The organism is Methanosphaera sp. BMS (assembly GCF_003268005.1).
Taxonomy (GTDB): Archaea; Methanobacteriota; Methanobacteria; order Methanobacteriales; family Methanobacteriaceae; genus Methanosphaera.
On sequence record NZ_CP014213.1, the window covers coordinates 230,686 to 288,356 of the forward strand.

Sequence of the window (57,671 nt, forward strand, 5' to 3'; positions counted from 1 at the left end):
AAGAAAGTACAATAAATCGTTATCATTAATCTTGTTTACGGCTCTTATTTTCACATCAAGATATTTTCCTTCTAAACATATTTTATAACAGCCCCATTCAGATATAGTATGGCTGGTGTAGATATTTGCATACTTCTTATCAAATTTTTTTTCAATTTGGATAATGGCTATTCGTCTAACCTTCCAATTGTCTGCAAATGATGCTAGTTTTGTATGATTATCAGGATTATTGATTTTATCCATTAGTTTATCTAAAAATGGGTAGAATAGATTATTCCAATTGTTAAGAAGTAAATCCCTGATAATTGTCTCATCGTTAAGTTTATCCCATAGCATTTCTATACAGTGGGGGGTTCTGATTAGGAGATTCTTAAAGTATTGCTCATCATTAATCTTCTTAAGGCAGTTTTCTCTGAGATTGTCATCATATTCTGATTTATCATAGATTTCTTTGATTATTTCTTCATCCAATATCCTATCCAATGCAAGAAGTCTATTTTTTCTATCGGGATCATTCAATACTACCTGTTTTAATAACTCTTGATTTTGCGTATTCTTTATTGCATTCATTCTAATTGATGGGTTTGGATTTAATAATAGATATCTTATATTTTTATCCATGTCATTCAAATCAAGAGTTTCATCTTCAAAGTAGTCATTATAGGTCATGTTCATGTGTTCCTGATTGTGATTTTCATTTGAAAATATATTCGCCAAAATGAATTTTTTATTAGAATCTTTGTTTTCATCCATCCTTTTTTTGACGGTATTTTTAACATATTCATTATTGCTATTGTCCAATATGTAGTTTAACAGTTGTTTATTGTCTATGGAGTTTATTATCAAGTCAATGAAGTCCTCTTCAGATTCGGTTAAAAAAACGTCATCATCCGGTAACTGGGTGTATAAAAAATATTCATCGGTTATATATTCACGGCATTTACTCTTAAGGAATCCATCCTCAATGTTTAACAATACATTTGGCAGCATGAATGGATATTTCTTTGATAATTCTTCCATGGCTATTATTCTGAAAGAAGAATCATAATCCTCATTAAGTATAACATCTAATAGTAAATTGCAATCATCTAGGTTTTCCAGTATTATTTGAATTAATGTAAACTCATAATCCTCCATGTTTTTCAAAATGTTAAGAAGCAATCCTTTGTTTTTAATTTTTCTAGCAGCATATTCTATCGTTTCGTAGTCTACATCCTCCAGCATCAGTTTATATAATAAGTCATCATCATTTATTTTCTCAACACATTTCTTGGATATTGTCATGTTCTGGCTGTCACGTGCTAATTTAAACAGTACCTCTTTGCTGGTGATATCCTCAATCAAGTCCATTCTACTTTCGATATCATTTTCTTCGTTTAATATTATCCTCAAAACTTCTTCATATTTCTTTGGAACATCAATTATGTAACTATTTTCAACCAATCAAGTCACCCCTGCCAGCTATCTATTTATGCAATTATTTTTTGGATTAATCTCATGTTCATATGGCTTAATTAATATAGTGTCAAATTTAAATATATTATATATAATTTATCATATTATTTTAATGATATAAGGTTATGAAAGAAAAATGTTTACTGTAAAATAAGGGATGATTAAGGGTTATTATGCTAATAGAAGCCTATTTGATATAAATGTATCTTAACTAAAGTATTTGCTTTAGGTAAGTTAAATATTTTTTATAATATAAATAAGAGTAAATCATATTTTATTATTTTATTGAATTAAACGGATATGTTAAAAATAATGTTGCATTTTAATTCTGTATAAACTGATATGCATCTTTTATTTTATAAAAGCAATATTTTATTATTAAATGATAATTTATGATTATAAATTATATGAAATCTAATTTAAGTGATGCCAATGACAACCGAAACAAACAACTTAAAGAAATATGTAGATGATTTCTTTAACAATTTAACTTTATATGATGATGAACATAATGATCACCACTATAAAGACTTATTAAAAGCAAGTATAGATGTATTTTTGGACTATGAAAATGATTATAATGCATATGACGTATATGAAACATTTTTCATGATTTATCAGATAACACCCGAGGATAAATCAGAAGAACGTAAAAATACAAGTGAACTTGTCAGTGAATCTAACTCACTCTTGAAATTAGCTAACATTATGAAGGAATATGAGGAAGATACAGGGAATTTAATAGAAAAACAAAGAGATCATTTTATACATTCCGTAAATGTATTCCTTTTAGGTTTAGCTATATATTCACAGAATCAAACATACCGGGAAATATTTGCTCATTATATAAAGAATAATTCAAATAATTACGAAAAATATTATCGACTTAAAGATGGAGTAGTATCTGATGAAGAATTTTTATATCGTTGGGGTATAGCAGCATTATTCCATGATATCGGTTACCCTGTGGAGATAATATGTAATGAGTTAACTAAATATATTGATGATGGGATTGAATCCATATCGGATAAATATGTTGTTAATACGGCTATTGACTTTAAAGACTTCAAAGAATTTAACAGTATAATTAAAGAAGATCCCAATTTTACTGTAGCTTTTAGGGAAGATTATCCTGATGCTAATTTCTTAGATTTATATAAACCTACTGATATAATGGCTCATAAGATATCTATAGATTTAGGTATCGATGTTGATAAATTGAGTGTGAAATTAGATAAATTTATTGATGATATGTATGAAGATAATTTCATTGATCATGGATATTTTTCATCAATTTTAGTATTGAATTCATATGCTGCATTAATGCAGAAACATTATAAAGAAAAAGATAATACTCAAAAATATGATTACTTCTTTTATCCGATAGTGGATAGTGCAACAGCAATTTTATTACATAATTTCTATAGGTTTGTACTTCATAAGAAATTCAATCAATCAAATCTTAACCCAAGTCAAAATCCAATAGCATACCTTTTGATTTTATCTGATGAGTTACAAGAATGGAATAGAAAGCCATTAGGGATTCAAAATAGGCGAAAATCATATGTTTATGAGATGAAAATTGAGATAACTAATGAAAAATTTGATATAGATTATATTATTAAAAATGGTTCTGTAGGTTTAGGTTTTAAAGAAGATAAAGAAAAACTTCTTAAAGAATTATTGAATATTAATGCAATATTTTCTAGAGGATTTAATGTATATATTGATGTTGAATTGGATTTAGATAGTCCTATGGAAAAAATCATACCATCTGAAACAGAAACACCAAACGTATTGCTTAGGCATATTGAAAAAATAGCCGAACAAATACATAATAATTATAAAAAACAGGAAGAAGAAAATGGTAATTTGGATGTTATGGATTACTGTGACCTTGAACCAATGTATAAAAAGTCTAATGTTAGACAGGCAAAAAGTTATCCATATAAGTTAAATGTAATTGGTTGTGAAATTGTACCAGAATCTTCAAAGAGGGAACTTCATGAATTTTCTGTAAGTGAAATAGAAGATTTGGCTATACTGGAACATAAAGATTGGTGTGAAGAAAAAAGAAATAGTGGATGGATATCTCATCATGAAGCATTTAATCCAGATATTGTTGGTAAAGAAAATACTATTTCTCAAGGAGTATATAATCAATTCTGTGAATTTAATAAAGAGGAAGAAGAAAGAAATAAGGATATCACACCAATAGATAAGGATGAAAAACAGCGAATTAATGTTGATTTGGTTGATTGGAATGAATTAAGTGAAAAAACTAAAGAAAAGGATAGAGAACCTATTAGACAAATGCCGAATATATTATCTTCATTAGGTTTTAAAATTGTTAAAACAAAAATCAGATTATTAACCATTGAAATGCATAAAACATTCAAAAAGTATTTCGATTCAGGTGCCCCTGATTTTGAAGATTTACGTCAAGAAACAAAATATTCTAACTATAAGCAAACAGCATTTTTAGTAAAGTTATTATCTGAAGAGGGTTATAAAATTGTTTCAGTTGATGAGAAGGGAGAAGCTGTCATAGCATTCAATGATGATGAAATTGAAAAATTTGCTAGAAGAGAACATGAAAATTGGTATGAAGAAAAATTCAAATTAGGATGGACATTATGTCCCGATATTATAGATGTAACTAAAAGTAAAATATGCAGTCCTAATTTAGTTCCATGGCCTGAATTGAGTTGGGAAAGAAAAGAAGCAAATAAAAATACTTTCAGAAAACTTCCGGAATTATGTAATAAGGTAGGTTTAAAAATTATTAAAGTTAAAAAATAAACCTATTTAACTTTTTTTTTTAAATAATTTATGTTGTTCAAATCAGTGGCAATAATAAATTTTTCAAAAAGGATAATCATTAAATTTAATGGATAATATGGGGTAGAGATTAAATGAAAGATAATGATTTGAAAAAGTATGTAGATGCTTTTTTTGATAAATTAGTTTTATATGATGACTATTATAATGGTCATCAGTATAAAGGTCTTCTAAAGGCGGGTATTGACTTATTTTTAGAGAATGAAACAAGTTATAATGCCTATGAAATATATCAGACATTTCTAATGATTTATCAAATCACTGAAGAGGATAAATCGGATAAGGAGAAAACCAAGTTAACGACATTGGATGATGAGCCTAATACTATTCTGGACTTGGTTGAGATAATGAAGAAGTATGAGGAAAACACCGGTGACTTGATTGATAAGCAAAGGGATCACTTCATACACTCAGTAAACGTATTTCTACTGGGTCTTGCAATATACTCACAGAATGAAAAGTATAGAAAGATATTCATGGAATACATCGTAGCTAGTCCATATACTAAGTATTATAAAATCAAAAACATATTCAGTGATGAGGAATTCCTATACCGTTGGGGAATAGCAGCACTCTTCCATGACATAGGATATCCGGTTGAAATTATTGGAAAACAATTGAAGAAATTCCTAAATGATGGTATAAAATCAATATCTGATGATTATAAGACAGATACTGCTATAGACTTCAAGGACTTCAATGAATTTAACACTATTGTTAAAATGAAGACAGATTTCAATGATGATTATAGAAATGAATATGAAAAAGCTAAGTTCCTGGACTTGTTTAAGCCAACCGATATTATGGCCAACAAGATAGTGATTGATTTTTCCGATGTTGATATCGAGGAGTTAAAAAAACATCTGAATGATTTTGTCAATATTATGGGAGAATATGGATTTATCGACCATGGATTCTTCAGTGCAATACTTGTTCTAAATTCATATGGATATCTTGTTCAAAAGTATTCTAAAAATTTTGATTTCTTCTATTATCCAATAGTTGATAGTGCTACGGCAATACTGCTTCATAACTATTATCGTAACGTGCTGATGAAAAAACCATTCTGTCAGGGTAATATGAATCCAACTAAAAGTCCGTTATCATATCTCTTGATATTATGTGATGAACTTCAGGAATGGAACAGACAGCCATTTGGAGTACTTGATAAAAAACGTGGTCATATCAATGAATTGGATTTGGACATCACTGAAGATAAGTTGTCACTAAAATATATCGTACACCACGGATCCATGGGATTAGGTTTTTCTGAAGAAAAAGAGGAATTGTTAAGAAACGTATTGGACATAAAAGCTATTTTCAAGGATGATATCAGTATAACCACAGTCGTAGAACAGGATAATGTGATGCGTGAAATCATGCAATTTGAAGCACATTCACCCAATATCCTTTTAAGAAATGTGGAGAAACTGGCAGTTGAAGCACATAACCAATACATTGAAAGTGTAAAAGCAGAATATGCTGAAGCAAAGGCAAAAGGTGAAATCTCTGATAATTTACAAGCTAAATTTGATAGTCTCTGTGAATTCAATGATTTGAGTCCACAGCTGAAGATTGCCAATATCAGACAGGCAAGATCCATTCCAAAGAAATTAAGCATGATTGGATGTGAAATGGCATTACCTTCTGATTCAAGAGATGAAGTCAAATCATTCTCTTCTGAAGAAATAAAGGATTTGGCTATCGTTGAACATGATGAATGGTGTGAGGAAAAACGTGGTACCGGTTGGACATATGGTGAAGTCAAGGATATCGATAACTTCATAACACCATATCTTGTTCCATGGCAGGAATTAGAACCTGAAATTCAACAGTATGATGTCGATGCAGTAAAGAATATTCCTAACATGGTCAAGTCTATAGGACTAAAGATTGTAAGGACAAATGTGCGGTTATTAACATTCAAGATGCATGAGTTCTATAACAAGACCCATGATGCCAAAGGCTTTGAAGAATTGCCTGAGTATATCAAGTATTCAAATTATCGTCAGGCGGACTTTTTGGTTAAGATGTTAGGAGAACTTCATTATAAAATAGTATCCAAGGATACTGATGGAGAAACCGTTGATAAGTTTGATGATGAAGTATTGGAGTATCTTGCAAGACGTGAACATGATGCATGGTACAAGCTAAGGATAAACCTCGGATGGAAATATGGTAAAAAACGGGATGATAATCTGAAGACTAATCCGAACCTAGTGCCATGGAAGGAACTTGATGATAAACATAAAAATACCAACAAGAATACATTCAGTCACCTACCACAAATGTGTGATGAGATAGGACTTAAAATTATAAAAACAAAGTAGATTTTATGTTATGGTAACTCTTTTAATAATAGGAGGGGTGGATAGAAAATGGTTGATGAGTCTGTCATGACAGATGAACAATTAGATAAAGAAAACACATCTAAATATAAATTGGAATACTTGTTTGAAAAGATTATATTCTCAAGCAGATGGTTTCTGGCACCAATATTTTTGGGATTGGTTATAGCATTGCTGATATTGGCTGTAAAATTCATACTGTTGTTTGTGACAATGATTCCTAACTTTATAACAATGTCCTTTGAAGACTTTGCAATGTACATATTAAGTTTACTGGACTTGGCACTGCTGGGATGTCTTGTATTGCTTGTAACATTATCCGGATATGAAAATTTCGTATCCAAGCTTGATCCTGCGGAGATGAGTGATGATAGACCTTCATGGTTAGGTAAGTTGGATTTTTCAGGATTGAAATTAAAAATCGTAAGTTCTATAGTAGCAATATCATTGGTTGAACTGCTAAGGGACTTCTTTGAGCTTGGCTCTGGTATAGATCCTACATTCGAAATGTGGAGAATAGCATTACATTTGGTATTTGTAATTTCAGGTGTACTGCTGTCATGGATGGTTTATATCGGTGAGAAAAAAGGAAGTAAAAAAGATAAACTAGACAGTACTGAAAATCCTATAAGATATGAATATTATTAATTCTCATTTTTTCTACTACCTTTCTATTTTTTTGAATTCATAGAACTTAATATAGTTATCGTAATATTTGAATTCTCATGTTGATGTGCATGTGATTTATTAGAAATAAATTTAAATGAATTGATACGCATACTTTCAGTTAAATCTTCATCTAACCCACAGGAATGATTTTTTCAGCATACCGATTTATATGTAAAATAAAAAGGTTTTACTACTTGATGGTATTTTTTTCTATGATATTGAAAAAAATATTCTAATGAAAATTGAAGAAAAGAAATGTTATTCATTAAACACGGTTACTACAAGTCTCATATCCTGTCACAAAGTCATTCTGTTTTAGGAAGTATGAGTAATTATTTTTTTCTTCTATTTTAAGTATTAATAACATATTCTGCTATAGCTTCCATTAATTATCTAATGCTAATTATTTTATTATGAGTTCATTATCTTTTCCTTTTCATCATTACTGTGACTTTATATGGTAATTAATTATACACTAGTATTTCTTCTTATTTTCAATGTCTACAATCCATATTTCTTCACTTATTACGATTAGGATAAATTGTACAATCATAAAAATCATTTAACTATTTTTGGGTAAACTTATTAAGTTCAGTTTAAATTATTCTACATTAAAATTTAAATTAATTAAGATAAGAATCAAATAAAATAATAAAAAGAAATTAAACACTAAAAAAAATATTAATCCATTCACCTACAAAATTCATGAATATTTTTACGTAAAGTATTATATTTATTTAATATATATACTGTTTCATCTAAAAATAATATTAACGTTTTGTAATATATTTTGTATTGGAGGATAGGCATATGGCAAAAAAGTACATCCTAATTGCATTGTTTATAATATTTCTGATTGTTGGAATATATTCAGCACAAAACATATTATTTAAGGAACCTGAAAACAATAATTGGACAGTTACGGGAAGTATTGTTGCAAATAATTCATCATATGTATTAACTGATTCCAATAAGCCTATTATTACTAATGATTATTATCCTGTTGTTACAACAACGGGTGAATATCTTGGTGAATATCCTGCTACATATAACGAAAAAGATGGTCCTGAGTATTATAATTATACATTGAAGTTTTCAGTAAATTTATCCGATATAGACTGGAAAGTTGAAATAGAAGATCCTAAAAATACAGAGTTTAACGAGGAAATTATTAAACAAAATTTAACCAATGAACTTATTAAGGCTCATGAAAAAGGTTCTCTTATTTATGATGGGAAAGGTCATGTTACTATAAAAGAGGGTATATTGGCTTATACAGAAAATAGTTCTGAAAATCAATCTAGTGATGTTACAGACGATATAACTATACATTTTGATGCTGATGTAGGAAATTTTACGATTGGAGAACATCAAAAAATTGAATTTAACGTTACAATACCAAAAGAGAATTTCAACATATAGCCTTTGTATCCTAATTGAAAATGAACAATAGTTTCATAACATTTAAGTGATGGATAAAACTTTAAAATATCTCTGTTTTATTCATATTCATCATTATCTCTTTTTTTCTTATTTTTGAGAGTGTGCGACAACTCTCCCAAAATGACTAATTTTTTATTACTTTAAATCTCTTTATTTTTAATTTATTTTATTGTATATTTTTATTTTTTGATATATTTTTTATTTTGATTTATATTTGAATTATTGTTTTTGTTTTATAGGTATATTTAAATATAACCTTTTATAAACATATTATATAGAATAAGATTATTAATGGTTTTGTTATTTATGGTTTTACGTGAAGATACTATTGGTCAAACATTTTTGTTACCTACAGATATTAGGACATTGATTCCGGATGATCATGTTTGTTTTTTTATAGAGAAAAGAGGATGTGCGACAATTATTATTGCTATATTAATGTACATATTTAACTAGACATTCTAAACAAAAGAACAATATAATGTATAATATTATATACATGGTATTATAAAAGCATGCTAAAGAACCCTGAAACGAAATTGTTGTATGTTCTCCCTGTTGCAAAAATAAGCTACACAACACACTCCTCATAAAAAATACAAAGTTATTCTATTTCAAATACAAAAACACTTCTCAAAAACAAAATCCAAATACAAATTAATTTGCAATAGGTAAAATAGATAAAAACAGGAATCAAGTAAAATTAAAAAGAAAAATTGTCAAGTCTATTCTAGACAGATACAAACAAAATCAAATACCAAATTATACATTAAAGAAAATTCCCCTTAACAATAAATCTCAAACTGAAAAATTTTTCTGATAAAAAATATCCCCTCCCATAAGTAATGAGTAATGCTAAAAAACACAAAAAAATAATTTTTCAATTCCTATGAAAGAAATTTATTTATTCCATTTAAATAATTACATGATTATAAAATTATATATGAAATGTTTCATTTGGAGTCTACTCTTGAAGAAATGAAATTTTTTCTATTGTAAATTTATGGTGATTAAAATGAAGATGAATAAAATAATAATAATTATTTGTGTATTATTATCTTTAATTGGCTCATTAACAATTATTAATGCTGAAAATAATGAAATTCCAACAGTTGAAGATGACACACTACATTTCACGATGTAAAATTCAATATTCTCCCAGGATATGAAGTGGTGGAAAACGATCCCTTAAATAAAGAAAATCAAACTAATGATAGTATTACACAAGATACTTGTATCTTAAGTGATGACAACCACAAAATATGCATTTATATAAAATATAATAATACTGGTGGTAATCTTACAGAAGACAATCTTCTTTTTCTAGAAAATGCAGAAAATAAAACAATAAATGGCGTTGAAGGTTATTTGTCTAATGTACATGGAACTCTAATGTTCTCTTATTTATACAAAGGTAAAGTTGTTACAATAACAGGGGATGAAGATACTTTAAGTCAAATGATAATTAAACAATAATAAAAAAAATAAATTAATTAGATACTAAGAAAAAAGGTGATGAAAGTGAATAAAAAAAATAATAATTACCTCTTTATTAGCAGTAATGTTAATTTGTTCTATGAATTCAGTTAATGCAAATTCAAATGATGCAGCAACTGTATTATTTAATTTTAATGGAATAGAATTTGACATTCCTGATGAATATGAACTTATGTCTGGTAATAAAAACTGAAGCAATCTTCTCTGATGGTGATGAAAATATAATTATTTCAATGGATGATAATAGTGAAGTTTACGATAATGTACGTTTAGTTGATGAAATAAATACAACTATTGCAGGTAAAGAAGGATATATAAGTGATATACAAAACAATAATGGAAAACTATTCAGATATTCTGAAGGAAGTAAATATATTCTAATTTCAGCAAAAAATGAATCACTCATTGAATATATAATCGATTGTGAATAAAATGTAAAATATTTATTTACCATCAGTTATGAGGATATTTGATAAATGTATTATGGGGGTGTGCAACAATTTTTTTTGCTATATGAATTTTATATATTTTCATATTATATATTAAACATAATATCAATTATATTTGATGATTATGAACATAGTTATAAGAAAATCTAGCTAAAAAACCTCTAAAAGGAATTGTTGCATGTTCTCATTATTATTTCTAAATAATTAGTCATTATTTGGTGTTTCAAAAGGTAAAAACTTGAAAGTATATATATTAGTCCTACCTTTAAAACACCCTCATTATAAATTAAATAAGTTGGAGGAAGACTACATGAAAATAATCATGAAAATGTTATTTGTAATTTCACTAATATTTTTATTTGTAGGAGTATCCAGTGCAAGTGACATATCTATAGATGCAGTAAGTACTGATACATCAGATTTAAGCAATATAATAATGAATAATACTGCACCTGAAACATCACAGGTACAAACAGATTTAACAAAAGAATCAAAAGAAAGTAAGGAAATAAAAAAAGAAGATAAAAATTTAAAAACATCAAGTAAAACATATGCTGTAAATAATTATAATACTCTTGAAAAAGCATTAACAGAGAATACCTATAGTAATGTTACCTTAAACATTATATCAAATATTAAATTAACAAATAATTTAATATTAAATAAGTCCATACATCAATTAAATATTAATGGTAATGGCAAGACAATAAATGGGGATAATAAATACCAATTTATGGAAATATTAGAAAATTCAACTGTTAAGATAAATAACCTCAATATCCGTAATTGTCATAATAACAATTCATGGAGTGGTGGCGGTGCAATATACAACAAAGGAACGTTAAGCATTACAAATTCCTCCTTTAATAATAATTATGCAAGGTACGGTGGAGCAATATACAACTATTATGGTGATATAACAATCAAAAATAGTACATTGAATAACAACAATGCATTAGATGGGGGAGCCATATACACTGAATATGGTAATTTCACCATCAACAACAGTACATTAAACAATAACAATGCTGCTGATGATGGGGGAGTAATATGTATTTATCGAGATAATTTAACTATTACTGGCAGTATTTTAAATAACAATAATGCAAAAGGGTTTGGAGGAGCAATATATAACGCTTATGGTACTTTAACCATCAACAACAATATAATAAGCAACGATAAATCATGCATTAATGGAGGAGCAATATACAATTATTATGGTAATTCTACTATCTATAATACCATATTAAACAAAAATAATGTTAAAAGCAATGGAACTGGTATTCCTAATTATTACACATATTGTGGAGGAGCAATATATAACTCTTATGGTAATGTAACTATCTATAATAGTGAATTAAATAACAATAAGGTATACAACAATCATGGAGGTGCAATATACAATAATGCTAATTTAAATATAATAAATAGTGTATTATTTAATAATAGTAATGCAGGTCGTACTGGTGGAGCAATATTTAATTATTATGCTAATTTGACAATAATTAATAGTAAGTTAAACAATAATAATGCAAATCATAGTGCAGGTGCAATATATAATAGTGGTAATGCAACAATCAAAAACAGTACAATTAATAACAATAGTGCTAATGGTAAATATTGGGAAGAGTGTGGTGGAGCAATAAGAAACTGTGGAAATTTGAATATTAACAATAGTATTCTAAACAATAATAAAGCAGACTATGATGGTGGTGCAATATACAATTTTGAAGGTAATGTTACCCTCACTAATAGCATATTAAACAATAATTTTGCTAATAATACAGGAGGAGCAATAAGAAACTGTGGAAATTTAACCATAATTAAAGGTAATCTAAACAACAACAAAGCAACAGGATCATATGGTGGAGGAGCAATATTAAACGGCCATGTTAATGGAGCTACATTAAATATTATTGAAAGTAACCTATACAACAACACAGCAAACTCTATTGGAGGAGCAATACGTAACTGGGCTACGGGTAATATCTCCATCAACAAATGTACATTTAGCAACAACAATGCAAATGGAAGTGGTGGAGTAATAAGTAATGCAGGCAATTTAACTATATCTAAAAGTACATTAAAAAACAATAATGCCGGAGAGTATGGTGGAGCAATATACACTAACGGTTTAAATAATGACATTTCATACAATAAATTTATCGATAATAATGCCCGAAGCGGCTCCGCAATCTACAATGTTGAAAACAATTGTAAAATAAGATACAATAACTTCACAGCCAACAAAGCATCCAATACGGGTTATTCGGTTAATAACAATGGTAAAGGGGTAAGTGCGAGTGGAAATGTAAATTATTATGGAAAAAAATACCCATCCACCATACAAAATTATGGAAACAATGTAATTATAATTGGAAATAGATTTGAAGATACAGTTAAACTAATAAGCACAACCACTACTGTTGAAACAATAAATGGTATTGTAGGTGAAAAGCTTAAATTAATAGCATTAGTTAAAGATAATACTGGTACGCCTGTTGATGGGGGCCGTGTAATATTTAAACTCAACGGGATTACACTTAAGGATAATGGTAAACTATCCGGTTCTAATAATCCATTAAAAGTTTATGTTTCTAATGGTGAAGCTGTTACAAATATTATCACTGATTTAAGTATGAAAAATGTTACTAAATTCACGGCAAGTTTTATTGGTACAAATATATATAGTACTTCTAACAGTAGCACTGCCAAAGTTAATATAAAATTAAGAACAGCATCGATTATTGTATCAACTAATGTAAAAACAATCAAACAAGGTCAAGTATTAACCATAACTGCTAAGGTATATGATACAACCAATGGTGGTCACAGTAGCAGTTTAGTAAAATATGCTGATGAATTCGTATACTTTAAGGTAAACGGAATCACACTCAAGGACAATAATGGACAGATGCTCAAGGTAAAAATAGTAAATGGAGTAGCAACCACAAAATACACAATACCATTAGGATTAAGTGGTGTAACCGACGGTAAAACCATGACCCCAAAAAATCACACAATACTGGCGGGCTTCTACAATAAAAACTATCAAGAAAATATTAGAAACACATCCACATTCCAGGTTGAAAGATCAAACATTACAATCACAATAGCAAATGCAACAGTAAACAACAAGACTCACAAGTTATCACTAACAGCTACAATCAAGGACTACATGGGAAATATTGTCAAAGGACCTAACAAATGTGTAATCAAAATAAACGGAGTAAGCCTTAAAAATGGTACAGAAGCCATGTACTACTATTCAACCAATGGAATATTAAACGTTAAAAACATTAACATACCTTCCTATAACAAATACACAAATATTGAAATAGTAACACAGGATAGACTAGCATACAAGTCACAGAGAAACAGCACAACCAAAATTAAAATAACAAATTAACCCCCCATAATCCTTTTTTTATAGCAATAATCCAAACACAACAATTCACCACCACACATATAATAAATTCGATACCAACAATAGTATAAAAAATAAAATTATAACATAAGCAAATAATAAAACCTGAAGAATGCTATAACAAACACAATTATATACAAAAATAGGCTGGGTTTCCGCCAAAAATGATTTTTTGATTTTTTTTTAAAATATATTTACATCAAGTGCTAATTGGTGTGTAACGGATATATTTTCGCAAAAATTCATTATATCTTCTTTTTGATTGTTTTTATTGTATTTTAAGTTGTATAGTCTTTTTGTGTTATATGTTAATGCATCCAAGTAGGTTCTTTCTTCTGTTTTTGTTTTTCCTATTACGACTTCTTGTTCTATGTGGTAAAATTCTTTGAATGTTCCGAATGGTCCTTCTACACATGGTCTTTTACTGTATTCTTTTTGATATTCTTCTTTTTCCATTTTAAAGTACATTTCTATTTGTAATCTATTGCCGTTTTCTGTGATGGTTCTGTGTGTTTGTTTTTGTGATATGCAGTTTTTTTTGATATTTGCAGTTTTTGCATGCTGTGTAATTGTTGTATAATCGTTTTATTTTTGCTGGTTTTTCTGGATCTTTGTCTGGTATTGTGTATTGATTGTAAAATGTTAAATATTGTCCTGATGGACATTTAAATACATCTTTTTCTCTGATATATTCGAAATGGTCTTTATGAAATGGGTTTTTGTTTAATTTTCCTATTATTTCTTTGGATTGTTTTCTAGTAGGTATTAGTCCATCAATATTCTTATTTTTAAAGTATGATAAGCTTGTGGGATTTAAAAGGTGGTATCTGCATTTATATGTTCTGGTGTTCTTCCTATATTTTTTATTGCTTTGTCTGCTATTTTTGGTAGTTGGTAATGATCTGTTGGACTTTGTGTGACATTTATTGCACAAATTAATTTTGTATCATAATCAACTGCTGATTGTATATTATAAGCTATTAAGAAGTTTCCTTTTTTCCTTTCATTTTACGTGCTTGGTTATCGTTCATTGGTATTTTATCTTGTCCAGTGAGTGTGAATTCTGTTTCTATGTCGTATAATATTTCTAATTTTTCTTCATTACTTGGATTTGGATTTTCATATAATTTTTTAGCAGGTTTATGGAGGTTTTTCAGTTTATTTTCATCAATTTGAAGTCCTTTGTAGTATTGAAGTAATATTTGTGTTTCTTTTTTGAGATTGTATTATGGTTGGAATTATATGCTTTTTTCACGGTTCCATCGATAGCAACGTGATTAAATTCTGTATATTTTTTTTCTGATGCTTTTTTCAATGTCATTTGTAGAAAGGACTCATAATATTCTCCGTATTCATCTTGATATCTTTGTATTGTTCGTTCTGATGGTGTAATTCCATTACAAACAAACTTAAATATATCATGGTACTTTGCCATGTCTGCAATAATTATTACACTATCCATATGTTCTATTTAGCCCAAACAAGTAATTTAATCATTGAACAAAGGTTATAAGAGGGTCTACCACTCTTATTTTCATTTACTTTAATGTCTAATTTTTCATAAGCATCTTCAATAAAATCAACAACAAAACGAGAAAGATGATCACTTGGAACGTTGTAATCATTAGTTCTAATAATCAGTTTAGCTTGTTTCTTATCCATATTTTTCATAACCATTAATAAACAAACTATTTAATTTAATTTATAATAATAAATATGTATAATCCACTATATAAACTTTACTAATTAATTAAGGATTATTAACAAAAATAAGAATAAAATCAATATCTATATTAAAAATCATTAAAAGTATATCTTTATATATAGATATAACTCTTAAAAAAATAATGTAATTCTAAAAATAATTGAATTTAAAAAATTTGAAGTTGTACTATTTCCATTGTAAAATTATTTTTGGCGAAATCCCATTAAGTGTAGTATAATGAAACATTTATAGCAAAATTATAAGTATTAAAAAGAAATAATATATAAATTAGAAAATAACACTAATTACGATAAAAAAGAATATTTTTTCGATTTTGGTTTAAACAATCTTTCTTAATCTCAAATTATTCAAGCAGAAAAAAGATGATACTATCTAAAGAAGACATAATACGAAAGGTTGTTTTAAAAAATAGTATTGATTAAAAAAAATCTCTTGATGGATACAAAATTATTGTTACATAAATAGATATTATTCACAAATAGTAGTACTTTTAGGTGATTAAGATGGGATTTTTCGATACATTCAAAAATAATAATGTGAATCTTCATAAAAATGATATAGTTGAAAATAAACAAGATCATAATTGGAATGTACCCTTTCATGCATATGGAGGAGACGAGCCATATATTTTTGTTAGTTATGCACATACAGATGCAAAAAAAGTGTTTCCAGAAATAAAAAGATTCCATGATGATGGATATAATATATGGTATGATCAAGGGATATCTCCTGGGAATGAATGGACAGAAGAAATCGCAAAAGCTTTAAAGGATTGTTCACTATTTATAGTTTTTATCACATCAAATTCTGTTGATTCTATAAATGTAAGAAATGAAATAAATTACGCTTTAGATAAAAGAAAACCTTTTTTAGCAATATATTTGGAGGAAACCGAATTGACTGGTGGTATTGAACTAAGAATATCTTCATTACAGGGTATTCTAAAATACACGACTACAGATGAAGAATACAACTGGAGATACAAGAAAGTATTTGAAGAATATATGAGTAATGTAATGGAAAAACCTGTTGAAACACAATCTCTCGAAAAACCATCACAAAAGCAAACTGGGTTCCAAATAACAGAATCTAAAAATCAACAATACAATGATAAAGTTAATTATCAAAATTCCGAATATTTAGAGGAATTTGAAAGCTTAAACACTACAACGGACAGCATTTATGACCTTGAAGGATATGAAGTACTAATTATATTAGATGATGGAACTAATTTAACCAGTTGGAATGAAGTTATTGATAAATCTAATCCTCCAAGACTAGCAGCTACTGGAGAGCCGGTTATTCCAAGTTATTGGGGTGAATATGCAAGTAAGGCGGAGGTCATGTATGTTAGTGAAGATTTGTCCCATTCTTCTAAGTTAAGTTATAAGTATGATAAATTAATTTCGTTAAAGGCAATAGTCGCAACGGGGGTTACAAACAAGGTACGAGATATGACTAATCTGTTTAATGGTTGTGATTCTTTGGAGACTTTATATGGACTCAATAACTGGGATACATCAAAAGTAACAACAATGGCTAGTTTATTCAATGGATGTTCTTCTTTGGTGGATGTATCGGCATTGGGTAATTGGGACACGTCAAAAGTTGAAGATATGGAGTTTATGTTTAGTGGTTGTGAGTCTTTGGTGGATGTATCGGCATTGGGTAATTGGGACACATCAAAAGTTAAATATATGGTTGATATGTTTAGTGGTTGTGAGTCTTTGGTGGATGTATCGGCATTGGGTAATTGGGACACATCAAAAGTTAAAAATATGGATGATATGTTTAGTGGTTGTGAGTCTTTGGTGGATGTATCGGCATTGGGTAATTGGGACACATCAAAAGTTAAATATATGGTTGATATGTTTAGTGGTTGTGAGTCTTTGGTGGATATTTCGGCATTGGGTAATTGGGACACGTCAAAAGTTGAAGATATGGAGTTTATGTTTAGTGGTTGTGAGTCTTTGGTGGATGTATCGGCATTGGGTAATTGGGACACGTCAAAAGTTAAAAATATGGATGATGTGTTTAAAGATTGTGATGAAATTATAAAATATCCAAAATGGCATAAAGGATAGTTAATTCAAGTCAATTACGTATTTTATTCTCAACAATGTACATATACAACAACCAGCATAAAAAAATCAATACTTTTAATCAATTAATAAACAATTAAGCCAAATTCTACCAATGTGATAAGTATCTTGGAGAAGGTGTAATTAAGGGGTATGTATATCTAAATGAGGAATAATTATCCGATGTGCATAGATACAAAGGCATACCATGGATGATTGAATTGTATAAAGTTCACAAGATTTACTTTATTTTCACTTTAAACTTTTTTAGTGATAATTCTTAACAACCACTAATACTTTCTTATATGTATTTTCTAGTTTTTTTTACATTGATGGGAGGGTGTGCGACAATTATTTTTCTATATGAATTGTATATAGTTTAGCCTGATATTCTAAACAAAATAACAGCATAAATTATTATAATATGAACATAGTATAACAAAATCATGCTAAAGAACCCTGAAACGTAATTGTTGCACATTCTCTGATGGATGTATATCTTAAGTTTATCTATTTAAGTGTTTTCTGTATTATTTCAGTTCTTATGTATTCTTTTCTAACTTGGATGCAGAGTTCGTACTATCATTCTATTGCTGTGCTTATAACAATATAGTTCTTCGAGAAAAGGTATTGATTTTTATCATTGGATTTTTGTATTTTTCATCATGATTTTACCATTGTTTTGAATATTTATCCCATCATCCGAATGATTGTTACAAACAATGCTCTCTGTAATATTTAAAAAACCACTATTTGTTATGGCTCCGGCATTTTCTGCCGTGTTGGATGTTATGTTGCTGTTTTCTATAGTCATTTCTCCACTGAATGTGGTCATTTCCCTTAATGTAAATATGCTAGTATTTGCTATGGCTCCTCCGCTGTGGTTGGCGATGTTGTTGTCTATGATGCTGTTTGATATGCCTAAATGACCGGTGTTTGAGATGGAACCTCCATTATCAGCCTTGTTTTTTGTGAGGGAAGTATCACTTATTGATATTATCCCATACTTGAAGTTGTCTATTGCCCCACCATCCTCTTGAGCCTCATTATGAGTTAATATACAGTTTTTAATGGTAAGTTTACCTCCATTGCTTACTGCTCCACCATCAAATGATGTGTTATCTGCCAAAAGTGTATCTGTTATACTTACAATTCCTTTTTTCTCATTGTGTATTGCACCACCACCTTCTACCGAATTATTTGATAAAAATGTGGATTCTTCAACCATTAACAGTCCGGTGTTGTTTATTGCCCCACCATATTCTACAAAACCCTCCTCTTGGGCAATGTTTTCACTTAGCTCACATTCGTTTATGGACATTGTACCCTCGTTCGTTATTGCACCCCCGTAGCTGGCCTTGTTGTTTTTAAGGGTTGTGTCTGTCAGATTCATCTTTGCTGTTTTTCTGTTATGTATGGCTCCTCCACAATATTCTGCAATGTTGTTTTTAAGGGTGGTATTTTCCATATTTATCTTGCCGCTATAATTAAATATGGCACCTCCCTTTCCGTAGAGAAGCATGTCACGTTTTTTGTTATAACTAAACTCTACTGTATTGTTGTGGAATTTTGAAGATTTTATATGAATTTTTCCACCCTTGTTGTATATTGCAGCTCCTTTTTTGGAGGTATTTTCATTTATTGTGGATTGTAGCACGTTCAAAAAACCATAATTGTATATGCAGCCTCCCCATCTTCCATTGTTTGATATGAGTGATGAATTCCCTATGTGCATAGTTGCTTTTTTGGTATTGTATATTGCTCCCGCTTTTTTAGCACAATTTTTCGTTATTCTGGATTTTAATATTCTTAAACGACCATAATTATGTATTCCTCCTCCCCATCTCGCAGTATTGGAGATTATTTTTGAATTATATATTGTCACTTTTGTTTTTTTGGCAGTATATATTCCTGCTCCTTTTTTTGCTTTGTTTTTCTTGATAATGCTATGGAAAATTTTTAAAGTACCATAATTGCGTATTGCTCCACCCCAACGGGCAGTATTGTTTATGATCTTTAAGTTTATTATTTTTAAATTTGAGTTGCGGGCATTGTAAATTGCACCACCATTCTTATTGGAATAACCGTTTTTCAGGCTCATGTTATCAAGTGTTACATTTTTTGCTTTGACTTTGAAGATTCTTGTCAGTTTTTTGGCATCAATTGTATGTCCATTGCCGTCAATTGTAGTGTTGTCTTCTGTTATCGTTATCCCTTCGGGGAACATTTCATCTTCTTCTAGAATAATATCGTGTTCCAGTTTTATTGTTTTTTCTCTACTATTTACTAGTTGATTTAAGTATGTAAAATTCCTTTTATCAAGTTTATTCATATAATCTATCCCCATTTAATGATTTATTTTGTTTATTTTCCGGATTAATTTATTTCTAATTTCATATTCTCATTTATCATCGGATTAATCTTAATGTCTTTTAAATAGCTGTCGGCATAATATAAAACTTCAATTTTTTAATTTCTTCACTTTTGATATGTACATGTCAATCAATTATTTTTTTAATTCCACCTATCTTCTTCAATATATTAATTCCATAGTAAATAATTCATAATGATTTGGACCAATCTCTTAATTTATTTAAGCATATCTTTAATAATATTGAAGTTTTCAAGTAGTGATTTTTCGGACAATTGTCCTACTTAGCAGGGGTGGTTACCACATCCTGCCGGAGTCCTTATTTAATCATGAATTAAAACATGTACTTCTAAAGAAGTAGAAGGATGTTATCATCCCTCTTTAACTTATAAAACTGCTATAATCAAAGCCCTGTTTTTCAGTATAACCTATAAAATAATTGTATATTGCCCATAGAATTGTTGTCAATATCATTACTAATAGGATATAGATCATTCCTATTTTTAATGCCAGAGTTATCGGAGCTTGCCATTCTAATGAAGATGGAATAAGAATATATGTTAATTCAGATAGTATCCATCCTAGAATTGTTATAGGTAAGATTAAAGCTCCAGATATACTTAAATATTTTGTTAAAGAATACAATGCAATTTTTGCTATTTCAATTTTGTATAGCTGTGATTTGTTGAAATTGCAGTTGTTCAATGTCATATCTTTTTCATTGAGAATATTTGACCTGGTCTTATAGTAATTGTCTTTGTAATCGCTATCAACAGGTGCAAAATTGTCTATAAACTCACAATCGGATAGATGTAATTTATTAACATTAAAGATTGTGCCACATATTTTCTGTGCACTGTTGTCTTTAAATAATGTATTCCTGATATCTGTAACGCCCTTATTGCTAATGCATCCGGCAATGTTTCTGGAATGATTGCCTGTAAATTCACAGTCTTCAATGTTTAGGGTGGCATTAGGCAGAACCTCTATTGCACCACCACCTTGTTTTACTTCATTAAATTTCCCATAGAAACATCCATTCTTGAATTTAATGTTTCGAAAAGTGACATTTTTACCAATAATCTGGAAGAATCTGGAAAGCTTCTTTGCATTAATCACATGATTTTGTCCATCTATGGTTAAATTATCTCTATTTATGATAATACCCTCTTTAAACTGATTTTTTTCATTATAATTCAGGACTATATCACAATCGAGAGTAATGACATTTGAATCACTATCGTTTATTAAATCTTCCAGATAATTAAAGTTTTTGGAAGAATTTGATGTATCATTTTTGTTTTTGACAGTGGCATTTTCAGTGGAGTCTATGAAGTTTTTCATACTCTCATCGTCAATTAATACCATGAAATTGTTATGAATAGCCTTATAATTCTTATTGAATCTTATATTGGATAGATTCAAAATTCCATTTACATTATCAACAAAAATATTATCTGAAGAATTATCAATTATCGTATCATTAATGTTGACAAATGAGCGATTTTCAATAAATACATCAGAATTCTTTGCAGAATCATTTTTTATAATGCATTCTTGAATATTTGCTGAAAAATCACCTATAGAATCAAAGTATATGATATTTCCCTTTTCATCGGCTAAGTTATCTTTGAAACTACAATTTGAAAATGTATTGCTATGATTTGACCAAAGAACTCCTCCATTCATACCTGATTGATTAGCGATAAACTCACAGTTAATACAATTTAGATAAGGATCATAGTCGACATTTTCAATAGTGTTCTCATAATAAATATAACCGGATAATGCACCACCATATATTTTGGAACTATTTTTTATGAATTTACAATCGTTTATCTTAATATCCGAATAACCATAACTGATAGCTCCACCATGTTCTGAAAAATTTTCCTCAATTATGCTGTTGCTAATAGTTAAGCTCCCATAACTGCTAATTGCTCCTCCATGGGAAGACTCATTGTTGGTTTTATTTTTCAATAGGCTGCTATTTATTATTTTTAGTGTTCCATTCCAATTACTGATGGATCCACCCTCAGATTGAGCAGTATTATCTAATAATCTACTGTCTGATATTTCAACAGTACCTTCTTCATTGTGGATAGCACCTCCGGAAGCAATTTCCGCATGGAGGATTCCCTTTTTACTTTCTGCAGTGTTATTTTGAAGTGTAACATCATTTAATATTAATTTACCGGTGTTGAATATGCATCCACCATTTTCGGTTGAATAACCGTTTTGAAGAGTTATATTTTCAATCGTCACGTTTTGAGCATTGACTTTAAATATTCGAGTTAGTTTTTGGGCATCAATGGTGTGTCCGTTACCATTTAATGTGAAATTATCCTCGGTTATTTCTATTCCTTCAGGAAAGATTTTCTTTTCTTCTTCCTCCATGATTATGTCATAATCTAATTTGATGGATTTCGTTTTTCCATTAATCAGCTGGTTTAGGTTCTTGAAATTTCCAGTACATGTTTTATTCATTTAAATACCTCCACTGCAGGTTTTTTATACTTTAATTAAGTAATTATTCTTATTTAATGCTTTTAATTTAATGATAATGGTGTTTAAGGATAAAATCCTAAAACATCCATATCCATCTGTTATCTAATAGTATGTTTTTTTCAATCAAACATGTCCATATATCTGTTTTCAAATCCGTGATTTTCCATATACTTATTTGTGAAGCGTCCTATTATAGCTAAAATTAATGATATTGCCATCGCAAATACGAAAACAATAATAAACAACATTATTATTTTCATAATGTATTCATTTGTGATAGTAGAAGGTAATACAAGGGATAGTAGTAATAGGATAGGAAAACCAATAGAAAATCCAAATATTGAAAATGCAAGTGGAATCATGAGGATTTTTAAAGATTTTACTATTCCTGTTCTAAGAAGTTCTATAAAGAAATACTTCGTATTCTTGAATTCGCATCTGTTAATCGTTATTTTTGATTTATTGACGATATTTCCTCTACTTTTTAAGTAATAATCATTTGAAGATGAATCGCTTGGTGCAAAGTTGTTTTCAAAAATGCAATCCTTCAAATTCAATATGTTGGAGTTGAATATGCTGCCACAGATTCTTTGAGCATAATTGTTTTTGAATATTGAATTATGGACGTTCATAATTCCTTTATTGTTAATACATCCTGCAAGATTATTTGAATCATTTTCAATAAATATACAATCATTAATAGTTACTGAAGCTGTTGGTAATGTATATATTGCTCCCCCACCTTCAGTGGTTTCATTAACTTTACTTTTAAAGTAGCATCCGTTTTTGAATTGAATATTTTTAAGCGTAATGTTTGTTCCATCAATCTTGAATATTCTGGATAATTTATTTGCATCAATGATGTGATTTTGTCCGTCTATGACTAAATTATTTCCATGTAATTCTATTCCCTCAGGATACTGGAATTTTTCACTTTCATGCATGTGGATATCACAGTCCAGAGTGACTATTTCGGAGTCACCATTTATTAAATCTTCCATATGTCTAAACCCATTATCGGGGTTGGAACTTTCATTTTTGTTTCTGATTACAGCGTTTTGAGTGGATTTTACATGGTTTGCAGTAACTTCATCGTCAAGCCATATGGTGCCGTTGTTCAAGATGGATTGCTTATCGTTTTCGAATGATATGTTGGATAGGTTTACTGTTCCATTTTGATTATCAATCACGTAATTATCAGAGATATTTCTGATATCCGTATCTTTGATGTTAAGTAATGAAGGATTTTTTATGTAAATATCACTATTTTCAGCAGATGAATTATCTATAAATGAATCATCTATATTTAATGGTATGTCCATTGGAGGTTCAAAATAGATAATGTTTCCCTCTTCTTCAGCAATGTTGTCCTTGAAGTTGCATCCAATGAAATTGATATTGTCATTGGTATATATTGCCCCATATTTATTTGAATGGTTATTGACAATATCACAGTCGACACAGGTATTGGACAGTATGTTATCGCTTTTTTTAGGCATGTAATTATCAGTTACGAGATTATTGATTGCAGCACCATTTTCTTGTGAGAAATTATCTTTGAATGAACATTTTTTCACATCTATTGTTGAATTTTCAGAATATATGGCTCCTCCATTTTTAGCAGAGTTGTTTTCCAATACAGAATCCCTAACTTTAACGATTCCCCCACTGATATTGTAAACTGATCCTCCAATGTCTTTGGCATTGTTGGAGGATAAGTGACAATTCTCTAAGGTAATAGAACAATTATTACTAATTGATCCACCGACTTTTCCGCTATTGTTGTTTAATATGGAATCTTTCACTGTCAATATCCCCGTGTTTCCAATTGCACCTCCGGATTCGGCGGTATTCTTTTCAAAAACACTGTCTGTAATTTCCATCTCTGCTTTGTGTTCGTTGTGAAGGGCTCCGGATATGCTTGCACTATTTTCCATAAATTTGCAATGGGCAATGCTTATTTTCTTTTGATTGTAGATGCTTCCGCCATTGAGTTCTGCATTATTTTTTTGCAGTAAAACATTAACTAATGTTAATTCACCATTGTTATTTATAGAACCACCATATTTCTCAGTAAATCCATTTTTTAAGGTAACGTTTGTGATTTTTACGTTTTCTCCGGTGATTTTAAATATCTGCGTCATCCCTTTAGCATCAATGGTGAACCCATTACCGTCTAATGTGAAGTCATTAACATCTATCCCTATTCCTTCCAGATATTCTTCTGCTTCAGCTTCTTCCAACACTACATTTCCATCAAGTGTCATTGTATTTTTCCCGCTATGAATCATATGGTCAATATCTGTGAAATTGTACTTCTTTGATTGATTTGTATTTGTAAGATCCTCTGATGGATTATTATTTAAGTTCACAGCATTACATGATGTTTTTCTTTCATTTTTAGTATTATTTGATTGAAATATTTTTTTGTTATTATTTGATTTCATGAAATCACAACCTTTAACACTAATTTTCATATTCGGTGTCGTATCATTGACTTACCGAATATTACTATTTTTTTTAGAAATTCAGAAAATTGATTTTCTTGGTACTATTTTTAGTCAATATCTTTTAATAAGCTATGAAAGAATTTTCTTTAGTCAGTATCAGTAATGGTCCGTAAAAAAAATATTTTTTAAAGAGTTTTAAATTCTTTTTTAACTAAATAATTATCGGTTAATTCCTTATTGATTGACAATAAAAATTTATTATTATTAATAATGATAAATTCTCCGTTAAATTTTCCATCTCTAAATTAAACAATGAGTAATAAGGAGAAAATTTTTTTTAAATTTACCCAAACCTTTATATACTAGTTTGGTTAAACAATTAATTCCAAAAGATGTGTGGAAATTATTCTGTCAAAAAATACTATATTTTAATAAACAAAAAATAATTTCTCAAATCTTTTAAAAAAAAATAAAATGGAGTGTCTAATTTGAAAAAAGATGAAAAAATCCTCATAATCACATTAGTATTCTTGGTAGCTGCTGTGTTAATCATAACAAAGATGCCGGGAGAAGGTAATGGAAATAGTTACATAAGCAAATTAGTAAATTACATCCGTAATACTCCATCTAAGACAGACCTTAGCATAGCTAGGACAATCATTCACGAAAAACCTCGAATCTCGATATAATTTGATAGTTTCATAAATTCACAATTTAACAGTAACAATCTCAAACAATCTCAACAACAATTCAATCAAATATTTACAAAGATTTTCTAAAACTTACCAAAAAAAGCATAAATTTACCAGTAACATCCAATACTTGCAAGTTTCTTAATCAAAAAATTATCGGATTGTTAAATTTAAAGTATAATAATGATTAATAATAAGTATTTAAAAACTTGAAATGATATGATTAAATTTTAGAACCATTTATGGAGGTATAAATATGCCAAAAGATTTAGGAAAAAATGAAAACGCACCTGATGACTTTAGAAGGTTAACGGATGAGGAATTTAATGAAATGATGGGTATGTTAAAGGCGTTGGCTGGTGAAACCAGATATCTTATACTTGAAGTACTTGCTAAAAATCTTAGGGATAATGCACGTAGATATCGTTCATTTAACTACTATGCCCTGACGGTAGATGAAATAAATACCCAATTAAATAAGGGATATTCAATTGCAACTATACAGGATCATTTAAATCAATTAATGACGGTAGGACTGATTGGTAGAGTCTGCGAAGGAAATAATAGGAGTTATGCCTATTATTTTAATATGTTTGCAATTGACTGCTTACTATTTGAAAAGCAGATATTTTTAGAAGAAATGCAGAGCTTCATGGTTTTGAGTGATAAAATCCACGAAAAAATGACGAAGTGGGATTGTGTTATAACTGTCTTTACAGGTATGGATAAAGGTGAAATGTTAACACTCAACAAAGATGAAACCGGATATATAGGAAAAAATGCCGCTTATAATCCGGATAAATATGGTTCAGAATCATTACTGCTTTCATCAACTTATAAATCAGTTACCGAACGACATATACCTCATCTGGAAGTATATTATAAGAATGATGAATGGTTTATGGTTGATAGATCAGAACATGGGACTTTCATATTCAATATGGAAGTAGAAAAGAACACTCCTGTAAAACTACCAAACAACACCTTTATTCAATTATCTAGAGGACCTACATCCGCAGTGTTATATGTCAGTTACAATTAACCTTTTTTTTATTATTTTTTTTACTAATTTTTTTTCATACTATTTCTAATCTATTAAATTAGGAAGGATTTGATCATTTATTGGATTGATTATTCAAACGACATTTTTCTTTAAAAATAAAAAAGAAAAATAAGAAAGTATGCTCTCTAATTAAAATAGAAGAGGCAATGAAAAATTTATTTAAACTATAATCTTCCATATATTGATAATTACTCTATTTTTAACGCGTATTTAACGATGTAAGTAGGTACTTGCACTCGAAAAACTATATATTCTTTCTAAACTAATAGTATAAGTAGGTGAGAAGAAGTATCCCACTAATAAAAAAAAATAAAAATAAAAAAGTATATGAATAGAAGAGATGATAAAAATGAAAAAATTAAATCTAAAAAATATATTGATTATGGCATTAGCCTTAATGGCAGTAACCTGCACAGTAGCAGCAGTAAGTGCTGATGACGTAAGTGCCGCTACAAACACTGTTCAAAGCGGAACATTAACCCTAAATGATATACAATTCAAAATACCAAACGGATTCACAGCAGTCGAAAGCGATCAAGACAACTCAGAAGCTGGTGATGCAGAACACATGGATGGAACACAAGTAGACACCGAAGTATCACAAGATTACATAAGTACAAATGGTGAAAAACTTGATATACAAGTAGGAAGCAGAGCAAACTCCAAAATAGATACATTAAACCTTCCAAATGCACAGAAAAAAACCATTGCAGGAAAAGATGGATTCTTCTGGACAGAAATGGATGATGGTAAAACAGAATATAAATTCGAATACCTACAGGACGGTAAAATAGTTAAAATAGTAACCAACAATGAAGATGTGATAAACCAAGTATTAGCATAAACACAAAAAAGTAAAAAAACAACACCCATGATATTAATGATTAAACTCCATTAAATGTGCATAAGTTAATAAAAAACTTATTAACTCCTTACTTCCTTTTTTTTAACAAGTAAATTCTTATTATAATCAAAAAAAATTATCTGATTTATAATTGTCTTATAAAATTCAAATCTTTCATTTAACTATGACCTAAATTTTATCTGCCAGATAATGGATTGATATTCTATATATGTAAGTTTATTGTCAACTCAGTTTAGTGGACAAATATAATTACTTTCAAATATTTTGCATACATCATCATTTTCGATAAAAAAATAAATGATTAAATTAAAATCATATTAAGTATCCACTTGAATATTTAATATCTTATTTAACTCATTATACCTTTTACGAATAGTGGCCTCACTTATATCCGCTATATCAGCGACATCATGCTGGCTCTTACGTTCACCGAGAAGATGACTGGCTATATATACTGCGGCTGCAGCTACACCTGTAGGATTACTACCGCTTATTAAACCATTTTCCCTGGCTTCAATGATTAAGTTTATTGCCTTGGCTTGAACTTCACCTGAGAGATTCATTTTGCTGGCAAATTTTGGAACATAATCCATTGGAGTGAAAATCGGAAGTTTTATGCCTAACTCCCTTGCAATGAATTTGTATGTTTTATTTATTTCTGGTTTGGTTAAACTTGAAACGCCGGCTATTTCATTAAGGGTTATTAATATTTTCCATCTTCTGCATGCTACAAATAATGAAGCGGCAACTACCCCTTCTATACTTCTTCCTCTAATCAGATCTTTTGCCTTGGCATTCCGATATATTACTGACGCTGATTCACGAATTGATCTTGGAAGCTCCAGTCGTGAAGACTCACGATCCATTTCACCGAGAGCGAATGCAAGGTTTCTTTCAGTAGCTCCACTGATTCTACTTTTACGCTGCCATTTTCTTAGCCTGTACCATTGTGCCCTGTTTTCTGTTGGAATTTCTCTTCCATAGCTGTCCTTGTTACGCCAGTCAATCATGGTGGACAATCCTTTATCGTGTATGGTGTAGGTAATTGGGGCACCTACTCTTGTAAGTTTGTCCCTCTGTTCGTGGTCATATGCTCTCCATTCAGGACCCATATCAACAATGTTGTCATCTAGTACTATTCCACATGCACCACACACAATTTCGCCATGTTCGGAATCATTTATCAAATGTGTGGATCCACATTCAGGACATTTGCTTTCCTTTTTCTCCATCTCCACAACGTCTTTTTTCATCTGTAGTTTTGTATTAATACCTCTTTCTTTTTCCAGTTCTGCTTCCAGTTTTCCGGAATCGGTATTGTCTATTTTGATTATTTCCTCAATGTCTAACTCGTTGTTTAACATAAAGTCTTGGTCCATGTCTTCATCCATCATGATATCTCTACTGTTTATTGTTGCTGTCATGAAATCACTCCTGTCATCGGTTGTATAGTCATTGTCATAGTTTATGGCATTTTTGATTTGGTTAGTAGTTTTGTAATCTTGTTCAGTGTCAAAGTTTCTTATTTCTCTTTTTTCCATAAATATCCTCTCCTACATAATATAATATCATTTTTTTTACCAACTGCATTGTTGTTTTTGTTAACTACAACTAATCCAACTTGTGGATTTTCATTTGAAGTACTATGTTTTAATTAGTACTTGTAATATGGCTGATATAGCCAATCATTTAAATTTGGTGTTTTTATTTTTCATGATTTTTTTTAAAATTTTTTTTTTAATTTTTAAACTATATCGAAGATATAATATATTTTTTAAGTAATATGAGATCATGTTTTTATTTATAAAATTTTTATATTTAAATAAATTGTAATTAATTGGATTTAAGAGTTTATTAATGGAGTTCATGTATTGATGATATTTTAATTGGGTGTTTAGTGGTAGTCTTCTATTTATTTTAATTATCATCTTTTATTTTCTGTTTTCATGAATAAAAATTGTATTTTGACTGTATATAGTTTAGTATTTAGTTATATATATACTTTTCGATAATTTTGAACAAGATTATTTGAATTTTTTTAATTATTTATTGATTTTTTTAAAGTATCTTCTTAAGTATAATCTACTGTGAAATTTCATTTCCATATGGTAATTTAACCTTGATTATATAAATAGGTTTTAAAGAAACTTCTTTAATGAAATAGGAGTTATGGATCTTTTTCGCACACAAAATAATGTAATGTATTCAATACTCCGTACACAGTTTAACTATAAAAATACTATTGTTGGAGTTGTAAAGTAAATTATATGTCCATAATTTAATAATTAAAAAATAAAATTATGGAGGTAGTATTTCTCTGTGATTAGTATGCAAATTAATCATCTGTTGTTATTTCTATATGATTAATGTGCGTAGTTAATTAAAGTAAAAATATCCATATATCTTCTATTGGTGAATATATATCTGCATAGTTGACAGTTTTGTATCCTGCATAATTATGCTTCCCTTCTTGTTATAAATTGTTCTCATGGGGTTTTCTTCTGTAATGTCTTCTTCATTTACAACTTCAATATCTGTCAAGGAGGTTATTCCTTTAATATTGTATATTGATTCACCCAAATAATCAGCATCATTGCATTTAAATACGGAGTTATTGACGTTAACGTGTCCTGAGTTAATTATAATTCCTCCTTTTCGATATGCCCTGTTGAAGCCAAACATGCTTTCATTGATATCTGTTTGTCCTGAATTGTATATTACTCCTCCATTAGGTTCTGCTATATTGTAATTGAATTTAGATTTGTTAACAACTATCATTCCACGGTTAGTTATTGTTCCACCACGGCCTCTTGTCTCATTTTTTTCTATTCTTGAGTCTGTGAGGGTGATGATTCCATTTTTCTGATTCTGTATTGCCCCTCCGGTAAAATTTGCTCTATTGGAAATGATGTCTATGTCATTGAGGTTTACTATTCCAGTTCCCTGATTGCTGATTGCTCCGCCTCGACCAGAAGTGATATTTTTTTCCAATATTGACTTTTCAACGTTCAATATTCCCCAATTCATTATTCCGCCACAACTATGACTTCCCGTATTTTGACATATAATACTGTCTTCAATAGCTAATTTAACATTACTCAAGTCAATATCCTCTTCAATATACTTTATATCATTTAATACTGAGCTTTTATGGGTGCGTCCTCCATTATGAATTGCACCTGCATCTTTCCAGGATATATTATCCTCTATAAGTGTACTTTTAACTGTTAATTCTCCCCAATTAAAGATTGCACCACCATCAGTTTGTGAATTGTTGTTTGTGAATTCGCTGTCTTCGATATCAATTTTTCCGCCAATATCATTGTATATTGCTCCACCATCCACATCTGCCATATTGTCCGTAAATGTACTGTTGTAGATTTTTATAGAACCCACATTCGCTATTGCCGCCCCACTATCCTCTGAATAACCATTCATAAAGGTCATGTTTTTGATTATGATTTCAGATCCGGTTACCTTGAATATTCTCGTCATGCCTTGAGCATCTATGCTATAACCATTTCCATCTATTACAATGGCATTTTTATCAAGTACTATTCCTTCAGAAAACCTCTCTTTTTCAACTTCTTCTAAAATGATATCATGTTCCAGTCGTATTTCTTTATTTTTTTGAATTAGCTGATTAAGGAATGTGAAATTATAAACATTATTTTCATTCATATTGCAAACCCTCACTTGAGTATCATATAAACTAGTTAATAGCTTATATTCTATTATGATATTATGATTAACAATATTCTTAAATATATTAAAGATTTTAATTTACTATAGTTATATATACATTTGATATGGGCATATGGGAGTATAATACTTTAAGTAAATGTTGTCATTTCATGTATTGTCTTCATAGGTATGAGTTATTTTCTGTCTTAGCATTTAATCAGAATATGTATAGCTGCTTGTCATTATCCTTAAATAGTATATTTTCAATATTAATATTGAATATAATATAGTTTTATAATGTTTAAAGATGTAACTTATTTTTTTGTTGTGGATATAATTGTATCTAGATGAATTCTACTTGTTCATATCATTTTGCCATATCCTTTGATGTTGTCATGAAAATAATGGTATATGGTTTGGCACAGTTTTCATCATCAAAGAAGAAAATGTGTTTATCAGGAATATGGTATTGTTTATACCATTATTCTTGATTGTTGTAGATTGCTTTGACAGTTGCACATTAATTGAACTTATCATGACGAGCTTCCATGCATTCCGGTGTTTCATCTAAACATAACATTAATTCGATGATTAATGAATCAAGAAGTACCAGTGTTGATATCTCAAAAGCAGTACCCATAACTATTAGGTTATCCTCATCAAATGAAAGTTCGTCCAGTCGTGTCTTTTCATCTTCGGAGCGTTTGATATCATTTAACTCATCAATGACTATGCTTTTGTCTGAGCGTTCATAAAGATTGTTATCTCTACATCCACACACCGCAAGTAGTCGCGTGTTGAACTCATCTTTAGTATCAACAAGTCTTTTAATCGAATTTCTTGTTCCGGATTTGGTTATGGCAATAACAACATCATCCTTTTTCAAAGCATTAACAATGCTTTCACCGATTACGCATACTTCAAAACCAAGGTGCATCAATCGCATAGCGAATGATTTGGCCACAAAGCCACTTCTACCTGTGCCAAATAGGAATACACGACTGTTCTTTTCTTTTGCATCCAGGAGTATGTCTCTGAATTCACATATCTCATCTTCCTGATTTTTAACGATAAGGTTTAAATTGCTGATGTTTCTTTCAATCTCTTTTAATGATAAATCCATAATATTCAAACAATTTTTGGACATAATTATTCCTCTTGTAAAGTAGTTTTCAAATTTTTCTTATGAATAAAAATTTTTTTTCTTGATATAATATTGGGACATGACTTTTTATATATGCTTTAAAGCAAGAAATTTATCTATTTGGAATCCCTCAATTATTCAAGTCATATTTTGTATTATCATTTGCTCATATAATAATGGATTTTATCAAAAAGGTTTTATTATGGGGTTTAATCTGGATTGAACTTTCTTTTAGGTATGTGTTTATCTATTTAAAAGTATTTAAAGAAAAAAAATAAAAATAGGGGTTTAATTATTATCTTTTAATTATGGCCACTCCGATAATGGCTATTAATGCTGTAGCTGCTATGGCTATTGGTATGGTGTTTGACTGATTTTTATTATGTTGTTTGCTATCTTGATTTGAGGTATCTGCATTTGCTTTGTCGTTTGTGGTTTTGTCATCACTTACATTGTTTTCATCGGTATTATTGTTATTGTTATTGCTTAGTTTCACTTTTTTGTCAATGTCCTTTTTTGTTATGTTTATTGCAGATATTACATGATTGTTAATTATTTTTCGAGTATTGGTATTTGATTTTATATTCCTGTTTTTATCATTGTCATTAACGTTGTCCTGATTATCGACAAACTGATTGTCACTTATTATTTCATTGGGGTTACTGCTTGAATCTGTATTTGGATTGATTGATTCTGAATCATTAAAGTCATCATCCGTAGTATTCACATCAGAAATATCTGATTCATTATCGGTAATTGTGGTATCGTTGGTGTTTGTGTTGTTTGTAGTGGTGTCTGTTGTATTTTGGTTATCTGGTAAAGTATCTGTGTTGTTTGTGTTTTCTGTTGTATTTGTATTGTTGGTTTGATTGCCATAATTTGTAGTGTTATTTACGTCTGTAATGTTTGATTCATTATCGGTAATTGTGGTATCGTTGGTGTTTGTGTTGTTTGTAGTGGTGTCTGTTATATTTTGGTTATCTGGTAAAATATTTGTGTTGTTTGTGTTTTCTGTTGTATTTGTAGTGTTGGTTTGATTGGTATAATCAGTGGTATCGTTTACGTCTGTAATGTTTGATTCACTGTCAGTTACATTGTCGGTGTCATTATCAGTTGCATTGCTTTCATCAGTAGTGTTACTGTCGGATATGTTTTCGTCTTCCTGATTGTCCAATTCACTTACAGTAAATGATGTTGTCATGGAATAATGTTTGATATATGGATTTCTATCATATGTTACAGTTAAATTGTATATACCTACATTCGGTGTGCATTCATAGCTAAAGAATCCATTTTCATCCGTATGTTCTATTGAAAATACATAATTGGATATATTTATGTTTACTTCATCATTAATTGCGTTATTATTGGTGTCTGTCAAGTGACCTGTTATGAAAACACTTTCACCAACGCTTATGTTTTTTATCTCGTCAAGTGTTATCACAGCTGATCTTGGATTGTATTGAACGTAATTTGTCTGATTATTTATCAATATTTCATCTATTTCTCCTTGAGAATCTATTATGAATGTATTTGAGTCTATACTGATACTTCCATTAATATCATCGGTAGAATAATCTGCTATTGTCTGATTAAATATGTACTCTCCGGGATAATCATATTCCAATACATCCGTAATATTCATGATTGTATTGTTTGACAATGTCATGGAAGCTCCATTATAGATTAACTTATCATACCTGTTATATCCGATGATGTTATTTTCAAGAGTTAAATTTGGTATACGTAGTATTTTGCCGCTTTCACCATCATAGATATAATTGGAGTATATGAGATAATCAGTACAGTTATTATCTTCAATTGTACAATCAATTATTGTCAGATTTTCATCATTATATGTAATGTAACCGGTATTATCCTTAAATATACAACCTTTAACTGTCATGTTTCCCATATTGTTAATGGAATTCATGCTGGATGCAGTGTTGTTTGAGAAGTTACAGTTTTCAACCAATGAATTGGCCGAACCACTTACTCCACTGTTATATAGGGCATAATTATTTTCAAAGCTGTTGTTTACACATATCACGTCTCCGGTATCGGAGTGTAACAGATAACCACATTGCTTATTGTTTGTAAATCTTGAATTGGTCACAGTTAATGAGCCTTCACTATAAACTACACCAAAAATGGATAATGTATCATTGAATAATGTGTTGTCTATATTTAAATCTCCATGGTTATATATGGCTGAACCGCTATGTGCAATGGTCTTTGTAAATACAGAGCCATTAACGTTAAGTGTCTTATAGTTGTGTATGTTTCCATGGTTGGTGTTTATCGCATAGAATAATTCATTTGTGCGATTGTAATTTTCATCAGTATACTCGCTAATGCCATTATCGATTAGTGTCTTGGTGATGTTGTCATATAAGGCCGTACTTTTTACCGTAACATTGTTTAAGTTTAAAGTTACATAATTTTCAATATGCTTATTTAACTCCAATGTCACGTTATTTAAAGTAACTTCAACTGCATTTGAAAATTTAAGATTATTAACGGTTAATTTATTATTGTTTCCATTTATAACCAAGTTTAAATATTCATTATTAATATCCTTATCAATTGTAACATCATCTTCCAAATCAATGCTGTGACTTTGATTTGATTGGATACTGTTTAGGTTTGATATAACATTATGCAGTTTATCACTCGTATCGACGCTATGGCTTTGAGTAACGGCTGAATCAGTATTGCCCGTATCCACGTCTACTTCTTGAATATCATCGGGATTAGTATCAATAACATTATCCGATGTATCGTCTGCAGCACTAACGCATGTTACTGAAATCATGAGCAACAATATTAATAAGATGTACTTTTTCATCGAATTTTCACCTCCATTACTATTAATAGAAAAAAAACATGAATAAATGTTTGTAGGATATGTTTTATATTTTTTACTAAATAACTTTTAATTAATTATCATAGACTTGAATCATGAAGATTTGCTTATTATTAATCTAAAAAGCGAAGGTATCCTATCCATTGATTATTAGATAAATTTGAAATATGATTTCCCATTACTAGAATCTTTTTTTTTAGAAAAAATATGATGGAGTATATATACTCTGAAAACTTTGAAATTTAACAGTATAATAAACAATCTCATACAAACAACTAATTTAGAGGTGAATATTATGATAAAGCCACAAGTTATTTTGCTATGATAAATAGTATAAACGGAACAAAAAATATCAGATATGTATAATTATCGTTTAGTTTTTCAAAATTTGAAGATTCAACAAAATAAAATAATTTTAAACCACTATGGGGGAATAATAAAGAAATGATTGCTAGCAGTCCTACAATATCACAGGATGACTTTAAAATTATTACAGATAAGATTTCTGCCTTAAACAATTATAACCGATGGAAAATATTGGAGATACTAAGAATGAATGAGAAAAACAGAGTTGATCAATTTAACAAGATCAAATATTATGCAATGAGTACAAATCAAATCAGGGACAAACTTGAAGAGAAAAAAATCTTCATAACAACACAAATGATTGGAAGACATTTGAAAGATTTGAGAGAAGCCGGCCTGGTTGATCGCATCAGGGTAAAACATTGTAAAGGGGATGCAAATTCACAATCACCGTGTTATGTATATTACATAACAACAGATGCATTCACTGATTTGTTGTTATTGGTAAATTTCTTTAGGGAGGATATAAACACTCTGGTTGATTTATATAAGTATACTAAAGAGTCAAAAATGCATAATGACTGTGTCATGACAGTATTTAATGGACAAGACAAGGGAAAAACGCTCGATATCAGTAAGGATGAGACTGCCTATATCGGTAGGATATCAGCTAACGGGCCCGATGACTGTTATTCTCCTGCATTGATTTTATCCAACAGTTACACTAAGGTATCAAGTATTATGGATCCTCATTTGAAGGTATATCATCAAAAAGGTAAATGGTACATCCTTGATGAATCCAGTGAAAATGAAACATACTGTTCCAATGAAAAATTACAGAAGGGTGTAGCCCGACAGCTTCCTAACAATTCAATTATTAAGTTATCCAAAGGAAAAGGATGTGCATTAATTTATTTCAACTATAATTAATCATTATCCTTTTTTTATTTTATTAATCATGAATTGCTAAAATTCAATAAAAAGTAATAAATCGGGAGTTAATACTCCTCTAAGATTTTTTCAGTGATAATTACGGCTGATTCAACCATCTTCGGACAAAACTCAGTAAACAGATTATTTTTCAGTGCATATTCAACACCCTCTTCTGTTGAAATGTCACAATTCAACAGGTCATTACAGATATATGATCCGTTTACCTCTTTAAATTCATCTAAAAATCTGTCACATACTTCATCAGACCTTAATTTACTTTCTTCATCATCCGCACGACTTTTACCGTACTTCAATCCCAGTACCATCAATGCACCGGTACATGCACCACATACTTCTCCCTTACGCATACCACCACCGAAACATCCGCCTATCTTCAATGCCTGTTCTTTCGTAACACCATACTCCTCGGAGAATGCTGCAAATACTGCCTGTGAACAGTGAAATTTCTCTTCAAAATACTTTAACGCCTCGCTACAATGACTCATATTTATACACCTACAATTAGTATTGATACTCCAATTATCTACTTGTTAATTATTATCTTTATTGTTTAAATATATTCTTTTATGCAATTTAAACAAAATAAATAATGGGAAAATAAATGTAAAATTCATTCAACAACAATTTCTTTACTTTTTTGACTAATAATTGTTCATATAAAGAGATTGCTTGTAAACCAAATCCTTTAATAGCTTTATATTGCAATAATGATATAACTAATAACATAAAATAGGAGAAAATGTAAAAATGAACAGAAAAATTACAATGATGTTCATAGTAACTACATTACTTTTGTTACTATTAGGTGTAGTAAATGCTAGTGAAGTATCAAATGATACTGCAGTTATCAGTGATACACAAGATATTAGTATTCATGATACACCCATTATGGATAACACAGTAAAAGATACTATAACAGAACAAAAAGAAAGTAAAGAAATAACAAAAGAATATAAAAATCAAAAAACGGCAAGTAAGACGTATGACGTATCAAACTTTGACTCATTGCATTCAGCATTGACTAGTGATGAATATGATACTGTGACGGTTAACATTAAATCAAATATAATACTTTCCAGTGACACAACCTTAAATGAAGATATAAAAACACTTACAATTAATGGTAATGGAAAAACAATAAATGGAAAAGATCAGTATCAATTTTTAGATATTGACTCCAACAGTAAAATAACCATAAAGAATATTGAAATAACTAACTGTTATGCAAGTAGTGGAGGAGCGATATCAAACTCTGAAGGTAATTTAACCATCATAAACTCAACATTAAACAACAATTATGCATATGATGATGGAGGAGCAATATATGACGATGAAGGAACTTTAACAATCATAAACTCCACACTAAACAATAACACTGCAAATGATGATGGGGGAGCAATATATAGTTATGGTACCGATTTGATTATTGGAAACACCACCCTCAAAAACAACAAGGCAAAATGGTATGGTGGAGCAATATGTTTTGAATCATACACTGTTTGGTTTACAACTACTCATTATGCTGGGGGAATGCCTATTGGTCAAACTAGAACATTAGTGTCACGTTTTGGTTCATTTGAATCAACAAATAACAAATATCTCAATAACACTGCGGGTAATGGTACTACTGGAAGTCGTGGAGGAGCAATTTACAATATATATTCAAATGAATCAAAAATAAAAAATGATTTGTTTGATAATAATGAGGCAGTATATGGTGGAGTGATTTTTAATACCGGAACTGGAGAAATTTCACTAACTAACAGCACATTTACAAACAATACGGCAGAAGAATTTGGAGGAGCAATACTTAATAATAACGGTACTATGTCAATTACAAAATCAGTATTAAACAATAATCATGCAGATATGTATGGTGGAGCAGTACGCAATTTTTATGGTAGGTTAAATATTACAGATTCAATTTTAAATAATAATTATGCAGAAGAACTTGGAGGTGCAATAATTAATGAGGCCGATTTACTTATTATTAACAGCACACTAAACAACAACTATGCAAATGATACTGGAGGCTCAATATTTAACTTTGGAGAGAATTTAACCATTAAAAAATGTACCTTTAACAATAATAGTGCAAATAGTACTGGAGGAGCAATATACAATGGAGAAATTTTAACAATTATAAACAGTACCTTTAACAATAATAGTGCAAATAATGGTGGAGCAATATACAATGCTGAAAACTTAACAATTACAAACAGTACACTAAAAAACAACATTGCAAACAGAAGCGGTGGAGCCATATACAGTATAAGTGATTATGTAACAATTAATGGTAATATGTTCCAAAGTAATAACGCTGGAAATGGGGCTGCTATATATAATAAACAAGAATATGAAGATGTTGGGGATATGGAGGATAATCCAGGGCCTTATGAGATTATAAATAATAAGTTTATAAATAACAATGCAACCAACAATGGAGGGGCAATATACAATGCCGCTAATAATGTGAATATAACTCAAAATACGTTTACAAACAATTATGCAAAAAATGGAACATCCATATACAACAATGGATCATATTATTGGTATACTGAAACAAGAGTAAATACAGGTTCAACCTATTTGTATTTCTATTCAGGAGCAGTCAGTGTAGCACCGGGAGAATCTTATCCTTGGAATGATTGTAAAGATTATGGGAACAATATTAACATAATTAATAATACATTTACAAATTCAGAAATAACACCAAAAACAATAATTAACACAAATGGTACAAACATCTCCATTATAAAAAATACATTCAATCAAACAATCCTAAATAATACTGGAAATGCAATATATAATAATGGATCTGAAGTTATAATAAAGGACAACATTAATAACACGTTTTCATTACCTAATATCATATATAATTCTGCATCAGAATCATCAATTACAGAGAATATATTCATTAATACAAAATTAATTCTTAATACAACAATCACAATCTCATCAAATAACACTAATCCAACGGTAAATGAGAAAATTAAACTGACATACACATTAAAAGATAACTTTAACAACACACTCTCAAATGAAAAGATTTCCACAAGCATTAATGGAAAAAGTTACAACATAACAACAAACAATAAAGGAATAGCAACACAGGAATACATACCAACAATTAGTGGAACACAAAAAATAACTGCAACATACAACGGAAATACAAACTACAATAAAAACACGACGGCAATCAACATAACAGTCAAGAAAATTAACACAAAATTAACGCTTACTGTATCTAACACTACACCGATAAACAATACTCCAATAAATGTCACGGCAACGTTAACGGATACAAACAATAAAAAGATTGCAAATCATAACATTACATTAAATATTGCTGGTAAAACATATAAAATAAAAACAAACAGTAATGGTATGGCAACACAGTCTTATACACCTGTAAAAGTTGAAACTCAGACAATTACGGCTACATATAAAGGAACTAATCAATACAATAACAGTACAGCATCAGCTAAGATAACAGTCAAGAAGATAAACACAAAACTAACGTTAAGTGTGTCAAATTCAACACCAGTTAACAACACGCCGATTACCATAACATCTACATTAACGGATGCAAACAATAAAAAGCTTGCAAGTCAGAACATTACATTAAACATTAACGGTAAATCATACACTTTAAAAACAAATGCTAATGGTGTGGTAACACAATCATACACTCCAACGAAGATTTCAACTCAGACAATTACAGCTGCATACAAAGGAAACAGCCAATACAATAACAGTACCGCAACAACAAAGATAACAGTTAAAAATAAGATTAACACAAAAACCACAACATCCACAGTAAAAGGAATCATAGGAGAAAAACTAACACTCAAGGCAACAGTAACTGATACAAGCAATAAAAAAATCAATGAAGGAAATCTAATCTTCAAATTAAATGGTGTGACAATCAAAGACAATGGTAAACTCACAGGCTCATCCAATCCACTTAAGGTTAAAGTAACCAATGGAGTAGCCACTGCTACAATAACACCTGACTTGGATATGAGAAATGCCGACAAGTTAACAGCATCATATATTGGTACAGCTATTTACAATGCTTCAGCTAGCAGTGCTGTTAAGATACAGGTATCTCAGAGAAATGCCAGCATTGTAGTAAGCAGTAATGTCAAAACAATAAAACAAGGACAGGTATTAACGTTAACAGCTAAGGTATACGATACCACAAACGGTAAAAAATCAACTAACCTTGCCAAGTTTGCTGATGAATTCGTATACTTTAAGGTAAACGGTATAACCCTCAAAGACTCAAAAGGAAATATGCTTAAGGTTAAAGTGGTCAACGGTACGGCAACCACCAAGTACACTATACCGCTGGGATTATCCGGTGTAACTGACGGTAAGACCATGACACCAAAAAATCACACAATACTTGCTGGTTTCTACAATAAAAACTACCAGGAAAATATCAGAAACACCAGTACATTCCAGGTTGAAAGATCAAACATCACCATTAGCATAGCTAATGCTACAGTAAACAATAAAACTCATAAACTATCACTAAAAGCAACTATTAAGGATTATCTTGGTAATATAGTAAGTGGTCCTAATAAGTGTGTGATTAAAATTAATGGAGTTAGCCTTAAAAATGGTACAGAACCGATGTATTACTATTCAACCAATGGAATACTAACCATTAAAAATATTGATATTCCTGCATACAATAAATATGCTAGTATAGAAATAGTAACACAGGATAGGCTGGCATATAAGAGTCAACGTAACACTACAAGTGTTATTAAGGTTGTTAAATAAACTTAATCTCCCCTAAACTCCTTTTTTTTTATTGAATTATATTTTGAGCAATAATATATTCAAATCTATTTTCCATGTCTTATTTTACACTTGCAATCAATGTCTGGGTTAAAAGTTAGTTTACCTGCATTAAAAAAGGTTTGAAGGGTGGTTATATGTTTATCACATCAAAGCTTTTTAAATCAAGCAGGTCAAATGTGAGCACATTAGGGCTTACGCATACCTCACCTATGCCTGTTATTAGCTTGTATGCTTCAAATGCCTCCATACATCCGATGATATTTGGTGTTGGACCTATTACCGGTGGCACTCCACTTGTTACCTTTTTAAGGCTTTGCAGGCATTCATCATCCAGTGGCCTGTTTTGTGATGGCAGGTTGAACATTTCCTCATAGCTTTTGGAGTCCGGAAGGAATACGCTTACCTGTCCGGATGTTGCATGTATTGCTCCGTGGATGAATGGGATTTTGTTTTCTCTGGCATATCTTGAGACTATTACTCTTGTAAGTACGTTGTCCAATGCGTCTATTACCACGTCGGAGTCATCTATTATTTCTGCTATGTTGTCTGTGTCTACATGTTCGTTGAATGAGGTTACCTTGACGTATGGGTTTATCAATCTTACCTTTTCCTTTGCCACGCTGCTTTTTGACAGTCCCAGTTTGTCTAGTGTTGAGAGTGATTGCCTGTTCAGGTTGGATAGATCGAATGCATCTTCATCTACCAGTCTAAGATGTCCTGCTCCCATTCTTGCCAGCATTTCTATGCATTCTCCACCGATTCCTCCACAGCCGATTACCGTTATCGTGGCTTTCTTGAATTTTTCCTGTTGTTTTTTATCCACTATACTCATTTGACGGGATGCTATTTCCCAGTATCCATCTCCAATGTATCTTGTTGGCATGTTTATCACCTTATTCTTCTTATTTTTCTAAGTATGTTTGTAAAGTCGTCATATGCTTGACTATAATTTTTGTAGTCATGTCCTTCTATTAGTCCATCCTTTCTTATAGTGATGTGTTCTGTTTTTATCTTTTCTTCATCATATTCGATGTATTTCATGTTTTCTATTGTTTTTTCTATGTTGATTTTATATGGCAGTTGGTATTTGAAGTTACCCTTGTCATAGTCCAACACAATCTCCTCAGTATCTTCAAGCTGCGTTAAGTTTAACAGAATCTTTTTGTATCCTTCACTTTTTAGTTTATCGTTAATCTCTTTATATTTATTGTCTGACATAATCCGGGATATGTCATCCACTTCAACTATAGCACTTGTATCTAAATTTCTAACCTTTACTACTTGACAGCCGGTTGCTTCTTTTACAATCTTTTCACATCTGTCAGTCTGATCTATCCGTTCGCGTGTAATTGGTGTATTCGTCTTTAGTCGTGTTGCAAGGCATGTCGTGTTTCTATGGTAGGGTATGTTGTTTTTTTCCAGGTATTCATGTATATCCCTGGATGTTAAACCCGCATCCATCAGTGGCGTTTTAAAGTCGTTGTCATATGTAACGAGTATTCCGGGTCTGTCCAGTGTCAGGTCGCTTAAATTGTTTCCGTCGATGATGTAATCATAGCCTTTTTTTTGGGCTGTTTCTTTGATTTTTTCATACATTAACTGTCGACATATGTAGCATCTGTCGCTACGGTTTTCTAGTATTTCCTCATTTTCATGGAAGTTTATGTTTATTATTTCATGTTCCACTTTAAGGTTGTCTATTGAACTCTTTACGTTTTCTATGAAGTTTTCGGCAAATAATCCGTTGTCTATTGTTACAAGCAGGGTCTTTTCGGCTACTTCGCTTGAGATATGTGCCAGTAATGTTGAATCGGATCCGGATGAATATGCAAGCAGCACTTTTTTGTCTTTCAATGCATTTTTTACTTTACTTATTTTTTCTTCTAGATTCATTTTATCCTTAATCTCTTGGTGTTTGTTTAAAATTTTAGGATTATGATTTTCATAGACATACTTTGTTATATAAAAGTATTTTTATGGTTATGTATTATTTATTTTTAATTATCTTAATTTTTTATTCACTTCTTCTTTACAGTATAGTTTATATAACATTAAATATATAACAATTGTTATAAAGATGTGATGATATGACAAAAATAGAATTAGACGGAAATAAAATTAATGAAAATGAAATTGAATACCTGAAAGAAAGCTTTGACTTGCCCGTTTTTGACGGTGATTATGAGGATATCTATCAATATCTGATAGGATTCTATTCAAAGACATTGATAACATTGAAAAATAGCAGTAATGTGGATAGTGACTTGATTGATGTCTTTGAAAGGGCATCCGACTATAATGAACTTGTCAAATTTGAAAAGTTGGATTAATGTCCTTTTTACTATTTGCCGGCTTCTTTTTTAGTTGTAGGATGGATTTATTTAATCATTCCTGATTATAGGGAAACTATTTATTACTTTTTTCATTCTTTCCTTTATTTTTTCTTGCGAAAGTTTATATATCATCATCAATATACTACTATTAACAAATATAACAATTGTTATATTATTATTTTTTATAATTCAATACAAAAGGAGGATAATAAAATGTGCGAAATATTCTGTTTAAACTCAAACAAACCACAGGAGATAAACAAATGTCTGGAATGCTTTTATAACCATTCCGAAAACCACCCACACGGATGGGGACTGGCAAACATGCAGCAGGGAAACATAATCATAGACAAGGAAGCCCAAAAAGCATCATGCAGCCAACACCTAAAGGACATACTCTCAAACCCACTTGTTAGCAAAAACGTATTTGCCCACATAAGACTGGCAACAGTCGGAGAGATAATATCACCAAACTGCCATCCATTCACGCAGATTGATGCAAACAACAGAACATGGATGCTCATACACAACGGCACCATATTCGATTATCCTCCACTCGACAAATATAAAAAAATAGAAAAAGGAGACACAGACTCCGAAAGAATACTATTATACATAATAGATAAGATAAACGAATTCGAAAAACAAAAACAGGCACCGGCAACGATAAAAGAAAGATTCAACATACTCTTAGAAATAGTAACCGACATATCCAAAAACAACAAGCTAAACTTGATGATACATGACGGAGACCTAACATATATACACTCCAACATGAAAGAAACCCTATACTACCTTAAGGGTGAAGACTACTTCATGGTAGCATCAACGCCAGTCAATGACGAAGAAGGATGGAAGCAAGTAGAATTAAACAAACTCTTTGCACTGGTGGACGGAAACATAATCTTCGAAAGTAAAGAACATGAAAACGAATTCATACAAACAAAGGAACATGAAGAATACCTCAATAAGTTTATCAATTCAATAAAGGAATAAAAAACATGACCGAAACAAAAAACCAAATACAGAAAAGAATATACAATCAATTCATAAAGCCCACAAAGGCCAAGAAAAACTACATAGGAATAGAACTGGAAATGCCCATAGTAAACCTTGAAAAAAAGGCAGTTGACTTCAACGTAATACACCATGCAACCGAAAAATTCAAGAAAGAATTCACAGACTTCAACAAGCCATCAAAGGATTATGAAGGAAACACCTACGCACTCAAAAATCCAAAAACATCTGACATACTCTGCTATGACTGCTCCTACAACAACATAGAATTTGCAATGGGACCCGAAAAGGATCTTCACACAATAAACGACCGCTTCAACGAGTATTATAACTACATGAAGGAATCACTCGAACAGGAAAATCATACGATAACGGGGATGGGAATAAATCCCTACAGAAAATATAACCATGAAATACCAATACCATCCGAAAGATACCTGATGCTCTACCATCACCTCAAATCATACAAAAACTACAAAAATCCCCCAATACAATTTCACAAATACCCGGAATACGGAATGTTCTCCTCGGCCTCCCAGGTACAACTGGATATACGGGAAGATGAACTGATAAAGGCGATAAACACATTTACAAAAATAGAGCCCATAAAGGCACTGCTATTTTCAAACTCACTGTTATATGAGGAAAATCATGATATAACATGCTACAGGGACATACTATGGGAATACTCAACACATGGAATAAATCCACACAACATAGGAATGTACGACCAAACGCTAAAGGACATACCCGAATTGATAAGCTACCTGGAATCATTAAACATGTACTGTGTAATGAGAAACGACTCCTACATAAACTTCCCATCAATACCACTCGATGAATACTACGCCAATGACGATATTGAAGGAGAAATATATCATGATGGAAAATATGAAAAAATAAACATAACACCATCACCCGATGACATAGAATACCTACGGCCATTCAAATTCATCAACCTCACATTCAGGGGTACAATAGAATTCAGAAGCATCTGCACACAACCGGTAGACGAATCAATGAGTGTAGCGGCATTCCACTTTGGATTAAAGGATAACCTTGATAAACTAAATCAGCTAATCGATAAATCCGGTCTATATGAAGAGTATACTCCATCAAGGCTAAGAAAGCTACTCATACAATATGAAATACCCGAATTTCTGGATGAAGACGAGTTATATGATTTATCCAGAAAAATCGTTGATTTGGCATCAGATGGGCTGAACACAAGGGGATTGGATGAAGAAAAGTTTTTAAAACCATTATATGACCGAATAAGACGAAGGACAAATCCGTCAAAAAATATAATAGATTCACTGAAAGCCAACAAAACAATAGAAGAATTAATAAAAGAGTACGGATAATAGGATAATTATAGACAAAAAAGGAATTAAATAAAATGACAAAAACTGATTACCCATCCGGTCCAACAACAAAGGCAAAAGTAAATTCAAGAGAATACAATGCAGAACTACTGGGAGAAAACAAACTGGGAAGTGTACATATACACGGACCATACGGAAACAACAACTCCAAAATAAAGATAGCCTGCCTAATAGGAATGCATCCCTATGAAAGCAAATCCCACAGGGCATTTTTTGAAACAATACATTCAAAAGATGAATCATTAAACTACAAATACTACATATACAACATCAACGTAACAAAGGAAGATACAAATGATGAGGGAAGAATGGATGGACAACTGCTTGCACAGGAATACGTGGCAAACCACATAATAAACGGTGGCTATGACTTCTTTGTAGATGTTCATTCAAACAAGGGAACACGAGGACCGGGAAAATATGAAATAACAAACTTCATATTCGCACCCGGATTTGACACAAAATCAGAACACTATATTCAAAAGATTCTCTCCACATGGAGTGACATAGAATACTACGCACCCGAATATCGTACAAGTCCATCCTATATCACAGAACCAACATCAGCTAGCGGCATAGCAACAATAGTATATGAAACATACTCCTACGAAGACATGCAAAAAACCCTGGATAATGCCGAAAGACTAATTGAAATAATAGATACCCTGGATTTTACACTTGCAATCGAAGACTAAAACCCCATAAAGCATACAACCTAACAAATATCTCAATGATGAACCCATTCAGGAAAGATTTCAAATAAGAATGATGAAAACTAATAATTAAAACGTGACAAGTTATTAATAAGTGGATATTGATAATAATAATTATGAGAACAAAAAACTTATTGATTATAGTCTTAATCATTCTAGCAGTAATAGGAGTCGCTGTTGGAGCATACTTCATGCTGACACCTCAAACGGAATACAAGAACGTTACAATAGACGGATTAACCTTTGAGGTAAAAAATGGCAGTGCCAATGTAACCAATGTGACGGCCAACTATTATATCTACAATGATACGGAAAACAACATAACAGTACTGTTATTTGACAGTGAAGGTATGGGATTAAATGACTTTGACGAGGCAACACAGTTTGCAGCAGTAAGGGACGCACTACAGATGAATAACCAAGCACAAAATGGCACCAATTACACATACAACTACACTCAAACAGTAAATCGCTATACCTATCTGACAAATTACACACACAAAAACCTATTTGTAATAACACAGGATAAAGGTGATATGGAACACATATTAAGCACCATTAAATTAGATGCCAATACCGGTAACAACACGACAGAAAATCAGACAAACAACACAACAACACAGTCATCATCCGGCAGCCAAAAATCCTCATCAGGCAGCCAAAAATCATCTTCACAAAGAGAAGAGGATAAGATAACACAGGATGGATGGAATCCAAAGGAACACGAGACATCCCGTGAAGATATGGGTGACGGATATGAAAAGGTACACTACGATGACGGATACTTCCGTGTTGTCCATAAAAAAAGTGGAAAAATAGAAACATATGGATATGGATGATAGTTAATCCATTATCCATACTCTTTTTTTGATTAATAATTATCATTTTTTTATCTTAGCATTTTTTTAATCAAATATCCCATTCACATTTTGGAATATTTAATAAATAAATTTAAATATAACTTATGCCAAAATATAATTTACTTATAAAATATAATGGGAGTTTGATTGCTATGGATGAAATAACAATATTAATAAATAAAACAAAGAAATATTTAACCAAATATGATTATGATAATGTATTAAAGCTATGTGATAAAATATTGGATATTGATTCAAGGTCAAGATTTGGATTGGAATTCAAAGCCATATCATTATATCGTAAAAACGATTATATTAACTCATTAAAACTATATGAAAAGCTAAATAGATTATATTATGAAGATGATGAAATATTATATAGTCTGATGCGATTGAACGATGAATTAGGTAACTATAAAAGTGCAAGAGAATATTCCAAAAAACTATGGAAGTTACATCACACTGATTCTCACTGCATTAAATACAAACATTTGTCCTTTAAGCTAAAGGACGTAAATAAACTGATAGAAAGGTTAACCAATAAAATAACCTCAATTGAGACGGAAGATAATCTTACATGTGCTTCAATTAAAAGATTGATTGTACTTTATGAGGAGAAGGCAGTTTATGAATATGTCAGTGGTGATTATGAAAAATCATTATCCGATTACCTGAAGGTTGTGGATTACCATAAGTCAATTCGCGATAGCATAGAATGCCATAAGGATAAAATAAACCGGTGGTATGAATTGCTCAGTGATAGCATAGATAAAACGGATGATAGCAAAGAAACGTTGGATATGCTATTTAATCTGGATGATACTATTAGCATATGGGTTGATAAACTTGAAACAATGAACGCATTCTCACAATTTGCCGAACCCCTGGTTTACTCATATGTTTTACTGGATAAATATCCTGATAATCTGGAATTACTGCAAGTAACTGCCATGATATCACGTTATAGTGATACGGATTATTCACGCGAATGCTATAAAAGGATAATCGAATTGGATGGCAAAAACAAGGATGCAATAATGACCTTATTGGATATAAACAAATCCTATTATCTAAAAGATGAATCATTAACTCTGATTAATTCCAAATTACACATCAATGAGTTAAAAGAGGAGTTACTGCTAAGAAAAATTGAATTGCTGGAAAGTATGACATTATATGATGAAGCATTAGAGGCATATGATGAATACTTGGCAATTGAAAAACCCGACGGATTAATCCATCATAAAAAAACAGTATTTGATAAAATCAGGTGTATGGAACAACAGGCAACAGATTATTTCATAGAAGGAAATCTTGATGAAGCATATGACATATTAAAAAAGTCAATAAAACATTCAATAACCTAACACCGGATTCCACTAGGATAAGTACCGATGAATGGATTATTGAAGACTGGTATCGTAATGTATTGGACAAGACTGTTAACAATACCTATGCTAACTCCCATGACTTCTTCAATGAATTATACACCATCAAAGGAAATACCATTGAGTTATGGATTGCCAAGATAAACTCATTACTTTCATGGAAACACTTTGGAAATCCAATACAACTATGTGACATCTTACTAACTTTTAATCCTGATAATCTTCAAATACAGCTAGCAAAAGCAGACATATACTACAGAACAAAAAGAATCGGCACGGCAATAGCCGCTTATGAAGAAATATTAAAAGAAAACCCTGATAACACAGAAGCATTAAACAGGAAATTCAATCTGCTTGTACGATTCCATAAATATAGACAGGCATATGTTCTTCTTAACTCGATGGAAATAACAATTAATGAGATACGATCCGACTTGGAAGACTTGGCAGATGCACTCTTTAACTCAAGAAAATACAAACAAGCACTGTACTGTTACAATATCCTCATGGAAAATGGCCGAAATATGCAAGTATACAAGAACATGAAAATCATATGGGATAAACTGGCAGATAAAGAAAGTCAGAATGCCAGTAAATTTTATCTTGACTGGATTGATGCCATTTGCTATAGACATAACGAGAATAAATGTCCAACATGTGGACAAAACTTAATACCAATAACCTACGGATATGTACAGGTTAATCCTGATGATGAAGACTTATATCTGGGCGGATGCTGTGTAAGTGATGACAGTCCAACCGATTATTGTAATAATTGTCAAAAAGAAATCAACATGGGAGTATATGGAATAAGGCTATCCGATGAGGATTATGGCATATATTCATATGCACGGGACAAGATCATATGGCTAACGAAATACCTTGAAAGATATCCGAAAAAGACAGTAAAACAACTGCAAAAAGAAGCATATATGATGTTCGGATTAGATAAAAAGGAATTTGCCACGTTCATTGAAAAACTGGAAGAAATTGAATATGTCACGGTGGATAAAAATCATGTAAAAATAGTTGATGGATATGATGAGTTTCATACCTTGTTTGTATGATGGAATTATTAAGAATATTATTGGTGGGATACCAAAACATTTGTTTTCAAGGTATCCTCCCATTTTAAATCATATTGGTTATTTGTTCTTAATTTTGGGTATTTATTTTCTTCGACATATTGATTTGTTGTATTCACAATTGAAACATCTGCTGTCATCACTGCACATGATGAAATTTCCATCTAATATTTTATCAACAGTATTGTTTATGGATTTTTCAACATCAGTAATGTTCAAATCAGTAATTGCTATAGGTATGGCTTGTGAATATTTAACGGAGTAAATCATGACTTCCTTGATATTGTATTTGTCGTATTCGGGTAGTTTTCTTATTGCCATCGCATAAGTAAATAATTGTTTATGGTATCTGTCTGTTAATATTTGGCTATTTCTCTCATTTGTGGTTTTAAAGTCGATAATTGTTATATCATCACTATTTTTATCTTTAACAATTAAATCTATTTTTCCTTCAAGATCATAATCATCATAGGTAATGGAAAATGGCACTTCTGAACCTATTATTTCATATTTGTCTTTGTTTTCATCCCAATAAGTGTATATTGATTGTTCTATCTCTTTAAATTCATCATTTTCATTGTTTTCTAGATTTTGATTAAATAACTTTACTTGTTCTATGATTTCTTTAATTTCTTCATTGCTTGTTACTTGTCCTTGTCCCTCTTTTTGATATCTGATTTGTTTTTGATGTATAAGGTTAAGTATTGTGTGGGCCACTTGTCCAAATGTCAATGCTTTATTTTTTGAATTTTTAAATTGGTAATTATATCTAAGATTATATTCCTGTGCACAGTTATCATACTCTGATAAATGGGTATAACTAAGTTTTAATCGTTCTTTTTCAGGTTCTTTTTCTTTAGCCTGTGTTTCTACCAAGTCATTATAATTATCTGTTATTTCTTGGTATCTGTCATCGTCTATTGTTGATTCCATTATTTTTGGTACATTTCCTTCGTTGTCTTTGATTGAAGATAATATCAGTATGTCCTCTGCTCTTGTCGTTGCAACATAGAATACTCTTTTTGCTTCCTTATTTTCTTCTTCGATTACATCATCTTCAGTAACTGTATCATTTTCTATATGGTACGCTTTTTGTTTATACTCAAGATATTCCAGTGGTGTGTAATATGTTGGACTACCATGGACGTAATTTTTTTCAGCTTCTACACAGATATCGGTATGTTTGGGGAATTTATCTTCCATGATTGATCCGATTATTACTACAGGAAATTCCAGTCCTTTGGATTTATGCACGGTCATAATCTGTACTTTGTCAATACTATCGGATTCGATTGTTGATGTGGCGTAGTTATCAAATTCCTGGAATATGAACCATAGCAATCCATTTATACTATACTTTGTAACTATTTCTTCATAATTTGATATTGTTTCTGTTATTTGTCCTAGGTTTCTGAGTATTCTTTCGTTGTCTTCTGTAGGATTTTCCAAACGGTTTTCTAGAATTCCGGAATATTGTAATATGTCATAATATATCTCTAGGATTGATGGTTTTTCATAGAATTCCGTATTTGCATCATATAATTTTTCTTTGATATTATATAAGTTTTCAAACAGGTCTAAATCATGTTTATTTGTTATGCCAAGTTCTTCTAAATCATTTCTTGTCTTGCTACTTAAATCGAATCTTTCAACTTTATTTAATACTTCCTCTACAATCTCATCATCCCTATTGAACACACCTTTAAATGTTTTCAATCTACTTGTCTTGCCAGTTAATTCTTTATAGACTTCCTTTTCTGCTTCCAATATATTTTCCTGGTATCTTTCTTCGATATCTGCAAGTATTTGACAGGTTGTGTCATCCAAGTTTAATATGTCCTGAACTTGACTGAATGCACTTAAGTTTAACCAATCCTTTTCCCAACTGCTTAAGATAATCTTGTCACTATCTTCTTTCATGTACCATAATAGGATTATCATGGCTTTAACTTCTGGATTACTCATAAGTGATTCATTTTCAGATAAATTATATGGGATATTGCAGTTGTTGAATGTTTCAAGTATCTCATTTATTCCTTTACTATATTTTACAGATGACATTAGAAGTGCAACATCACTGTATTGTTTAATCTTATCGGATTGACGTAGATGAAGAATTATTTTTGCTATTTTTTCTGCTTGAGTTTTGTTATCATCATTTATTAAGTAATACACTCCTCCTTTATCTTCTCTATCGGGGATGAGATTTTTTTCAATTTCCCTATCATCACATATCAATTCTTCATTATACTCTACCACTTCCGGACATGACCTGAAATTAGTTGATAATTTTTTCACAGATGATTTGTGGGGATTGTTCTCTTTACTGATGTTATCTGCAAAGTCAGTGAAATATTTAGGTACACTGCCACGGAAAGCGTAAATACTCTGATCATCATCACCTACCACTGTAAAGCTATCCGAATATTTTGATAAAGCAGTAAATATGTTATTTTGTATAGGATCTATATCCTGATATTCATCTATCAATATATTTTTAAACCTGGAATTTTTAGCTATTGATTCATTATTCTTTAATATGTCCATTACTTTAACTTGTAAGTAATTAAAGTCATATGATGTTTCTTGCTCTAATAAATTAATGTATTCGGGATATGCCTTTGCTATTGCCAGGTATCTTGCATTGTATTGACTTTCCCTAAGTTCTTCATCGTTTCTTACTTCATCATATGGGTATTCAAAATCATCACCTTCACCACAACTGGCAATTAAATCCTTATATTCCTGTGATACTGGACGATTTTCTTGTATATATTCTACAAGTTCCGGAGTTTTCACGTTGAATGTGGTGTATTCATTGAATTTGTCTACTACGGCATGTAAGTTTTTACCACTCATATGTGCTTCTCTTGTAAAACCTAAATTCTTTTTATGCTTGCGTAGAAACATTAATTTACGTTCATTGTTGTTTTCACTTTCCAGAAGATTAATATCACTGCAACCATTTTCACTCAAAAAATTAATACAGAATGAGTGGATGGTATTTATAAACATCTTATTAACAGTGCCTTCGTCGATTTCATCATCTTTACTTAACCTTTGTCTTAATTGATCGGCAGCTTTTCTTGTGAATGTAATTACAAGTATGCTTTCTGGATTGACATTTTTTTCTCGTAGCAAATATTTGATTCTTTCTATTAATACGAAAGTTTTACCTGCACCGGGACCTGCACTAATCAGCAAGGATTTTCCATCGTATTTTACGGCATCTTTCTGTTCATCATTTAACTTTTTTTTAGGTATAACTTCAGACATTGTACTCACGTATATTAAAATAATTGTTTTATCTTTAGTTTTATATATGATGTTAACTTCGTATAAGTTTTTCATATTTTAATCCCTTGGATGTTTTGTTAAATTTTTATTATCAACAATTATGGGTAATCTATCTATCAGATTCTACTTTTTATTATCTTATAATCATGATTAATATTTCACATAGTTTGGAGTACAACCATCAAAATTTCACGGTCTATTTATTATTTCATTATGTTACCGATATACATTTGAATATTGCACTTGTTACATGTACATTATTCTTTGATGATGGATAATATCTATAAGAATTATTAGCATATAATTTCACATCTTGGATCATTTTGGAAATATTTTTTGAAGACAATATATTACATGTTATTGTTCTGTTGAGAAAACCCATAATTTTTGAAAAAATCAAAGAGAAATAATATGCAGTATAATGGTCTACTAAAATAGGAAAATTAAGTAAAAATTTATTTAAACAATATTATTATATAAATTAAGTATTACTCTATTTTTAATCCGTATTTAACGATGTAAGTAGGTACTTGCACTCGAAAAACTATATATTCTTTCTAAACTAATAGTATAAGTAGGTGAGAGAAGTATCCCACTTATAAAAAAAAATAAAAAATAGAAAATAGTTATTGATTTATTTTCAGATCTGTTATTGGTCTTTTTAGCACATCAAATCATTAAACCCTTACTTTTTAATTTCTTTCTTTTATGATTAATTATTTTTATATGATTTAATGTAAATGTTAAAATTATTGGATAAATTTTATTATTATCTAATGAATTAAATACTATGTTTGATATAACTATCATTATTCAAAAGATATTATTAAAATGGTGTTGTTCAAAATCTGGTTGAAAGATTTTGAAGTCACAATATTAGTCAAAACATTACATATAATACAAAAAAATGTACAATTGATTATGTTTTGTTTATTCTTATGTGTTTCTTGCTTAAATAAAGGTTTCCCTTCATAGTAGCACAAGCTAGCCCCAGGAACCCCCCGGTTAAAAGTTTTCATTATATATTCTTAATCCTTCCTCTTTGATATTCAAGGCCGCATTATAATCCCTGTCATGTACGGTTTTACATTTAGGACAAGTCCAAGTTCTATCATTTAATGTCAACTCTTTATTTTCATAGTGACAATTATGACATAATTTTGAACTGGGATACCATGCATCTATTCGGATTAATGTTCTACCATATCTATCTGCTTTGTATTGTAATTTGTTAAATAAGCTATTCCAACTTTTTGTTTGTATCTGTCTTGCAAGATTATGATTTTTCATCATACCTTCAATGTTTAATGATTCAATTACAATTACTTGGTTTTCTCTAATTAATCTGGTGGATAATTTATCGTATTCATCATTTATTATATTATGTATTCTTTTATATGTTTTACTTATTTTTATTTTGGTTTTTTTGTAGTTATTACTATCCTTTTTTTGTCTGGATAATTTCTTTTGTAAGAAAATGATATGATTTTGTAGTTTTATAATCCGTGGCGACTGATTAAATACTGTATTATCACTCATAACAACAGTGTTCTTTATTCCCACATCTAATCCAATAACATTTTCACTGGCAGGTAACCTTTCTACAGTCACATCAGTATATACTACAGATACATAATAATTACCTGTATGTTCTCGTGTAATGGTTGCTGATAAAATCCTGCCTTCCGGATGTAGTTTATTTTTAGCTTTCACCCATCCAACTTTAGGTAAACGAATCTCATCCCCATAAAAACGAATAGTATTCCCATTATTGACACTAGTATAACTTTTTTTATCATCTTTCTTACTCTTATAATGTGGAAATCCACCCCGTTTATCAAAAAACGCTTTGAAAGCTTCATCCAAATATTTAACTTCACGTTGCAACGCAGTAGAATCCACATCCCTAAGATAAGTATAATGAGTTTTATATTCCGATAAAACACGACAACACTCAACATAGCCATAATCAATACCCAACTGATCATACATAAAGATACGACCATCCAAGAAATAATTCCAAACCTTACGACAACATCCAAAAGTCTGATTAATCAAAACTTCCTGACTATCAGAAGGATACAAACGATAAACCACACCCATCATCAAAAAACAATCCACACTCCCTACATCATAAACACAACATCCAACAATAATTGAACGTTACGATAAATATATCATAACTAGTATATAAATGTTTCGATAAAACACGAAAAAACTAAAAAATAATACATAAAATAACATAAAAAATATAAACAATTCCAAAAAAAATATAACAAAAAATAATAAATATAAACAATCCTAAAAAAAATATTATACAAAAAAATATACATACATTACATGAGACAAATATAAACATATTTTTTTATAAAGAAATATCTTTTTCAACCACATTTTCAACAGCCACTTAAAATAAAATTTTTTAATAATTTATAAATGATTAGGAGTCAAAAGAATAAAATGTTAAATAAGAATGTATTCTATTTGTATTGGCTATTATTTTCTTGATTATTAGCGTATCTGCAGTATCAGCTGCAGGTGCATCCGTTGATGATGTAACATCATCTTCGGATATTTCACAAAATGCTGGGGGAGATTCTCTTAACACTCAAACGATTGTTAAAGATGAATCCAATTTGAAAACAGCAGGTGTGTCTGATAATTTTGAAAGTGATGTCAATGCAAATGATAAAATAGTAAAAGATGAGCAGAACATTAAAACTGCTCCAAAAACAATAGTAATTACTAATAGTACAATTGACAGCTATTTCGATTACAGTGAAGACAGTCTTGGTTTAAAAAGCGGTGTTTCTGCCGGTGATACATTGGATTTCCTGGGTAATATTGACCGGCCTGGTAAAACCCTTGTAATTGATAAGCCGGTGAATATAACAGCTTCCAAAGCTAACAGTCGTATTTATTTAAATACAACTGCTCAATCCATGTTTGGGGATGATGATATTCCATGTTTCATGGTTACCAAAGGTGGATCATACTCAAATATCAGTGGTATATTCCTTTACAATACACAGCTTTATGTTAAAAATGCAAATCATATAAAAATAAACAATATTTCTACACAAGTACAAAATCAGAGAGTAGGTAGTGGTGTGGGTCAAACTTCAATCAGGGACAACTCATCATATATTATAGTTGAAAACTCCACGTTCACAACCGAAAACAATGGTGGAAGTAGTAATTTTGTATTGGCATGGGCAAGTCACTGTACTATCCGAAACAATGTTGTAAGAGGTATTGGAGAGGTGGGTAATTTAATATACCTGACAACATATAACGTTGAGGGTGTAAATGAAAATATAACATCATCAAATACATTAAATTCCCACAATTTAATAGACAACAATACAATATATGGACCAGCAAACCCATCTTCCATACGTTGGGGAATTGTAATCTGTGGTAAGGAGAATATTGTATCAAACAATAAAATCTACTACAACGGTACAGGTATTACACAACAGTATATGGCAGATGGAAGACCACAAAGTATTGACACAACAATCATAAACAATGAATTATATGGTTGTAAGTTATATTGTCCTGAAGGCGGAATAGTATATAACAACACAGTTCAAGGTGAGTTAGTACCTGCAGCTAATGCTCAGATATACAATAATACAGCAAATTCCCTTACTTTATCATCCAATATGACATTTGCAAACAATACAATTAACGGTAATGTAACAATACCACCAAATACAAAGAACATAACATTGTCAAATTGTACAATAAACGGTAATGTATCCGTAAAAACGGGTGATTCTTCAAGCTCTATTCCTGCAAACATTACCCTGGAAAACTTACAAATCAATGGTGCAATCACTCTAACCAGTAAAGAAGGTGCAGTAGATACATTAACAGTTAAAAACAATAACATCACCGATGGAATATACTTATCCAGTAAAAGAAACAATCAAA

At 30.5% G+C, this 57,671-nt stretch carries 40 protein-coding genes (2 of these 40 only partly in view); 22 read left to right on the forward strand and 18 right to left on the reverse strand.

Annotated features, from left to right (window positions below; all coding sequences use genetic code 11):
• Positions 1 to 1,443: the 5' portion of a hypothetical protein gene (locus AW729_RS00785; RefSeq protein WP_112123285.1), read on the reverse strand. It extends 69 nt beyond the left edge of the window; 1,443 of the gene's 1,512 nt are visible here — the first part of the coding sequence; the start codon lies at positions 1,441 to 1,443; its stop codon lies beyond the left edge, outside the window.
• Between the two features lie 444 nt (positions 1,444 to 1,887).
• Here AW729_RS00785 and AW729_RS00790 point away from each other — a divergent pair, with 444 nt between their 5' ends.
• From AW729_RS00790 to AW729_RS00820, 8 genes are all read left to right on the forward strand, one after another.
• Positions 1,888 to 4,257 carry a RyR domain-containing protein gene (locus tag AW729_RS00790; protein WP_112123286.1) on the forward strand — a complete coding sequence of 790 codons (2,370 nt, stop codon included), beginning with the start codon at positions 1,888 to 1,890 and terminating at the stop codon, positions 4,255 to 4,257.
• A gap of 113 nt (positions 4,258 to 4,370) precedes the next feature.
• The gene (locus AW729_RS00795) at positions 4,371 to 6,626 is read left to right on the forward strand and encodes a RyR domain-containing protein (RefSeq protein ID WP_112123287.1); all 2,256 of its coding nucleotides are present in this window, start codon (positions 4,371 to 4,373) and stop codon (positions 6,624 to 6,626) included.
• Between the two features lie 48 nt (positions 6,627 to 6,674).
• Complete coding sequence (locus AW729_RS00800) at positions 6,675 to 7,292, forward strand: TIGR00645 family protein (RefSeq protein ID WP_204355183.1); 618 nt, start codon at positions 6,675 to 6,677, stop codon at positions 7,290 to 7,292.
• An 831-nt stretch (positions 7,293 to 8,123) separates the two neighbouring features.
• A complete protein-coding gene (locus AW729_RS00805; RefSeq protein ID WP_112123288.1) occupies positions 8,124 to 8,735 on the forward strand; it encodes a hypothetical protein in 612 nt (203 codons plus the stop codon).
• Between the two features lie 1,036 nt (positions 8,736 to 9,771).
• The gene (locus tag AW729_RS11585) at positions 9,772 to 9,900 is read left to right on the forward strand and encodes a hypothetical protein (protein ID WP_257791395.1); all 129 of its coding nucleotides are present in this window, start codon (positions 9,772 to 9,774) and stop codon (positions 9,898 to 9,900) included.
• Positions 9,901 to 9,929: 29 nt separating this feature from the next.
• Complete coding sequence (locus AW729_RS00810; protein ID WP_112123289.1) at positions 9,930 to 10,232, forward strand: hypothetical protein; 303 nt, start codon at positions 9,930 to 9,932, stop codon at positions 10,230 to 10,232.
• Positions 10,233 to 10,417: 185 nt separating this feature from the next.
• The gene (locus tag AW729_RS00815) at positions 10,418 to 10,684 is read left to right on the forward strand and encodes a hypothetical protein (protein WP_112123290.1); all 267 of its coding nucleotides are present in this window, start codon (positions 10,418 to 10,420) and stop codon (positions 10,682 to 10,684) included.
• Between the two features lie 328 nt (positions 10,685 to 11,012).
• Positions 11,013 to 14,111 carry a hypothetical protein gene (locus AW729_RS00820; protein WP_112123291.1) on the forward strand — a complete coding sequence of 1,033 codons (3,099 nt, stop codon included), beginning with the start codon at positions 11,013 to 11,015 and terminating at the stop codon, positions 14,109 to 14,111.
• 201 nt (positions 14,112 to 14,312) lie between these two features.
• Here the strand turns inward: AW729_RS00820 and AW729_RS11440 are convergent, their stop codons facing one another.
• The 4 genes from AW729_RS11440 to AW729_RS11455 form a co-directional block, all read right to left on the reverse strand.
• Positions 14,313 to 14,699, reverse strand: coding sequence for a transposase (locus AW729_RS11440; RefSeq protein ID WP_335645364.1), 387 nt, complete (start codon positions 14,697 to 14,699; stop codon positions 14,313 to 14,315).
• Positions 14,611 to 15,063, reverse strand: a complete 453-nt coding sequence (locus AW729_RS11445) for a hypothetical protein (protein WP_236951241.1) — start codon at positions 15,061 to 15,063, stop codon at positions 14,611 to 14,613. Before AW729_RS11445 ends, AW729_RS11440 begins: the two co-directional genes overlap by 89 nt.
• A gap of 219 nt (positions 15,064 to 15,282) precedes the next feature.
• Positions 15,283 to 15,591 (reverse strand): hypothetical protein, encoded by a 309-nt coding sequence (locus tag AW729_RS11450; RefSeq protein WP_236951242.1) that lies wholly within the window; start codon positions 15,589 to 15,591, stop codon positions 15,283 to 15,285.
• A 5-nt stretch (positions 15,592 to 15,596) separates the two neighbouring features.
• Positions 15,597 to 15,791, reverse strand: coding sequence for a hypothetical protein (locus tag AW729_RS11455; RefSeq protein WP_236951243.1), 195 nt, complete (start codon positions 15,789 to 15,791; stop codon positions 15,597 to 15,599).
• Between the two features lie 567 nt (positions 15,792 to 16,358).
• On the opposite strand from AW729_RS11455, the gene AW729_RS00830 reads away from it, so the two are divergent.
• Positions 16,359 to 17,939, forward strand: a complete 1,581-nt coding sequence (locus tag AW729_RS00830; protein ID WP_112123292.1) for a BspA family leucine-rich repeat surface protein — start codon at positions 16,359 to 16,361, stop codon at positions 17,937 to 17,939.
• Positions 17,940 to 18,576: 637 nt separating this feature from the next.
• On the opposite strand, the gene AW729_RS00835 is transcribed toward AW729_RS00830, so the two are convergent.
• The 3 genes from AW729_RS00835 to AW729_RS00845 all read right to left on the reverse strand — a co-directional run bounded on the left by AW729_RS00835 (position 18,577) and on the right by AW729_RS00845 (position 25,262).
• Positions 18,577 to 20,268, reverse strand: coding sequence for a hypothetical protein (locus tag AW729_RS00835; RefSeq protein WP_112123293.1), 1,692 nt, complete (start codon positions 20,266 to 20,268; stop codon positions 18,577 to 18,579).
• A gap of 420 nt (positions 20,269 to 20,688) precedes the next feature.
• Positions 20,689 to 22,794, reverse strand: a complete 2,106-nt coding sequence (locus tag AW729_RS00840) for a hypothetical protein (protein WP_112123294.1) — start codon at positions 22,792 to 22,794, stop codon at positions 20,689 to 20,691.
• Positions 22,795 to 22,934: 140 nt separating this feature from the next.
• A complete protein-coding gene (locus tag AW729_RS00845) occupies positions 22,935 to 25,262 on the reverse strand; it encodes a hypothetical protein (protein ID WP_162685701.1) in 2,328 nt (775 codons plus the stop codon).
• Positions 25,263 to 25,753: 491 nt separating this feature from the next.
• Here AW729_RS00845 and AW729_RS00850 point away from each other — a divergent pair, with 491 nt between their 5' ends.
• From AW729_RS00850 to AW729_RS00860, 3 genes are all read left to right on the forward strand, one after another.
• Positions 25,754 to 25,954 (forward strand): hypothetical protein, encoded by a 201-nt coding sequence (locus AW729_RS00850; RefSeq protein ID WP_112123296.1) that lies wholly within the window; start codon positions 25,754 to 25,756, stop codon positions 25,952 to 25,954.
• Between the two features lie 259 nt (positions 25,955 to 26,213).
• Complete coding sequence (locus tag AW729_RS00855) at positions 26,214 to 26,999, forward strand: FHA domain-containing protein (protein WP_112123297.1); 786 nt, start codon at positions 26,214 to 26,216, stop codon at positions 26,997 to 26,999.
• A 370-nt stretch (positions 27,000 to 27,369) separates the two neighbouring features.
• Positions 27,370 to 27,864 (forward strand): hypothetical protein, encoded by a 495-nt coding sequence (locus tag AW729_RS00860; protein WP_112123298.1) that lies wholly within the window; start codon positions 27,370 to 27,372, stop codon positions 27,862 to 27,864.
• Positions 27,865 to 28,202: 338 nt separating this feature from the next.
• On the opposite strand, the gene AW729_RS00865 is transcribed toward AW729_RS00860, so the two are convergent.
• The 5 genes from AW729_RS00865 to AW729_RS00880 all read right to left on the reverse strand — a co-directional run bounded on the left by AW729_RS00865 (position 28,203) and on the right by AW729_RS00880 (position 35,561).
• Entirely contained in the window at positions 28,203 to 29,138 is a 936-nt protein-coding gene (locus AW729_RS00865) for a transcription initiation factor IIB (RefSeq protein WP_112125208.1), read from the reverse strand.
• A gap of 1,153 nt (positions 29,139 to 30,291) precedes the next feature.
• Positions 30,292 to 31,566 carry a hypothetical protein gene (locus tag AW729_RS00870; protein ID WP_112123299.1) on the reverse strand — a complete coding sequence of 425 codons (1,275 nt, stop codon included), beginning with the start codon at positions 31,564 to 31,566 and terminating at the stop codon, positions 30,292 to 30,294.
• Between the two features lie 396 nt (positions 31,567 to 31,962).
• Entirely contained in the window at positions 31,963 to 32,106 is a 144-nt protein-coding gene (locus AW729_RS11105; protein WP_162685702.1) for a hypothetical protein, read from the reverse strand.
• Positions 32,090 to 32,716 carry an SIS domain-containing protein gene (locus AW729_RS00875; RefSeq protein ID WP_112123300.1) on the reverse strand — a complete coding sequence of 209 codons (627 nt, stop codon included), beginning with the start codon at positions 32,714 to 32,716 and terminating at the stop codon, positions 32,090 to 32,092. Before AW729_RS00875 ends, AW729_RS11105 begins: the two co-directional genes overlap by 17 nt.
• 292 nt (positions 32,717 to 33,008) lie before the next feature.
• Entirely contained in the window at positions 33,009 to 35,561 is a 2,553-nt protein-coding gene (locus tag AW729_RS00880) for a right-handed parallel beta-helix repeat-containing protein (RefSeq protein WP_112123301.1), read from the reverse strand.
• 462 nt (positions 35,562 to 36,023) lie between these two features.
• On the opposite strand from AW729_RS00880, the gene AW729_RS00885 reads away from it, so the two are divergent.
• A complete protein-coding gene (locus AW729_RS00885; protein WP_112123302.1) occupies positions 36,024 to 36,815 on the forward strand; it encodes an FHA domain-containing protein in 792 nt (263 codons plus the stop codon).
• A 68-nt stretch (positions 36,816 to 36,883) separates the two neighbouring features.
• Here AW729_RS00885 and AW729_RS00890 read toward each other — a convergent pair whose 3' ends face one another.
• Positions 36,884 to 37,324 (reverse strand): C-GCAxxG-C-C family protein, encoded by a 441-nt coding sequence (locus tag AW729_RS00890; RefSeq protein ID WP_112123303.1) that lies wholly within the window; start codon positions 37,322 to 37,324, stop codon positions 36,884 to 36,886.
• 262 nt (positions 37,325 to 37,586) lie between these two features.
• Here AW729_RS00890 and AW729_RS00895 point away from each other — a divergent pair, with 262 nt between their 5' ends.
• Positions 37,587 to 41,633, forward strand: coding sequence for an Ig-like domain-containing protein (locus AW729_RS00895; RefSeq protein ID WP_112123304.1), 4,047 nt, complete (start codon positions 37,587 to 37,589; stop codon positions 41,631 to 41,633).
• A gap of 151 nt (positions 41,634 to 41,784) precedes the next feature.
• On the opposite strand, the gene AW729_RS00900 is transcribed toward AW729_RS00895, so the two are convergent.
• Both AW729_RS00900 and larE read right to left on the reverse strand, forming a co-directional pair.
• Entirely contained in the window at positions 41,785 to 42,537 is a 753-nt protein-coding gene (locus AW729_RS00900; RefSeq protein WP_112123305.1) for a HesA/MoeB/ThiF family protein, read from the reverse strand.
• Positions 42,538 to 42,542: 5 nt separating this feature from the next.
• Positions 42,543 to 43,547 carry an ATP-dependent sacrificial sulfur transferase LarE gene (gene larE / locus AW729_RS00905; protein ID WP_112123306.1) on the reverse strand — a complete coding sequence of 335 codons (1,005 nt, stop codon included), beginning with the start codon at positions 43,545 to 43,547 and terminating at the stop codon, positions 42,543 to 42,545.
• A gap of 194 nt (positions 43,548 to 43,741) precedes the next feature.
• On the opposite strand from larE, the gene AW729_RS00910 reads away from it, so the two are divergent.
• The 7 genes from AW729_RS00910 to AW729_RS00940 all read left to right on the forward strand — a co-directional run bounded on the left by AW729_RS00910 (position 43,742) and on the right by AW729_RS00940 (position 50,417).
• Positions 43,742 to 43,984: a ribonuclease inhibitor gene (locus tag AW729_RS00910; RefSeq protein WP_112123307.1), complete on the forward strand. Its 243-nt coding sequence runs from the start codon at positions 43,742 to 43,744 to the stop codon at positions 43,982 to 43,984.
• A gap of 216 nt (positions 43,985 to 44,200) precedes the next feature.
• Entirely contained in the window at positions 44,201 to 44,983 is a 783-nt protein-coding gene (locus tag AW729_RS00915; protein ID WP_112123308.1) for a class II glutamine amidotransferase, read from the forward strand.
• 5 nt (positions 44,984 to 44,988) lie between these two features.
• Complete coding sequence (locus AW729_RS00920) at positions 44,989 to 46,368, forward strand: glutamylcysteine synthetase (RefSeq protein WP_112123309.1); 1,380 nt, start codon at positions 44,989 to 44,991, stop codon at positions 46,366 to 46,368.
• A gap of 35 nt (positions 46,369 to 46,403) precedes the next feature.
• Positions 46,404 to 47,084 (forward strand): adhesin, encoded by a 681-nt coding sequence (locus AW729_RS00925; RefSeq protein WP_112123310.1) that lies wholly within the window; start codon positions 46,404 to 46,406, stop codon positions 47,082 to 47,084.
• Positions 47,085 to 47,218: 134 nt separating this feature from the next.
• Positions 47,219 to 47,941 (forward strand): hypothetical protein, encoded by a 723-nt coding sequence (locus AW729_RS00930; protein ID WP_112123311.1) that lies wholly within the window; start codon positions 47,219 to 47,221, stop codon positions 47,939 to 47,941.
• A 173-nt stretch (positions 47,942 to 48,114) separates the two neighbouring features.
• Positions 48,115 to 49,329 (forward strand): lipopolysaccharide assembly protein LapB, encoded by a 1,215-nt coding sequence (locus AW729_RS00935; protein WP_112123312.1) that lies wholly within the window; start codon positions 48,115 to 48,117, stop codon positions 49,327 to 49,329.
• A 62-nt stretch (positions 49,330 to 49,391) separates the two neighbouring features.
• Entirely contained in the window at positions 49,392 to 50,417 is a 1,026-nt protein-coding gene (locus AW729_RS00940; RefSeq protein ID WP_112123313.1) for a hypothetical protein, read from the forward strand.
• A gap of 102 nt (positions 50,418 to 50,519) precedes the next feature.
• Here AW729_RS00940 and AW729_RS00945 read toward each other — a convergent pair whose 3' ends face one another.
• Positions 50,520 to 53,786 (reverse strand): ATP-dependent DNA helicase, encoded by a 3,267-nt coding sequence (locus AW729_RS00945; RefSeq protein WP_112123314.1) that lies wholly within the window; start codon positions 53,784 to 53,786, stop codon positions 50,520 to 50,522.
• A gap of 951 nt (positions 53,787 to 54,737) precedes the next feature.
• A complete protein-coding gene (locus AW729_RS00950; protein WP_112123315.1) occupies positions 54,738 to 55,838 on the reverse strand; it encodes an RNA-guided endonuclease TnpB family protein in 1,101 nt (366 codons plus the stop codon).
• Positions 55,839 to 56,236: 398 nt separating this feature from the next.
• Between AW729_RS00950 and AW729_RS00955 the strand changes: the two genes are divergently transcribed.
• Positions 56,237 to 57,671, forward strand: the 5' portion of a protein-coding gene (locus AW729_RS00955) for a hypothetical protein (protein ID WP_112123316.1). 824 nt of this gene lie beyond the right edge of the window; the window shows 1,435 of its 2,259 coding nt (coding positions 1–1,435); the start codon lies at positions 56,237 to 56,239; its stop codon lies beyond the right edge, outside the window.

What these genes read in the sequence shown, in the direction of transcription:
- AW729_RS00790 (WP_112123286.1), top strand. Translation starts at nt 1,888, where the DNA reads ATGACAACCGAAACAAACAACTTAAAGAAATATGTAGATGATTTCTTT.
- AW729_RS00795 (WP_112123287.1), top strand. Translation starts at nt 4,371, where the DNA reads ATGAAAGATAATGATTTGAAAAAGTATGTAGATGCTTTTTTTGATAAA.
- AW729_RS00800 (WP_204355183.1), top strand. Translation starts at nt 6,675, where the DNA reads ATGGTTGATGAGTCTGTCATGACAGATGAACAATTAGATAAAGAAAAC.
- AW729_RS00805 (WP_112123288.1), top strand. Translation starts at nt 8,124, where the DNA reads ATGGCAAAAAAGTACATCCTAATTGCATTGTTTATAATATTTCTGATT.
- AW729_RS11585 (WP_257791395.1), top strand. Translation starts at nt 9,772, where the DNA reads ATGAAGATGAATAAAATAATAATAATTATTTGTGTATTATTATCTTTA.
- AW729_RS00815 (WP_112123290.1), top strand. Translation starts at nt 10,418, where the DNA reads ATGAACTTATGTCTGGTAATAAAAACTGAAGCAATCTTCTCTGATGGT.
- AW729_RS00820 (WP_112123291.1), top strand. Translation starts at nt 11,013, where the DNA reads ATGAAAATAATCATGAAAATGTTATTTGTAATTTCACTAATATTTTTA.
- AW729_RS11450 (WP_236951242.1), bottom strand. Translation starts at nt 15,591, where the DNA reads ATGGATAGTGTAATAATTATTGCAGACATGGCAAAGTACCATGATATA.
- AW729_RS11455 (WP_236951243.1), bottom strand. Translation starts at nt 15,791, where the DNA reads ATGGATAAGAAACAAGCTAAACTGATTATTAGAACTAATGATTACAAC.
- AW729_RS00830 (WP_112123292.1), top strand. Translation starts at nt 16,359, where the DNA reads ATGGGATTTTTCGATACATTCAAAAATAATAATGTGAATCTTCATAAA.
- AW729_RS00835 (WP_112123293.1), bottom strand. Translation starts at nt 20,268, where the DNA reads ATGAATAAACTTGATAAAAGGAATTTTACATACTTAAATCAACTAGTA.
- AW729_RS00840 (WP_112123294.1), bottom strand. Translation starts at nt 22,794, where the DNA reads ATGAATAAAACATGTACTGGAAATTTCAAGAACCTAAACCAGCTGATT.
- AW729_RS00845 (WP_162685701.1), bottom strand. Translation starts at nt 25,262, where the DNA reads ATGAAATCAAATAATAACAAAAAAATATTTCAATCAAATAATACTAAA.
- AW729_RS00855 (WP_112123297.1), top strand. Translation starts at nt 26,214, where the DNA reads ATGCCAAAAGATTTAGGAAAAAATGAAAACGCACCTGATGACTTTAGA.
- AW729_RS00860 (WP_112123298.1), top strand. Translation starts at nt 27,370, where the DNA reads ATGAAAAAATTAAATCTAAAAAATATATTGATTATGGCATTAGCCTTA.
- AW729_RS00865 (WP_112125208.1), bottom strand. Translation starts at nt 29,138, where the DNA reads ATGAAAAAAGACGTTGTGGAGATGGAGAAAAAGGAAAGCAAATGTCCT.
- AW729_RS00870 (WP_112123299.1), bottom strand. Translation starts at nt 31,566, where the DNA reads ATGAATGAAAATAATGTTTATAATTTCACATTCCTTAATCAGCTAATT.
- AW729_RS11105 (WP_162685702.1), bottom strand. Translation starts at nt 32,106, where the DNA reads ATGATAAGTTCAATTAATGTGCAACTGTCAAAGCAATCTACAACAATC.
- AW729_RS00875 (WP_112123300.1), bottom strand. Translation starts at nt 32,716, where the DNA reads ATGTCCAAAAATTGTTTGAATATTATGGATTTATCATTAAAAGAGATT.
- AW729_RS00880 (WP_112123301.1), bottom strand. Translation starts at nt 35,561, where the DNA reads ATGAAAAAGTACATCTTATTAATATTGTTGCTCATGATTTCAGTAACA.
- AW729_RS00885 (WP_112123302.1), top strand. Translation starts at nt 36,024, where the DNA reads ATGATTGCTAGCAGTCCTACAATATCACAGGATGACTTTAAAATTATT.
- AW729_RS00890 (WP_112123303.1), bottom strand. Translation starts at nt 37,324, where the DNA reads ATGAGTCATTGTAGCGAGGCGTTAAAGTATTTTGAAGAGAAATTTCAC.
- AW729_RS00895 (WP_112123304.1), top strand. Translation starts at nt 37,587, where the DNA reads ATGAACAGAAAAATTACAATGATGTTCATAGTAACTACATTACTTTTG.
- AW729_RS00900 (WP_112123305.1), bottom strand. Translation starts at nt 42,537, where the DNA reads ATGCCAACAAGATACATTGGAGATGGATACTGGGAAATAGCATCCCGT.
- larE (WP_112123306.1), bottom strand. Translation starts at nt 43,547, where the DNA reads ATGAATCTAGAAGAAAAAATAAGTAAAGTAAAAAATGCATTGAAAGAC.
- AW729_RS00910 (WP_112123307.1), top strand. Translation starts at nt 43,742, where the DNA reads ATGACAAAAATAGAATTAGACGGAAATAAAATTAATGAAAATGAAATT.
- AW729_RS00915 (WP_112123308.1), top strand. Translation starts at nt 44,201, where the DNA reads ATGTGCGAAATATTCTGTTTAAACTCAAACAAACCACAGGAGATAAAC.
- AW729_RS00920 (WP_112123309.1), top strand. Translation starts at nt 44,989, where the DNA reads ATGACCGAAACAAAAAACCAAATACAGAAAAGAATATACAATCAATTC.
- AW729_RS00925 (WP_112123310.1), top strand. Translation starts at nt 46,404, where the DNA reads ATGACAAAAACTGATTACCCATCCGGTCCAACAACAAAGGCAAAAGTA.
- AW729_RS00930 (WP_112123311.1), top strand. Translation starts at nt 47,219, where the DNA reads ATGAGAACAAAAAACTTATTGATTATAGTCTTAATCATTCTAGCAGTA.
- AW729_RS00935 (WP_112123312.1), top strand. Translation starts at nt 48,115, where the DNA reads ATGGATGAAATAACAATATTAATAAATAAAACAAAGAAATATTTAACC.
- AW729_RS00945 (WP_112123314.1), bottom strand. Translation starts at nt 53,786, where the DNA reads ATGAAAAACTTATACGAAGTTAACATCATATATAAAACTAAAGATAAA.
- AW729_RS00950 (WP_112123315.1), bottom strand. Translation starts at nt 55,838, where the DNA reads ATGATGGGTGTGGTTTATCGTTTGTATCCTTCTGATAGTCAGGAAGTT.